Origin of the sequence: uncultured Holdemanella sp. (assembly GCF_958348295.1) — a bacterium.
In the GTDB taxonomy this organism is placed as follows: domain Bacteria; phylum Bacillota_I; class Bacilli_A; order Erysipelotrichales; family Erysipelotrichaceae; genus Holdemanella.
The window spans coordinates 1-57,671 of sequence record NZ_CATVYQ010000002.1; the positions used below are offsets into that span (position 1 = coordinate 1).

The window sequence follows — 57,671 nt, forward strand, 5'->3', positions numbered from 1 at the left end:
CATGGGATAAATAAAGTGTAAACCGAATTATGGATTTAAGCTATAAGTATTTAAGAGATAACATTTTGTTATCCCTTATTATATAGGGAAGGAATATGGGGGAATATATATGGAAATACTTAAAGTTGAAGGTGTTTCAAAGCAGATTAAAAATCATAAGATTTTAGATAATATTAGTTTTTCAATTTTTGAAAATGAAATTGTAGGATTGATTGGACCGAATGGTGCTGGAAAAAGTACAATCATGAAATGTATTACAGGACTATATCATATGAGTGAAGGGAAAATTACTATCTGTGGACATGATTTAAAGAGTGATTCATCCAATGCGTTAAAAAATATAGGTGTAAGTATTGAATATCCATCTTTATATCCAGAGTTATCTGGACATGAACATTTTAAAATCATGGCAAATTGGAAGCATTTAGATTCTAAAAGAATTGAGGAAATGGAGCAATTCAGTGATTTAAAGGATGGCTTATATCGAGCCACAGAACATTATTCGATGGGAATGAAACAAAGATTAGTATTGGCTTTGGCTATGATGGCTAAACCTAAATTGCTTATTATTGATGAGCCTACGAATGGTTTAGATCCACAAGCTATATTTGATTTAAGAAATAAGCTTTTAACTATACGAAATGAAGGAACAAGTATTTTATTATCTTCTCATCAGCTAAGTGAACTCGATAAATTAGCTGATCGAGCTTTATTTATTAAAAGTGGAAAATTGATCAAAGAGAAGAATATGGACGAACTTCGTCAAAATCATTCGATTTATCAATTAGAAGTTTCTAATCCGAAAAATGTATTGCTTCTTTTAAAAAATTCTTTTATTAAAGAGCATGTTCTTTATATGCAATGTGATTCCAAAGAAGAATTTTCTAAATCCTTGCAAATACTGATTCAAAATGATGTTTTGGTTTATTCCTTAGCTGAAGTGTATCAGGATTTGGAAACATATTATAAGGAACTATATAAGGGTTGAGCGTATGTTATTAAAAAATGAATTAAGATTTCTTTTTTCAAAAAGAAATATTTTAGCATTGATCCTTGTTTTAATTAGCGTTTTATCCGTGTATTTTTTTAAATACAATACTGAATATGAACAATATGCATCCAATCAAATCATGTATTATTATGAAACGTTAAATGAAGAAAACCAAAGAATCAATATTCTTCCAAAAGAAAAACTGAATGAGTTCTTTAGAGAGGATAGTATTTATTGTCAAAAGTTATTAAGTGATTGGAAAAATGACGAGGATGCAAAAATTATTGCAAAAGATATGTATGATAGGGATCAAAATATTTTAAAATATATTGATTCAGGTATGGATTTATCCAATTTTAAATCGATTCTTCAAAATAATAAACAAGACTTAAAAAAACGAATTCAAATGGAAAAAACATATATTGAAAATGAATATTATGACTTTGTATATCAAAATAAACCGACGGGTTGTTATTTGATGGTGCAATTTTTAAAAGGAAACAATCTTTTCTTTTATTTATTCATGATTTTGATTCTAGTGTGGAATGTGGATATATGGTCTAAAGATTTAGAAAACAATACATTTCGATATTTATTTACAATAGGGAAAAGTCGTAAATATGTATATATACTTCGCACGTTGTTACATATTTTTATCACTGTTTTTTTTAGTATACTATTTTTCGTTGTATTGTATTTGATTGGATATATATATTGTGGAAGTGGCATAGAGTTATTGATTGGAACAACACCGGTGATTACTTACTTATCTCATCATATTTTTTCTGTACTTGGATGGGTTTTGTTTAGTGCTTCATGTATACAATGTTTATCTTTGTTGACGAAAAATAAAGGAATGAGTCTAATGTTGACGGGATTATTATTTGTTTTTATGTATACATATTTGCATATTGAAACTTTATGGACCTATACATCTTTATTCTTTATAGGCGCAATATGCATACAGTTCATTTCATGTCTCTATTTAGAAAGATTGGATTTGGGTTAAGTTTATGGGTTTAGAAATAAAAAGTGTATTAAAGAACAAAGTGAGTGCTGTTATCTTTTTCATTTTATTGGTATTGAACATGGTGCAAGTACCAAATTATATGGGACATGAGTATGATGTGGAACAGAATATGAATATTTTTGAAACACAGATTCAACAATACCAAAGAGCTTTATCAGATATCAATCTACAATACATGGCCGTAAAACATATGGGTGCAGAGGAAAAGGTGTATTGGAATAGTTATCAGGATTATTTAAGCTGGGCTATTGATAATGCCAAAGCTGGATGGAATTTGTTTAACAAATATGGAAAAGAAGTTTTTAAAAATAAAGGATTAATAAAAAGATATAATGAAATTACATTATGGGATAAGCTGTATCATTTGGATGCTTTAAAAAAGAATGGTGATGAAAAATTTATGCGCCAAGTTCATAAATTAGGCTTTGAAGAAGCAGATATTTCATTTGATCAGAATCGGATTTTTATGATTGGTAGCCAAATATCTCAAAATAAAAAAGAAGATTATAGAACCGTTGAATTATCTGTTCAAGAACAGCTACATCAATTAGAAACAAATACGGAACAATATGTAGGAAAAGGTCCATGGTATTTTTTAGCACACCAGTTAAGAATAGACAGTTCATTTGCGTATTTGTTTATGCCTCTATGTTTGATTTATTGTGTTATTGTTTTAATGTACGAAAAAAAGACAGGTGTTTTTGAGCTCGAACAATTAAATGATGTGCACTTTTTCGTACACATACAAGTAAAATTATTTATAGCTTTTTTACTTCTTATGATTGCATCAATTGGTATTCCTTTTCTTTTGCTAGGAATTAGTAATGGCTTTGCAGGATGGGATACATGGCTGTTGGCTGACACTAAACATTTCTTCTCTTTTAGAAGGATGTATCATACAGACAATTATGTCATAAATAATATGTCTGAATATTATGCGACAGAACAAGGATTTATACCTGATTTATCTTTTATTCCATTATGGAAAGCTTTAATAATATCTTTACCATTAATTCTTCTAAAATTAGAACTTTATATTCAAATGGCTATGTTTTGTGTATATACCTTCACGAAAACAGGATTTAATTATTTATCTGGAATAATTTGTATTATTTTATATGTCATCAGTCAAAGAATGGATTTGATATCTTTTATAAATCCGTTTAGTATAACCCCAAGTTTGAGTGTTTTATCGGGTTGTGGTATGCAAAATTGGTTGAATTCGATTTGTATATGTGTCGTTTTTATTTTTGCTTTACTATTTATAAATTATGTGAGTGTTCGACAGAAAGATAAGATGAGCTTATGAAAAAAATATTGTTGTATAGAAAATGATAAAAGAAATGTTTTGGTTTACATTTAATTTTGTAACATTTTCAATTGTTCTAACTTCTAACTAAAAAAAAGGAGGGCTATTTATAATGATAAAACAAAATGTTTTAGATGTTTTAAATTTGTGTAAGTCATATGGCAATCATTTAGTGTTAGATGATATTTCGTTCTCTATTCGAGAAAATGAAATTGTAGGTTTTATTGGTCCTAATGGTGCAGGTAAAAGTACATTAATGAAATGTTTATGCGGGTTAATTCATATGGATTCTGGAAATGTTACTATATGTGGTCATAATATACAAAGTCAAAGAGAGAAGGCTTTGTCGCATCAGGCTAGTTTGATTGAAAGTCCAGGACTTTTCTTTAATATGACTGGTTATGAAAATCTTGAGATATTTGCCAGCTTAAAAAATGTATCGAAAGATAAACTACAACAAATGGCAGATTATACACGAATAGCAGATTATTTAAAGAAGCCTGTATCTAGCTATTCTTTAGGTATGAAACAAAGATTAGCACTTTCTATTGCATTGCTATCTTCTCCACAGTTCCTAATGTTAGATGAGCCTATGAATGGATTGGATCCATCGGGTGTATTTGAATTGCGAAAAGAGCTTCGTAAAATGGTGGATGAACAAGGAATGTCTTTATTGATTTCTAGCCATCAATTAAATGAAATTGAAAAGATTGCTGATCGAATTATTTATATTGAAAATGGTAAAATTAAAGAGGTAGAAAAACAAGAGCAGACAATCACATATCAAATTAGGGTGAATAAAATAATAACAGACCACCGGTTTAGGAAACTATCAGATTTTCTATATGAATTTTCTATTCAAAACCAAAATGAGCTATCCGTATATTTACGCAAGTTAGAAAGAGAAGACGTTCAGCTGCTGGATATCACTAATACAAGCGATGATTTAGAGAATATGTATACAAGAATTTATGGAGAATAGATATGGTTTATTTGTTAAAGTATGAATGGCATAAATTCATTCGCACAAAAAAGAATTGGCTTGTATTCTTATTGATTCTTTGTTCTTTTATAGGGTATGTTTCTTTTAACGGATACCAAAATCATGTATACATAGAAGCAAAAACTGAACAGTTTTCCATGGCAAGACAAAATGCTATGTATGATATTACGAATATGGCAAATTATCAGTTTTTGGCTAAAAAAGAAAAAGACAAACAATATTATGGAAATGCGATTGAATATTTTAAAAGGCTGTATTCCTGTGCAAATGATTTATACCGTGATTATTCTACTTCTGCAGTTTCTTTAGATGATTTAATGCAGTGGAATGATTTGTTAATTGAAGGAAAAATAAAAAAGTATACGATTATTTCGTATACAACGTATTCTTTAGATTATCTAAAAAAGACACAGAAAGAATATAGGTATTTAAAAAAGAATCATATTCCAATTAAGCATTCGCCTTATGTTTGTACAACATCTAATTTGGCTGTGAATTTATCGAATCATTATTTAGGTGCAGTTTTATTAATTTTATACTTCCTTTTGATTTTTGATATATTTAAAGAATTCGATCAAGGTGTGTATAAAATATTGTTTACTTCAAAATACGATACTTTAAAAATTATTCTTACTAAAGTGGTATTTTCTATTTTTTTGTTAATTGGATTTATTTGTTTGATAGTTCTATTATTTGGCATAAATACAATGATTTTTGGTATGGGAAATACGCAATATTCATTTTCAGTGGGAAATCATATATATATGGAAAGTAAGATACTAATGTATATTATTTTTATAACAATAGCTATGAGTTTATTTCTGATAGGTATCTATACATTAATTTCTTGCTTGTTTAAATCAACTACGACATCTTTGGTGATTACTATAACGCTTTATTTAATGGTTAATCTTTTTAGTCAGAACTTACATAAAATTAATTATTTCATTGGATTTTTAAATGTTGATATGTTTAGTATGCTTCAACAGAATAAAATTTTTACCATTTGTATAATGAATATTGTTGTTTTAATAGTTTGTGTGATTTTAAGCGTTTTATTGTTAAAAAAGAGAGATTTGATTGTAACGGGTGATTGATATGTTTAAATTTATGAAATTTGAAATAAAACGTAACTTAAAAAAATCACAGGTTAAAATATTAATTGGGCTTTTGCTTATATGCGAACTTGTCATGTTGGTTGTATTAAACAATAAGGCACAGATAGAAGACGTATTTTCATTATCTCAAGGGTCAATGGAAGTTAGTGCTTTAACTCGTTTTAATTTACCTGATTCGAAAAGAAAATATATCGAAAAACAGATTGAATCTGTAAATAATAAAGGGAAGTTTTTTGAATACTACAAAGAGAATAAACAGTGGAAGAAAATGTATATAACGGGTATGGAAGTCTATTGTTACAATGTGGATATGCGTACGAGCGTACCGATAAAATCACAGTCAACTTTTGATTATACAAATCATGAGAAAGAGTTAAAACAGATTCAAAAAAAATATAAATTAACACGAGTACCACCAAATCCCAAAGAGTGTACATGGTTTCAACCTGTAGGAACGGCTGGCTATGAAATGATTCCAACATATCAGCAGGGAGCACGTTATTTTGAGAGATTATACCGAAATGAATTGAGCCCTCTTTGCTATTCAAGCGTAGACAGTGCTACAATTTTAATACAACTAAGTCGAAATGTATTGTTTTTGGGCATTCCCATTCTAATTGTATTGTTATTTTTTAATGTACGAAAAAATTATCATGACGATGGTTTGGATAAATCTTTAATGGTTATACCTGGATTGAAAAATAAATTTTATATATACAAATTTACTTCAGATCTCATTTTGATTTTTGGTGTTGTATTCGTTCCTATATTAATATTTTCAATCATTCTAGGCATAAAGTCAGGATTTCAAAATTTTAAATATCCAATTTTAGCTAATATGGATGGAATTACAGGTTTTAGTTTTTCAAGAATTAAAGATTTTGTAAATGGAACACAACGCTGTATTTCGAAAAATGCTATGTATAATGTAGGTTTAACATATTACAGTACAGAAATGGCACGAAATCCTTATTTGGATTATACGACATTAGGAATTGTCATTATTTTGACAGTAGTAATGCTTATACTGTTGATTGGTGTTTATTATCAGTTTACTTTTATGGTTTCCTATCTTATTAAAAATGCGTATATAGGATTATTTATTAGTTTATTTGTTATAGCAGGACTATACTTTTTATCACCGCTAGGTTCTTTAAATATGATAAATATAATTAATCCACTTACTTATAGAGATCCAACAATGATTATTACTGGAACAAGTAGTTTTCCATATTCAATTGGAACGATAGTGTTGCTAATATACAATGTTTTGCTTTTTGTATTAAATAGAAAGGTGTTTAATGAAAATTATTATGAATAAAAAACCAGGAAGAGTATTATTGATATGCATAATTGTGCTTGCTATTATTTGTCCTTTGCATATCTATCATGATAAGAAAAAAGTAGAAGATATAAAGTCTGGTGCAATTGTAATCCAAAATTCAGAAACACCTATTGATGAATTACATCCGGAATTTGCATATTTATGGCTGTTTCCATATGGAATTGTAGAAGTGGTACTACTATCTTTGTATTATGTTCGAACAAGAGATTGATTAACTACAATTGAAAAAGTAGGGAGCAGGTTATGAAAAAAATAATAATGGTTTTGGTTATCTCTTTCTCAGAGCTAAAATCCCTATGACTTTTAAAGGTTGATTTATCCCTATCTAGTTTTATATATTCTTTATTCCATGGTCTTTTTTGTATATTCAACCGAATTGAATATTTTTCTTTCATTGTATATATCTTTCGATTCAAAAGCCATATATGATAAAGGTATAGTATACATATTTTGTTTAGGGAGAAGAAGATGGGAGCATATGATAATTGTATTATCCTGATTCCAGCATTACAGCCAGATGAGCGCTTGATTCAAATGATTCATGGATTACATGAACGTGGTTTTCATAAAATTGCTGTTACGGATGATGGAAGTAGTGATGATCGACAGAAATACTTTCAAGAAGTAGAAATAATGGGCGTTAAAGTGATTCATCATTCTAAAAAAATGGGAAAAGGGGTAGCTTTAAGAAGTGCATTACGATTGGCGGATGAAAAAATAGGAGAATCTGATTTCTATATAACGGCCGATTGTGATGGTCAATACTCGCCGGAAGATATTGAAAAGGTCGCAAAAGAATTATTAGAAAATCCAGATTGTTTTGTGCTCGGAGTACGTACATACGAAAGAAAAAAGGTAAGAAAGTAAGATTTTGGTTGAATTCTTGCCAGAAATTATTTTTCCGTATTACCAATCATGGAAAGGAATGTCCAGATCCTAGAAGTGGACTTCGTGGTTTTCCAGCTTCATTAAAAAAACTAGCACTATGTACAGAAGGAAAGTCGTATGATTATGAATTGAATTTTCTAGATGCAGCCATACAAAAAACACCGATTGTAGTTGTACCTATTTGTTCAGAAACACATAATAGGAATGAAACAAGTCATTTTCGTCCGGTTGTAGATTTACTAGGAATGTATTTAAAATTCTGGAAATATCTATTTACATCAAATGTTGCGACTGTATTTGATTTAGTTTTCTTTATAATATTTGAAAGTTTGTTTTCTAAACTCGGTACGATTTCAATTTTTGTGGCAACTATATGCGCGAGAGCTATTAGTGGTAGTGTGGGATATATATTAAATCGTTATATTAGTTTTCATAGTAAATTAAATCCAGGAAGAGAAATGGTTCGCTATTCCATTGTGTTTGTATGTCAGATGGCTGCCAGTGGTATTTTGGTATCCTTACTAAGTGTTATTCCAATTCCTACTGTTATTGTAAAAGCTATCATTGATACAATTTTATTTTTTGTCGTCTACAATATTCAAAAAAATTGGGTATTTACCGAGAAATAAAAAAGACATCCTGCTTTGGGATGTCTTTAAATTTATCTAAGCTTTTCGACTCTTTTCTTATTATTCCAAGTACCGATGACTTCATTGACTGTAGATACAGTAACGAATGCTTCAATATCACTTTCTTGAAGATAATATAGTAATTTTTTATATTCATTTGTAGCCATGATTGTGACAAGTTCTGTATGTTCTGTTTTATCATAACCACCTTTTGCCGAATATAAAGTAACACCACGCCTTAATGTGTTCATAATATAATCTTGAATCACTTCATATTCTTTGGATAAGATACAAATCTTCTTTTTCTTATTAAAACCATCAATAAAATAATCTACAGCCTGACCATTGGCTAGGGTTGCCAATGCACCAACCACTAAAGCACCAATATCATATACAATTAGACTTGTTGTACAAATGAGTAGCCCAACTAATGTACAAGCTTTACCAAGATCCATATGTGTATATTTATTTACAATTTTCGCGATAATATCCGTTCCACCACTTGATGCGTTTACACGAAATAGTATGGTTTGTCCAAAAGCTAAAATTAATATATATGTAGCCATGTCAAAAACAGCATTTTGAGTTAAAGAAATATTGTTTGGATAGATTCTTTCAAATACAGCTAGAAATAAAGGTAATAATAAAGAGGCATAAATTGTTTTTGTCCCAAATTCCTTACCAATTAGAACAATACCTAGAATCAACAATAAGGCGTTGATCACAAAGGTAAGTGTAGAAATAGATAGACTTGTGATTTTAGCTAAAACCATAGCTAAACCAGTAACACTTCCAGTGATGACTTCACTAGGAATCAAGAAGAAATATATGGCGACACTGATGATGAACATGGCGAGTGTAATAGTTAAAAAACTTTTTATTGTATTCGTTTTCATTTGTAAAACCTCCACTTTTTATTATGCCAAAAAAAGTGTAAAAAAAGAAGAGCATTATCTCTTCTTCGCATCGGTTTTATTAAACTTATCTCTACGCTTTGTGGATTGAATGAATAGGCGTTTCATTTCTTGTGTATCTTCTTGTTCTAAAGAATCTCTAAAGTGAGAGATCGAATCGATAAACTGGTTGATTTCATCTAATAAGATATCTTTATTCATGATAAATAATTCGGTCCATAAATCTTCATTGATTTTCGCAATACGAGTTAAATCCCGAAAGCTATCTCCCGTATATTCTACAAGATGTGCATTGTCATGGGTATTCATTAAAGATACCGCAATGACATGGGTTAATTGAGATAAAAAGCCAATCATTTTATCATGCTCTTCAATGGATAGTGTACAAATTCTACCAAATTCCATTTTATGAGCTAATTCTTTTACGGCTTCAATTGTTTCGGCTTTATTCTTCTGAGTAGGAACAAGAATAAAGTTTGAACCTTTAAAAATAGTTTCATCACTAAATTCAATACCACGAGATTCTCTACCACACATGGGGTGAATGCTTAATAATTCAAGATCTTCTCGTAATACATCTTGGATGGGTTTGACAATATTTGTCTTTACACCACTAATATCCATTAATAATGAATTTTTAGGAATATCATTCTGATAGACTTCAATCCAAGGAAGAATTTTAGTTGGATATAAACAGAAGATAAATGTATCACACTTTGAAATGACATCTAAAGGATTTGTGCTACCATCCACGATGATTTTTAATTCTTTGGCTTTATCAATCGTTTGTTTAGAAACATCAATACCATACACGTTGTAGTTTAAGTGTGTTAGTTTCTTCGCAAAACTTGCTCCCATTAATCCAAGTCCGATAATCGCAATGTTTCTCATAGAATCTCAACCTTTCCACCTAAGCTTTGAATGTCTTCAAAGAAAGTAGGATAACTCTTTGTGATGGCTTGAGCATCATCAATAATACATTCAGAATCTGCACATAATCCAAATACAGTCATTGCCATAACGATACGGTGGTCATTATGTCCAAAGATTTCAATTGTCTTATTTGATTGGTAGTGTTCTTTACCATGAATTTGAATCGAATCAAATGTGGATGTAATGTCTACACCCCATTTTTTAAGCTCGGTTTCCATTGCCTCAATACGATCACTTTCTTTCATGCGTAAACGAGCTGCATTCACAATATTTGTTTCACCATTTGTGAAACTGGCTAAGACACATAAGATTGGTCCTAAATCCGGACAATTAGATAAGTCGATAGTTTGTGGTGCAGGTTGTTTTTTTGCGAATGTGATTGTATCCTTGTTACTTGTATAACTAGGAATACAATCTAGAATGGCCTTATCACCTTGAATACTAGACATGTCCATGTTGGAGCATGAAAGAGTATTGTTTAAAGTGCCTAATACCGCAAAGAAGGCTAGTTGAGAAAAGTCTCCTTCTACCGAAACGTCTTGTGCTTTATAGTGCTGGTTTCCTTTGATTAAATAGGAATTTGAACTTGTTTCTATAATTTCAATACCAAATTTCGCTAACATTTGAATCGTTAAATTTACATAGCTCTTCGATTCATAAGGCTCAGTAATTGTTAGTGTACTATCTTGATTTAATAATGGAAGGACAAACATGAATCCTGTAATAAATTGGCTGGAAATATCTCCTTGTACAACATAGTCTTTTGCTTTTAGATTTCCACTCACAATGATTTCTTGATTGGATTGATTAAATTCAATGTTTTGTTCTTTAAATTCATTTTCATATACATCCATAGGTCTTTGAAGCAATCTTCCTTGACCTAAAAATTTAACTTTGGCATTTGTACATGCAGCAAGTGGAATCAAGAAACGTAAAGTAGAACCGGATTCATTCGCATTGCACGTAATGTTTCCTTCTTGTTTAAAAAGATTTGTACCTGTTACTTCATATGTAGTTTCATCGATTTGTTTAATTTTAGCACCCAAAGCTTTCATACAGCCAACAGTTGCTTCAATATCCTTTGAGTTTGTGACATTAGAAACAATACTTGTACCATCACTTAATGAGGCGCAAATTAAAGCTCTATGCGCCATAGATTTGGATGCAGGTATTTTTACATTTCCATGTACTTTACTTGGTGTTACTTTTACTTTCATTCAAAATCCCCCTGAAGTGGCTTAATGGCAAGCCTAGACATATATAAATCTAATAAACCAAACGCAACTACACTATCCACTACAATTCTTGCTCGGTGCAAGATGCATGGGTCGTGTCTTCCTTGAATTTTAAGATCCACGTTTTCTTTTGAAAGATAATCCACAGATTCTTGTGTTTTAAAAATCGATGGCGTTGGCTTAATGCAAGTATGGATCAAAATTGGCATACCATTTGTGATGCCACCATTGATTCCGGCATTATTATTGGTTTTTGTTTCAATTTTATCATTAAAACGGAAGGCATCATTGGCTTGTGAGCCTTTTAATTTCGCAAAGCCAAATCCTTCGCCAAAGGAAACACCTTTGACGGCTGGTACAGAGAAAATTAAGTGGGATAAAATACTTTCTACAGAATCAAAGAAAGGTTCTCCTAGTCCTGCAGGAAGGCCTATAATAGCGGTTTCTAAAACACCACCTAATGAATCACCTTCAGCAGCTGTTTTTTCGATTTTTTGAATCATTTGATCTTTGACTTGATTATCTAAAACCGCAAAATTTTTATCATTGACTTCTTGAATTTGTTTTTCTAGAACAGTGTAGTCTTTAGAGAAAGGAATATCTGAAAGGGTATATAAACTTTCAATGTGTGATCCAATTACTATGCCCTGTGATTTTAGAATTTGTCGACATATACTTCCAGCAGCTACAATGCATGCGGTAAGTCTTCCGGAAAAGTGTCCGCCACCACGATAGTCTTGATATCCATTGTATTTTTCAAAGGCAGTAAAATCAGCATGTCCAGGACGCAATCTTCCATGGAAGGCAGAATAGTCTTTTGATTTAGTGTTTTGATTCTCAATGATAATTGTAAGTGCAGTTCCTGTTGTATATTCGTTATACATTCCTGAAATAATATGCACTTCATCCGCTTCATGTCTTTGGGTTGAAATTTTACCTGTTGCCTTACGCTTATCCATATCGGCTTTGATTTGTTCCATATCGACCTGAAAGCCTGCAGGAAGACCATCTAATGTGATACCAATGGCTGGACCGTGACTTTCACCAAATAATGTCCAAGATATATTTGTACCGAAATTATTTTTCATAAGGTCCTCTTTCTAATACGTTTTGTATGTCTTCAAAAGAAAGTTCTTTGATGATATAAGAACCAGATTGTTTCACTAGAATTGTAGAGACTGTGTTATGACTGCTTTTCTTATCATGTGTTACATATTCTAATAATGTGGCAGTATCATAGTCTGGTACTTGAGGCAAATCTAGTTTTTTATAGATGTTTAATACGCGTTGTTTTAGTGCTTCATCTTCAATAAAGAATAACATACCCATTGCCACACATTCTCCATGAAGATATGTATTTAATCCATATGCCGATTCAATGGCGTGTCCAATGGTATGTCCAAAGTTTAGAATCTTTCTAAGATTACTTTCTCTTTCATCTTGTTGAACAACGTCACGCTTTAATTCAATGGAACGCGTAATAATCGCATCGATATCTAATGTGTCTTGTTCAAATAAAGAGACTAAGTGATCATCTAGAATCAGTCCCATTTTAAGTGCTTCACAAAGACCGTTGTGTTGTTGGCGAATGGAAAGAGTCGATAATACGTTTGGATCAATAATAACGGTTTTTGGTTGCCAGAAAGCACCTACAATATTTTTATAGGAACCCATATCAATGGCAACTTTACCACCTACACTTGAATCAACCTGGCTTAATACGGTTGTTGGAATGTTGTAGAAATCAATGCCGCGCATGTAGCTTGCAGCGACAAAGCCTGCAAGATCTCCAACAACGCCTCCACCTACTGCGATAATGGCATCTTTTCGAGACATGTTGTGTTGAATCATTTCTTCTAAAAGATGTTTATATTGATCAAAACATTTGGATGGTTCTCCTTGTGGTATCGTACATACAAATGAATCTGGACATTGTTCTTTGACGATGTTGACCCATTTTTCTGGAACACCTGTATCTGTGATAATCGCAATCTTTTTTGTGACTGGAATATATTCATGTACTTTTTGAATTGCGTTTCTTTCAATAAATATTGGATATGAATGATTTTGTAAATCGACATTTAGCTTCATAATAAAAAACTCCTTTCATATATCATACCATGAACAGAACTCTTTTTCAGAAAATTTCTGAAAGAAATAGGTCGATGAATATATGGAGTACGCGTTAAGACTCAATACTATTTGAAATTGAAAATAAAGGATACGTATCGTGTCACAAATATTGGAAAAAATATAGAAGATTTAATGATTGCGTGTCTTTTGTATGATGTGAGTTATTGCACACAGTTCAAAACATAGGATGAGTGGTAAAATCATGGAAGGGTATCTAGTAAAGTGGTTCGTGAATTTCTGAAATTGATTGATTATCCGAAAGAGAGAATTCAGGATATGTGTTTTGCGATTGCGATTCATGTGGATTTAAAAGCTGATTTTGATGGGGAATATAATGCGTTTACACTGAGTGTACAAGAGGCGGATAATATTGATCGTGTAGGTGCGTATCGATTATATGAAACATTAGAAGCTGTACAGTTTAGTAAACAACCAATAGAAGTACAGATTCAGTATGTGGATTTGATGCTACAAACATTGAATGAATATACTTCTTATACATGTGCTACAAAGACGGTACAAGCATTATGGCTAGACCGTATTCAATTTCAAATCGATTATTTTGAGCGTTTAAAAGATCAATTCAAAATATCCACAGCCTTATAAGCTGTGGATAAATGTTTCTACACGATACATGATTTGTTTCAGATTCTTAATATCTGTTTGAATATTTCCTGTTTCTAAGGAATGATTTCCATCAACAATACTATGAAATTCAATAAGATGATAAATACAATAACGCTCAATCTTATCGAAGGTAGCCCATTGGTCTTTGGTTCCAGAATACACTAAATCTTTTTGTTGGAGATATTCCAAAGTAAAATCTAATGGTGTGAAATAGATATTGGCAGTTAACTTATATTCATGGGCAAGCTTAGCTGCGCAATAGGTTCCAATACTTTTAGATATGAATAGAATGGAATCAAATGTGCCTAAATCCATTTTTTCAATTTGATTTTTGGCTTGTCTATACGCTTCATCTTTAGATTTATTTAAATCAAAGTCTAGGTTTTTAAAATGAATTTCTTTGATTTCATAATCCATATTCTTTAATATCTTCTTTGAATAATATAGTAATGGTTTATCAGTGTGATATCCAATTCCAGGAAATAATATAGCGAGTTTCATGCCTTTAGTATAAGATTAGTTATCTAAATTATCAATGGCATATTGTGCTTCTTCAGCTGTGAATTTTTCTCCATATTCCGAAGTTAATTGATCATAGATGGCATCTTTTGACATGTTCATAGTTTCTTGATAGTTCTTTGCGGACTTTAAAGCTGCTTCTAAATAGTCTCCCTTAATATTGTCAATCGCATATTGTGCTTGCTCGGCAGTAAATTTTTCTCCGCTTTCAGAAGTTAATTGATCATAGATTCGAGCTTTTGACATATGCATCGTCTTTTTGTAGTTTTCTCCGCATTTTAATGCATTTTCATTATAATCCGCATTTAGATTATCAATCGCATATTGTGCAGCTTCTGCATCAAACTTTTCTCCATATTCCGAAGTCAATTGATCATAGATTCTTTGTTTGGACATGTGCATCATTTTACTGTAATTTTCAGCTTTATGCAGTGCATTACGATACTCTTTTGGAACACTTGTATCTTCCTTTGTTTCTACGACCTTTTCTTTTGTTTCTTTTTTTACTTCATCATTTGAAGTTGAGCATGCGACAGCCGATAGGACAATGGCAGCCCCTAAAAATACTTTTAAACCCTTTTTCATATATACTCCTTATTCCTTTTTTTAAGTATAGGAAATAAAGAAAGGATTTTGGTATGCCATGAGCATACATTTAAATTAGGGAATCAATCCACATAAAAAACCATACGTCTAAACATACGAATATAAAGAAAATAATGGAATAAAGGATTGGCCACGGTACTTTAGACATGTGTTTATGGAATAGATTTTTATTATAGTAAAGGAATAAACCAAAATATATAAACAAAAAACAACTTAGTTTATTGATAAAGCTATTATTGATGGTTTCACCTGGCTCCATATCTACCACAATCATAAGCGTAAATACGATCCAAGCTAAACTGATCATCTTAGATTTGAATGTGTCATTATTAAGGGGAGGAATAACAACTAGTTTTTGTTGAATGGCTAAATCCATCTCTTTCACAGAATTATAGCGGTTCTTATAATCTAATTGTGTTGCCTTTAAAATGATTTGTTTTAAATCAAAGGGAATATTGTCTTGATGTTCTAATGAACCATTTAATAAGTAGTTCATTAATTTGCCCAAGGCATAAATGTCAGTTTGTGGATTGGATTGTTGAAAACCAAATTGTTCAGGTGCTGCATAGCCAACACTGCCTAAAATAAGGGTATCTTTACTTTTCTTGGAATCTAGAAAACGAGCAATGCCAAAATCAAGGAGTGTAACCTTATTATCATGGTAAATAATATTTTCTGGTTTGATATCACGATGGATAATGGGTGGGTTTAACTTATGTAATGAATCTAAACACTCGCATAATTGATGCATGATGTCTTTAACTTGTTCTTTTGAAAAGGATTGTTGATCCAACGTTTTACCTTCTATATATTCCTCAATTAGTATTAGATGGTTGTCATTTTCTTGTATCACAAAAATTTTAGGTAAGTAAGGATTCTTTATCTTTTGAAGTGTTTGATAAAGTGTTTTATCATAATAATTCAATTCTTTCTGGATATATTTTGCATGTGATGTTTCATGTTCTACTAATGAAATTGTTTTATCTTGATCTTGTTTAATTATTTGTAAAGTCTTCATAAATTGCTCTTTCTTGTGTATATTATAAGTATTATGGCAGAGACAAATCAATTATTAAAAACAATTCAAGAAACAAAGAGTGATGGTTTAAATACTTTAATGGAAAGTCTAGATGATTTAACTTTTTCACAATATTTAAATCACATATTAGAAATTAAACATGTAACTAAGGCACAAGTATTATCGAAGACAACGATTCAAAGGAATTATGGGTATCAAATCTTTGATGGATCAAAGGTTCCTAATAAAGATAAGGTGATTCAATTAAGTTTAGGATTAGGCTTGGATTTGCGTATGACAAATAACTTATTGTCATTATCGAATAATGGTATGTTGTATCCAAAGGTAAAAAGAGATGCATTATTGATTTATTGTATCGAAAATCATAAGAGTGTATATGAAACCAATGAATGTTTGATGGAGTATAGGTTAGAGTTGTTGGACTAAAAAAAGAAATGATTTCTCATTTCTTATAATTAAGTAGTGGATCTAATTGTTTGACAAGAATACCCTTTTCTTCAAATTCTTCTATTTGTTCAGCAGGCACTCGAGTATCTGTGATTAGATATGCGAATGAGTCTGGCTTTGCGACTACAAATTGATGCACATAATTAATTTTTGTCGCATCTGCTAAAATAAAGGCAGCCCCACTGCACCTAGAAATCATAGCTTCATTGATGATTACTTCCGGAAGTATTGCCGTACTCATGCCGACTTCGCTGTCAAATCCGTTGCATCCTAAGAATGCCTTGTTGGCTTTGACTCTTTGAAGATTGTTTAAGGCAAAATCACCGGTCATTGTTTCTTTAGGGAAACGAAGCTCGCCGCCAGTCATTACAATTTGTACATTTGGGTCATGATCACAGAAAATAGCTTTTCCGTTATTTGTGATGATTGTGACTCTTTTTCCTATGATATATTTTATGATTAATAGTGCAGTTGAGCTTGTATTGATGAAAATTGTATCTCCATCATCTACAAATGTTGCAGCAAACTTGGCAATCGCATGTTTATAAGCTTCATTTGGATCTATGTCATGTTCAACAAAATTTTGAACAAGTTTAGCACCACCATAGAAACGTTCAACAGCTCCCATGTCTTCCCAATATTGTAAATCTCTACGAATTGTTAATGGTGTTACATTCAATTCTGAAGCCAGTTCTTCCACGTTTACAGTACCTTTGACCTGTATTTTTTGCATGATTTTTTTTCGTCGCTTATCTACGACTTCTTTTGTCATTTTCATAAAACCTCTCCCTTTTTACATGTGTTACTTAACCCTTTTAATGTTATTATTTTATTTTTATAATTTTCACAAAGATGCTTTTCTTTTATTTTATTACATAATAATCCGAATTGATAATAGTATTGTGCTTTTTCTCTAGGATTCATATTTTCTGTGTTAACGGATTTAAATACATTCAAACTTTGTTTATAATCCTTTCTTGATACTAAGTATACGGCATCCATAAATTCCCAGTTAAATAATGGTGAAACCTTTGCACCTTTTACTTTTGTGTTACGCATTCTTTCTAATTTATTATATTCTTGCTTTGCACAATCTAAATCATTCAACATAAATGAACAATAGAACTTTGTGTAATGATAAATCAATAACTGATCAATTGAACTGTGGAAAAACTTTGAGTTTTCTTCAATATGTTCCAAGCACTTCTTATATTCCATTTGATCTATATAATATAAAGTATCGAATATTTTTTTATCATTTTTATAGGCGTGAAATACGTCTTTTTTTAATAGTTCATTAAATTGTTTATTTGCTTTTTCAGGATTTAAATCATAGGCAATTGTTTTGATTGCCTTTCTATATAAATGCTTTAAATATTCAGAATAAAGTGCAATGCCCAAGATAATGATTAATAGAATGATAAATAGTATTTTAGTAGATATAAATTCAGCTTGAATGATCTTATAAATACTGTAGCCTGCAAATAAAATATAGAATGTATAAGATATAATTTGTTGAGCATTTTGTGAAAAAGACATCTTTTCTAATGTTTTCATGTTGTACCTTCTTTCTTTAAGTTTATTTTATCTAAAAAGAACATATAAGTCAATCATATAACGGGATTAAAAGAACGTAAAAATGGATATAAAGAATTAAACAATCATAAAAAAGTTAAAACAAACATATAATGTGATTGTTTTTAATCTTTTAATGTTTTATGATTTGAACGTCAAAAAACCATGGTAAAAAAACAGAAAGAGGAAAACAAAATGTCAAAAGTAGATGAAATTACAAGAGATTCTTGGATCATGTCAACTTTCCCAGAATGGGGTACTTGGTTGAATGAAGAAATTGAAAATGAAGAAGTAAAACCTGGCACTGTAGCAATGTGGTGGCTAGGATGTACTGGTATTTGGTTTAAAACACCTGGTGGTGCAAACATTACAATTGACTTATGGGCAGGTAATGGTAAACGTACTCATGGTGATGGAAAAATGAAAGTTGGCCATCAAATGGCTAATATGTGCGGATGTAGAAATATGCAGCCAAATTTAAGAGCCGTACCATTTGTAATCGATCCATTCGCAATTAAGCAAGTAGATGCAGTATTAGCAACACACTATCATCAAGATCACATGTCAGCTGAATATGCTAGTCACGTACTAAAATCAGGAATGACTACAGTGGATGAAAATGGAAATGAAATTCCAGTACCATTCATTGGTCCTAAAAAATCTGTTGAATTGTGGCAAAAATGGGGCGTACCTGCAGATCGTTGCATTACAGTAAAACCTGGAGATACATTTAAAATTAAAGATATTGAAATTGTTGTGCTAGATTCATTTGATCGTACTTGTATCACAACAACGGATTCACAGGGGCCGGATCGTGAAGATCTTCGTGGCAAATGTCCAACAGATATGGATGATAAGGCTGTGAATTACTTAGTAAAAACACCAGGAGGAAATATTTATCATTCAGGAGATTCTCATTATTCAATTTATTATGCAAAACATGGTAAAGATTACGATATTGATGTTGCGTTTGGATCATATGGAGAAAACCCAGTTGGAATGCAAGATAAAATGACAAGTGTAGATATCTTACGTATGGCTGAGGCTTTAAGAACAGATGTAGTTATTCCTATTCACTATGATGTTTGGACTAACTTTAAAGCAGACCCAAAAGAAATTGAATTGTTATATAATTATAAGAAAGATGTGTTAGATTACAAATTCCATCCATTTATTTGGGATGTAGGTGGTAAATATGTATATCCAACAGATAAAGCAAAACGTCAATATCACTATCGTAGAGGGTTTGAGGATTGCTTCGAAGAGGAACCTAACGTTCCATATCGATCAGTTTTATAAGAAGAGGTAATGAATATGTTGAAAGAAATTGTTGAAAAAGGACACTATTGTTTTGTTGAGAAAGTTGATTCGTGGCAAGACGCCATTCGACAAAGTTATGCACCTTTGTTAAAGGATAATACAGTTGAAAATGAATATGTAGAAGCTGTTATTGAATGTGTCAATAAATATGGACCTTATATTGTGATTGTTCCAGGTATTGCGATGCCACACTCAACAGAAGGAGCAGTAGGATGTAATGGAACAGCTATTTCATTTATGAAGGTGGAAGAAGAAGTTGATTTTGATCCAGAAGATCCAGATAAAAAGGCAAAATTGTTCTTCTCTTTAGCAGCAATTGACCATGATCAGCATATTCAAAATATACAATCATTAATGGATACTTTGATGAATGAGGATATCGTTGAAGCATTGATGAATGCAAAAACAAAAGGTGATTTAGAAGAAATCGTTAATCAATATGAATAATATATGAGGAGAGTAAAATGAATATAATAATGACAGTATGGGACTTTTTTGCGACAAATATTTTGACGCAACCCGCATATTTTATCGGTTTGATCGTATTTATCGGTTACTTATTATTGAAAAAACCAATTTACGATGCATTTGCAGGATTTATTAAAGCTACAGTAGGATACATGATTTTAAGTGTTGGTTCTTCTGGCTTAGTTGGAAACTTTAGACCAATCTTAGTTGGATTAAAAGATCGTTTCAATTTACACGCAATGGTTATTGATCCATATTTTGGACAAAACGCTGTTACAGAAGGTTTACAGGAACAATTTGGTAGAACGTTCTCTCAAGTTATGATCTTATTGTTGATCGCATTTATTATGAACTTAATTTTAGTTCGATTAAAAAAATGGACAAAAATGCGTGCTGTATTTACAACAGGTCATGTACAGATGCAACAAGCATCAACAGCATTCTGGTTGATTCTATTCTGCTTCCCTAAATTAGGAAGTACACCGATTCTAATTGTTATGGGATTGATTTTAGGATTGTATTGGGCTGTTGGTTCAAACTTAACAGTAGAAATTACGCAGGAATTAACTGAAGGTGGAGGTTTTGCGATTGCTCACCAACAAATGTTTGGTATCGCATTATTTGGTAATATTGCTAAAAAGATGAAGGGTGAAAATTCAAAACGTTTGGATGATTTAAAATTCCCAGGATTCTTATCTATCTTTAATGAAAATATGGTCGCAACATCTATCTTGATGTTCTTATTCTTTGGTGCTATTTTAATGGTATTAGGAAAGGATTATTTAGTTGAAGCTGGATTTATCGCAGAAACACAAAACTTCTTCTTCTATACTATGACAACAGCGTTTAACTTTGCGGTATATCTAGCTATCTTACAATTAGGTGTTCGTACATTCGTTACAGAACTTACAAATTCATTCCAAGGTATTTCTAATTCATTTTTACCTGGAGCTGTTCCTGGTATTGATTGTGCCGCTGTATTTGGATCTGGTAGTTCAAATGCTGTAACAGTAGGATTCTTAATGGGTGCTTTAGGACAATTCTTAGCGATTGGTGCTTTATTGTTGATGCATTCACCAACATTGGTAATTGCAGGTTTCGTTCCTGTATTCTTCGATAATGCAGTTATCGCTGTATATGCTGATAATCGTGGTGGTATCAAAGCTGCAATGCTTCTTCCATTTATTTCTGGTTTAATTCAAGTATTCGGATCTGCTTTAATCGCTGGCTGGGTAGGATTAAGTCAATACGGAGGATATTTAGGAATGTTTGACTGGGCAACAGTATGGCCAATCTTTACAGTAATCATGAAATATGCTGGATACGTAGGTGTAGGAATCGTAGTATTGATTTTGGTGGCAATTCCACAATTACAATATCGTAAACACCCAGATACATATTTCTTAATTACAGAAGATTATGATGCATATTTAGAAAAAGTACAAGCTGTAAGTGCTGAATAAAAGGAGATATTACAATGGCAAAATTAAAATTATTAGTATGTTGTGGCAATGGTGCTGGAACAAGTATGATGATTAAATTAAATGTTGAAAAAGTGGCTAAAAAGATGGGACTTGATGTACAAGAAATTCATCACTGTGCAGTGAGTGAAGGAAAGTCTGCTGCTGGAAATTATGATATCGTATTGTGTTCAAAAAACTTCGTTCCTATGTTTGAAGACTCAAAGAAACGTGGAACTAAAGTTGTTGGACTTAAGAATGTAATGTCTGCAAAAGAAATCGAAGAAGGCTTAAAAGCAGCACTTAGTGAATAATAAAAAAATGAAAGCTGCGTTTATGCAGCTTTTCTTATACCCAAAAATAGACAAAAAGAGGAGATAATCATGAAAATTGTTAAGAAAAAACTAGATGATATGTACCGTTGCTATTGTGCAAGTAATATTTATTTTGATGGTCAAAACCATATTTTATTGGCTAGTGAAGATCCAGATGTCGCATGTAATATGTACTATGGAAAAGATTATGAAACAAAAGAAAATGTATGGACACATCCAGGTGGATGTATGTCAATCGTTCCAATTCCAGGAAAAGAAAAAGAGTTCCTTTGCGTTCAAGAATTCTATTTAAAGGTTACTCCATCTTTGGCAAAAATCGTATGGGGAAAATACGATAATGGAACATGGCAATTCAAAGATGTTGTGTCTGTGCCTTATGTACATCGTTTTGGAATCTTTAATCAGAATGGCATCAACTATTTGATTTTAGCTACAGTAGCTACTTCTAAAAAAGAAAAGAATGACTGGAGTGTTCCAGGAAGAATTTATGTAGCTGAATTACCGGAAGATCCAAGTACAGGAGTTGAATTAGAAGTATTATGTGATGGATTATATCGTAACCATGGTTTCTGGCAAACAAAAGAAGATGGTAAAGATGTTGGATACTTTGGAAGTGATCAAGGAATCTTACGTGTAAGTGCACCAGAAAAACGTGGTGGACAATGGAAGGTGGAACCAATTTTATCTGGACATATCGGTGAGATTGCCACAATCGATATCGATGGAGATGGCCAGGATGAAATCATGACGATTGAAGAATTCCATGGAAATACTATTCAAATCTATAAGAAAGATGGAAGTGAATATAAGAAAGTATGGCAATACGATAATGAAATTGATTTTGCGCATGCCTTAGTCGGTGCTAAACTTGTAGGACAAAATGCATTTGTATGTGGTGTCAGAAGAAAAGACTGTGAATTATTTGTCGTTACATATGAAGATGGAGAATACAAAGTCACAATGGTCGATAAAGGCGTAGGACCAGCCAACCTATGTGTTGTACATGAGGATAATAGAGACATCATTGTTGGTGCAAACCATACTGCAGCCCAAGCAGCAATCTACTTTGTAACGGAGGACTAAGATATGTTAGAAGAATTGAAACAACGTGTATTAGATGCAAATTTATTATTGCCAAAATATGGCTTAATCACATTCACATGGGGAAATGTATCTGAAATCGATCGAGAAAAAGGAATTGTAGCCATTAAACCAAGTGGTGTTGAATATGATGTAATGACTCGTGATGATATTGTCCTTGTGGATCTAGATGGAAATATTGTAGAAGGAAATTTACGTCCAAGCTCTGATTTAGATACACATTTGGAATTCTATCGTAATTTTCTAAATATTGGAGGTGTTGTTCATACACATTCTACTTGGGCAACAAGTTTTGCGCAGGCAGGAAAAGATATCATTCCATTAGGAACAACGCAGGCTGACTATTTCCATGGAGCAGTTCCATGTACTCGTTTGATGACGGAAGAAGAAATTCATGGAGATTATGAATTGGAAACAGGAAAAGTTATCGTAGAAGAATTTAAGACACGCAATATAGATCCAGACAGAGTTCCTGGTGTATTGGTACATTCACATGGACCTTTCACATGGGGAACAGATGGATTCAATGCGGTTCATAACGCAGTTGTTTTAGAGAAATGTGCAAAAATGAATGCGATCGCATCTTTATTAAGCAACAATGAAATTGATTCCATGCAGCAGGTTCTATTAGATAAACATTTTAATCGTAAACATGGACCGGGAGCTTATTATGGACAAGCTAAATAGAGAATATAGACTAGGTCTATATGAAAAGAGTATGCCAAGTACACTTACTTGGGTAGAAAAATTAACGATTGCCAAGAAGAGTGGATTTGACTATTTGGAAATCAGTATTGATGAGAGTGATGCAAAACTTGCAAGATTGGATCAGCCAACAGATGAAATCAAGGAAGCCATTCAAAAAACGGGTGTTCCAATTTCTTCAATGTGTTTAAGTGGACATCGTAAATATCCACTTGGATCTCATGATAAAGAAATTCAAAAGAAATCATTGGAAATCATGAAGAAAGCCATAGATTTTGCAGCTGATTTAGGTGTTCGTATTATTCAGTTAGCTGGATATGACGTCTATTATGAAGATGGAGATTTATATACGAATCATGATTTTGAAACAAATCTAAAGAAATGTGTGGAAATGACAGCTGAAAAAGGAGTTGTATTAGGTTTTGAAACAATGGAAACACCATTTATGGATACAGTAGAAAAGGCAATGCGCTATGTAAATCTAGTAAGCAGTCCATATCTAGGTGTATATCCAGATATAGGAAACTTAAAAAACGCATCCTTATTGTATGGTGTAGATGTGGATGAAGATTTAATGTGTGGAAAAGGACACATTTTTGCGAGTCATTTAAAAGAAACTGTACCAGGAAAATATCGTGAGATTCCATTTGGGACAGGGCATACGGAATTTGTAAAGAATATTAAGACATTGAAACGACTTGGAGTGCGTATGTTTGTCGGAGAATTCTGGTATGTGAATAATGAAGATTGGGAAGATGTTGTAAAGAATGCAGGTGTGTTCTTAAGAGATAAGTTAGATAAGGGATTTGAGTAAGATGGAAATAAAAGAATTAGAACTTCATGCGAATCGTATTCGTAAAAATATATTAACCGAAGTACATAGTGCTAACTCAGGACATCCAGGAGGATCTTTGAGTGGTGCAGATATTTTAACAGAAATCTATTTTGAACAGATGGATATCAATAAAGATAATGTTGATTCAATTGATCGTGATCGTTTTGTGTTAAGTAAAGGGCATGCGAGTCCATTATTGTATGGAACATTAAAAGAAAAGGGTTTGTTAGATGATGATTTAACTACATTTAGAAAGATCAATTCAAATTTACAAGGACATCCCAACATGAATGAAGTTACAGGTGTAGACATGTCTACAGGATCTTTAGGACAAGGTATTTCTTGTGCCGTAGGTATGGCTATTGTCAATAAGCAAGTCGATAAGAATACACATCGAATTTATTGCTTATTAGGTGATGGGGAATGTGAAGAAGGACAAGTATGGGAAGCTTGCATGGCAGCAGCTCACTATAAATTGGATAACTTATGTGCCGTTTTAGACTACAATCATTTACAGATTGATGGAAATATTGATGATGTGATTTCACCAGAGCCATTCGCAAGTAAATTTGAATCTTTTGGATGGAACGTATTGGATGTGAATGGACATGATTTTGATGAATTAAGAAATGCATTCAATCAAGCTAAGAATGAAAAGGGAAAACCAACAATGATCATTGCCCATACAATCAAAGGTAAGGGTGTATCCTTTATGGAAAATAACTATGTATGGCATGGTACGGCTCCAAATGATGAACAATATGAAACGGCAATGAAAGAGTTAGGAGGTCTTGAATAATGGCAAAAGAAGCAACACGTAATGCCTACGGAAAGGCTTTGGCAGAATTAGTTGTAGAAAGAGATGATGTATTAGTATTAGATGCGGATCTTACAAAATCGACAAAGACAATCGATGCCAAAAAGGCAAGACCGGAACATCATTTCAACATGGGAATTGCCGAAGGAAATATGATGGCAGTCGCTGCAGGCATGGCTGCATCAAATAAAGTGGTTTACGCATCAAGTTTTGCGATGTTTGCGGCAGGCCGAGCTTTTGAGCAGATTCGTAATAGTATTTGTTATCCTAACTTGAATGTAAAAGTATGTGCTACACATGCCGGTATCAGTGTTGGAGAAGATGGTGCAAGTCATCAATGTATTGAAGATATTGCACTTATGAGAAGTATTCCAAATATGAAAGTATTTGTACCATGTGATCAATATCAGGCAAAGGCTATTGTAAAGGCAGTAGCTGATATAGATGGACCTTGTTATGTAAGACTGGGTCGTGGTGCAGTGGAAGATGTATATGATGAAAATTATAAGTTTGAATTGGGTAAAGGAAAAGTTTTAAGAGAAGGTCATAAAATCGCATTGGTTGCGACAGGAATGATGGTGCAAGAGGCATTGAAAGCCACTAAAATTTTAGCTAAAGAAGATATTTCTGTTACAGTTGTAGATATGCCTTGTATCAAGCCAATCGATGAAGAGTTGATTGAAGAAATCGCAAAATCTTATGAATTGATCATTACTTGCGAAGAACATAATGTATATGGAGGATTAGGAAGTGCAGTGAGTGAAGTAACTTCTAAGAAGAGTCCAGTGCGTATGGAAATGATGGGCATGCAGGATACTTTTGGAGAGAGTGGAACCCCAAATGAACTACTAGCTAAATATGGTTTGAATGCGGATCATATTGTTGAAAAGGTAAAGGAATGTCTTTAAAAAATATTAAATTGATTGTTGCTGATTTAGATGGCACGCTTTTGCATGATGATAAAAGTTTAGATCAAAATATTAAAAGTGTTCTGATTGAAAAGAATGTTCCACTTACTTTTGTATCGGGTCGAAATGTGCATATTATTCAGGATTATATAAAAGAATTAAATATTACTTTACCTTATATTACGAATAATGGAGCAAACATGTTTTTGGGTGATACATGTATTTATGAATGTCCAATTGATTCTAGTGAATTAAAGACTTGTTTAAATATATTAGTCGCAAACAAAGTTGCGTTCCTGGCTTATACGAATCAGACAATCTATTCAGTTGGATCTCAAGATGGGTTAGATGAATTTAAGAAACGATTGATTGGTAAATGCAAAATTGTTGAAGATGCCAATATTGCAGATATTGTTAGGGAATCAATATTTAAGGTTGTGATGATTCATCCAAATATGGAAAAGATAAAAAATCAATTAAATTCTGTTTGTGACAAAACATTATGTATGCAATCGGAAGGTATTATTTATACTTTAACAAATAAGGATTCGACGAAGGGTAAAACCTTGTTAAAGCTTTTAAAATATCTTGATATGGAGCCAAGTTCTGTATTAGCTTTTGGTGATAACTATAATGACATTTCTATGTTTGAAGTTGTCGAAGGGGTTGCGGTAGAGAATGCGCAGGATCGTTTAAAAGAAGTCGCAAAGTATTTAACAAAATCAAATGAAGATGATGGAGTTTCTTATTTCATTCAAAAGAATTTGTGATAGATAAATTTCTATCACTTTTTTATTGACTTTGGAAAAACAAACTCCTATAATGCCTATAAAGTTACTAGGAATAGTAAGCGGAGGCACTGATTATGAAACGATGTTGTAGCTCTTTAAATGAATAATATTGAATTTGTTTAATAGGAGGAAAAGAAAATGACAGTATATAAAGCAATTTCAGATTTAATTGGAAATACGCCATTAGTAGAATTAACACATATTGAAGAAAAAGAAAGTTTAGAAGCTAGCGTTGTTGCAAAAGTAGAATTCTTTAATCCAGCTGGAAGTGTAAAGGATCGTATCGCAAAGAAAATGATTGAAGATGCTGAGAAAAAAGGGTTGATTAAGCCAGGAGCTACATTGATTGAGCCAACAAGTGGAAATACGGGTATTGGTATTGCGTCTGTTGCAGCAGCTAAGGGATATAAGGCTATTATGACAATGCCTGAAACAATGAGTGTAGAGCGTCGTAATTTATTGAAGGCTTATGGTGCAAAAGTTGTTTTAACAGATGGAAAGGCTGGTATGAAAGGGGCTATCGCAAAAGCACAGGAATTGGCTGCAGCTACACCTAACAGCTTTATTCCAAGTCAATTTGAAAACCCATCTAATCCTCAGGCTCATTATGAATCAACTGGTCCAGAAATTTGGAAGGATACAGAAGGAAAAGTTGATATTTTTGTTGCCGGTGTTGGAACAGGTGGTACTGTAAGTGGTACAGGTAAATATTTGAAGGATCAAAATCCAAATGTAAAAGTGGTTGCGGTTGAACCTGCAACAAGTCCAGTATTATCCCAAGGTCATGCAGGTCCTCATGGTATTCAAGGTATTGGTGCTGGTTTTGTTCCGAAAACATTGGATACAAGTGTATATGATGAAGTCTTTACAGTCACAAATGAACAGGCTTATGAAACAGGTCGTTTAATTGCACATAATGAAGGTATGCTAGTGGGTATTTCAAGTGGTGCTGCTACATATGCGGCTATTCAGATCGCAAAACGTCCCGAAAATAAGGGTAAGACAATCGTCGTATTATTACCAGATACAGGTGAGCGTTATTTATCCACTCCAATGTTTGCAGAACAATAAAAAACGAAGTAAAAAATTACTTCGTAAATGTCTTGGCATAGCCATGATCTTCTCTAGAACCCGTACCAATGGGTTCTTTTATTTTTCCAATTTCTTCAATTTCAAATGGTGTTAATTGATATACATAGTTTAGCCAGTTTCGATATAGAAGATTTGCATGGCTTCTCCATTTTAAGATAGGTTCTTTTTCTGGATCATCATCGGGAAAATAATTGAATGGAATATGGATGGGTTTATTGGCTTTTAAATCTCTGAAATATTCATCTTTTAATGTTTCTTTTCCATATTCTAAATGACCTAAAATAAATATTTGACGATAGTCTTTTGTGACAATGATATTTGAACCAATTTCATCATTTTTAGATAGAATAGATAAGCATTTTACTTTTTTAACTGCTTCTTCATCAATAGCGGTATGTCTTGAATGCGGTGTATAGTGGATTTCATCGAAGCCATTGGTTAAAAAGTCATATTCATCGACTAATTGTTCTGGAAAGATGCCAAATACTTTTTCTGGCAAGATATGTTTTTGAATTCCATAATGATAATACAGTCCAGCTTGGGCTCCCCAACAAATATGTAGTGTGGAATATACATGAGTTTTAGACCATTCCATGATTTCTTCAAGTTCACTCCAATAATCCACATCTTCATATTCTAGATGTTCTACTGGAGCACCTGTAATGATCATTCCATCGTAATAATTATTTTTTAATTTTTCAAAATATGTATAGAATTTAACTAAATGATCCTGACTGGTATTTTTAGAAACATGGTTTTTTACCATCATAAAATCAATATCAACTTGTAGTGCACTTTTAGAAATTAATCGTAAGATTTGGGTTTCTGTTTCTATTTTTTTAGGCATTAGATTTAGAATCACGATCTTTAATGGTCGAATTCTTTGTCTATGTGCACTTTTATCTTCAATCGCAAAGATTTTTTCACTTTCTAATATGTCTTTTGCGGGCAAATCATCGGGTATGTTGATTGGCATATATGAACAACTCCTTTTTTGTATATCTACTATTATACGCGAAAAAAAACAGAATGGAAATTTCCATTCTGTAAAAGGCTAAGCTTTCATGGCATCTAGTGCTTGTTGTAAATCGTCGATGATGTCTTGTGCATCTTCAAGACCTACAGAGAAACGAATTAAGTCTGGAGCCACACCAGCTTCTTTTAATTGTTCTTCACTCATTTGACGGTGCGTATGACTTGCTGGGTGTAATAGACAAGTTTTTGCGTCGGCAACATGGGTTACGATCGAAGCTAATTTTAGGCTGTCCATAAATTTTTCAGTTTGATCACGATCGGCTTTTAATCCAAATGACAATACACCACAAGTTCCATTCGGACAATATTTTTTAGCTAGTTCATGATGAGGGTCACTTTCAAGATCTGCATATTTTACCCATGCAACATCTTCATTGGCTTCTAAGTATTTAGCTACAGCTAATGCATTTGCACAATGTGCCTTCATACGAACAGCTAATGATTCTAGTCCTAAGTTTAGATAATATGCATTTTGAGGTGCTTGGATTGATCCTAAATCACGCATCAATTGACTTGTAGCTTTTGTGATATAAGCTAATTCACCAAATTTTTCAGCATAGACAATACCATGGTAGGATTCATCTGGTGTAGTTAGTCCTGGATATTTATCGGCGTGTTCTAACCAGTTGAAATTACCGCTATCTACAATGGCCCCACCTACACAAGATGCATGTCCATCCATGTATTTTGTGGTAGAGTGAGTAACGATATCAGCTCCCCATTGGATTGGTTGACACATAATTGGTGTAGCAAATGTGTTATCGATAATTAATGGCACTCCATTCGCATGTGCAACTTTCGCAAATTTTTCAATATCAAAAATACGTACAGTTGGGTTTGTGATTGTTTCTCCAAAGACACATTTTGTGTTTGGCTTGAATTCTTTTTGGAGATCTTCTTCACTGATTTCTGGGTCAACAAATGTACAATCAATACCCATTTTCTTCATTGTTACACCAAATAGGTTGTATGTTCCACCATAGATGGCACTAGAAGCAATTAAGTGATCTCCTGCTTCACAGATATTGAATACCGCAAAGAAGTTTGCAGCTTGTCCACTTGATGTAAGCATTGCAGCAATACCACCTTCTAATGCAGCAATCTTACTTGCGACAATATCATTTGTTGGGTTTTGAAGTCGTGAATAGAAATATCCACTGTCTTCTAAGTCGAATAATCTTCCCATTTGAAGACTTGAATCGTATTTAAAAGTTGTACTTTGATAAATTGGAACTTCTCTTGGCTCACCATTTTTTGGCTCATAGCCAGCATGTAAACATTTTGTTTCAGTTTTCATAATAAATTAACCTCATTTCCTATCCATTATTGTAATATTATCTTTAAAAAAAGTAAAAGAAAAGCTTAGATTATATAATCAAAGCTTTGTTCGTGAATTAAAATGTCTTGGAGTGTGATTCCTTTTAAATAGGTTTCAATCACTTGATTTAATCCTTCATAAATATAAAGTGTTGCACAATCTTCTTTTCTCGGACATGTATTTACATCCGAATCTAGGCAGGCAACACAGGATAAATTTCCTTCAGTTGCGACTAATACATCATATACACAGATTTGGTCTGGACTTTTAGAAAGTTTGTATCCACCTTGAAAACCACGGTTGGATTGAACCATTTGGCTCTTGGTAAGAATGGGTACGATTTGTTCCAAATATTTTTTGGAGATATTTTGTCTTGCGGCAATGTCTTTTAGTGTTATAAAACCTGAATCATTATGTTGAGCTAAATCTATAAGTAAGCGAAGGGCATAGCGTCCTTTAGTTGATATTTTCATTTTTATTCCCCTTTTCTTTCTATTATAATAATATATATTTAGTAGGTTTTCTAGCAAAGAGGTAAAAAATGGTTAAAATTATTGCTTTTGATTTAGATGGAACTTTGTATGATAAGCATAAACATATCGATGAAGATACAATTCATAAAATAATTGAATTTGAACAAAAGGGTATTGTAGTTGGAATCGTGACTGGAAGATTTTATGAAGAGTTGGGTGAAGCAATTAAAATATTGAAATTACGAGAATACAATGGTTTTGTGGCAAGTTCTAACGGTTTAGAAATACATGATTTTTTAGATGGAGAGAAAAAGTGTTTTACACGACTTTCAAAAGATGAAGTAAAAGAATTGGTAGAAGAAGCAAAGAAACATCATATGATTAGTTATGTTTGGCAAAATGGTGGATATACGATGTTTGGTGTTTCTGTTATGAATATTATTAAGAAAATATTTTCAATTATTCCTTTGGATTCACATTATATAAAATCATTACAAAAAGCAAAATTTGAAAAGGATGTTGTATTAAATGAAGCATTGTATGATAAGGTTTGTTTTGCGGGGATTACAATCCCAAAATTTAAAACATCAGTTTTAAAACACCATCCACAATATCGGTTTTATGATGTGGGGAAACTTGGAACCGAATTATGTAAAAGGGATGTAGGTAAGCTTGAAGCCATTCGATATATATGTAGGAAGAAGGGTGTATCAATTTCTAATGTAATGGCATTTGGAGATAATGGAAATGATGTGGAATTACTTGCATCTTGTGGATATGGTGTTGCGATGAAAAATGGGAGTGCACAGGCAAAAAAAGTCGCTAAGTATATTAGCGACTATACAAATAATGAAAAGGGCGTACTTCGTTTTATGAATTCGTTTTTTGAATGAAATATTGATCTAAAAAGATTAGGATTCCATTTAAGACTAAGAAGGATCCGGTTAAAGAGAAAATAAAGTCTAAGGATTGAATGGGTTTCATAAGTAATACAACACCAATGACTAGAATGAATATAGCTCCTGCAAGATTGACTTTCCACTTTTCAAATCCATTGTCTTTTAAGAGTAATACTTTTTGAAAATGGGATAGCGAATTGATAATCAATACGATTCCGACAAGCATAGGTAAAATACTGATAAATTTCTTAGGATCAAAACTCATATACAGGCCTGCAGATAATAGGAATAGACTTAATATAAGTGTTGTGAATGTTGTACTATTTCTTTTTTTGAAATATGTATAAAGAAATAGAATCGCGATGATTAAAAAGATCAATCCAATAACACGTGTAATTGTTGTTAATATGGATACGTTAAATATGCATAAGACTAAGCCAGACAGGACACATAGAATGGCAGATGATATAGCTTCTGTTTTTGTTTCTTTCATATAATCACAACCTTTCACAATTATTATAGTCTGTTGTATACTAAATCTAAAGAGGTGACGAACATGAAAGTAGCAGTGTTATTAGAAAATGGATTTGAAGAATTAGAAGCGATGGGTCCAATTGCCCTACTTAGACGCGGTGGACTTGATGTGGATATGATTGGTGTCAACAATGAAAAACAGGTTACGGGTCGTTTTGGTGTAACTTATTCAAGTGTATATCCAATGAATACATATGACTTTAGTGATGTGGATTGTTTAGTTTTACCTGGTGGTCCACATTATCAAAAGCTAGAAAAAAATGAAGAAGTATTAAAATTAGCTCATGAATTTGCCGAAAATAAAGTATTGGCAGCTATTTGTGCTTCTCCAACGATTTTAGGTCATGAAGGTATCTTAAAAGGTAAGAAATATACTTGTTTTAAAGATATGGATGAAGATTTTGGTGGTGAATACCAATATGAATATGCCGTTACAGACGGAAACATCATTACGGGTGTAAGTGCGGCAGCAAGTATTGAGTTTGCGTTTGCGATTCTAGAAAAGCTTTGCGGTAAAGAGCATACAGAAAAAGTAAAAGCATCGATTTATTATGATGCAAGACATTAAAAAAATTGTCATCTTGGGATGACAATTTTTAGTTTACGCTTCTTCATTTAATAAATGGAATTTTTCAAAAATATAGAATAGTAAAGACATGATCATTCCTGTGATACAAGCAAGTACCATTCCTGATAAGGAAATATTTCCTAAGTGAATTGTTACTCCACTTAATCCAACAACGAATACAACGGATGTTAAGATCATGTTTACGCTTTTTCCATAATCGACTTTTTGGTCGACTAGAATTCTTAATCCACTGGTACCAATCATACCATATAGTAAGAAGCTAATTCCACCGATAACTGGATTTGGGATTGTTTGAATCAATGCGGATAATGGACCAATGAATGAACAGATGATGGATAGGATGGCAGCTCCGGCAATAACTTGTACGCTATATACGCCAGTAATCGCCATAACTCCAATGTTTTCTCCGTAAGTTGTAGTTGGAACAGATCCAATTAAACCTGAAATCATTGTTGAAAAGTTATCTGCGAATAAAGAGCGGTGTAGTCCTGGATCTTCAATTAAGTTTCTTCCTACAACTTCACCTGTAACGATTTGGTGACCAATGTGTTCCGATGCGATAACTAATAATACGGGAAGCATCATTAGAATGGCATCCATACTGAATTTTGGTGCTTGAAAGTTTGGAATTGAGATAAAGCTTGCCTGAAGGACTGGAGTAAAGTCAACAATACCTACGGCAACAGCAGTTAAATATCCTGCAACTACGGCAATTAAGATTGGAATGACGCTTAAGAATTTTTTGAAGCATACACTTCCAATAACGGCCATACCAAGTGTAACCGCAAAAACAATCACGTTTTTAGGGTCAATGTTATCTCCTAGAATTCCAGCTGTATTTGCAGCCGATGAAGATAATTCTAGACCAATTAATGCAACAACAGGTCCCATTGCAGCAGATGGAAGTACGATATCAATCCATTTTGTTCCAAATTTCTTGATGATCATTGCCAATAAACATCCGCAAAAACCTACCGCAACAAATCCACCACATGCGTATGGATATCCAAATTTTGCGATAATGATATTTGCGGGAGCAATGAAGGCGAAGCTACTTCCTAAATAGGCTGGTGCTTTTCCTTTTGTGATAAAAATAAACAACAATGTTCCGATACCATTCATGAATAGTACGATAGCTGGGTTAATACCGAATAAGAATGGTACTAATACACTGGCTCCAAACATTGCGAACATGTGTTGAATACTTAATGGTATCAGCAGATTTGCGGGTACTTTTTCTTCAACTTGAATAATTCGTTTTGCCATGAAAAATTTTTCTCCTCCTAAAATATACCTTAACTTTTATACCACATTTTAATGGATTATGAAACTAATTTAGGCTATAATTATCGAGTAGTGCGCCTGTAGCTCAACTGGATAGAGTATCAGATTCCGATTCTGGCGGTTGCAGGTTCGAGCCCTGTCAGGCGCACCATTTAGGTGAAATATGGAAACAATACTTTTTGATTTAGATGATACATTAATTGAATCGATGCACGTATGGGAAGATGCCATCATTCGTTTATTTAAAAAGATGGATTTGTATATGAGTATGGAAGAGGCTCGTCAAATCTTTTTTACAATGAAATTTTCGGAAGTTTTAACATACATTAAAGAAAGATTTCATACTAAACAAGATGAGGCTTGGATGTTCAATGAAGTAAATGAAGATATCTTGAATCAATATGCGTATCATATTGAGGCAAAGAAGGGTGCTTTGGATTATATAAAGAAGTGTGCTTCAGAAAATAAAAAGATGGCTGTATTGACATCAAACACAAGAGCATTATCTGAAAAAGTATTAGATCGACTTGGTATGTTGGAATATATGGAGAATGTATATTCAGCAGATGAATTGAAGATGTCAAAAAGAGAAGTGGATATTTATGAGTATGTATTGAAAGATTTAAATACAACTGCAGAAAGTGCGATTGTATTTGAGGATTCGATGTATGCGATCAATACAGCTCGATCATTAAATATTGAGTGTATTGGTTTAGTAAATCCAAACAATCAAAAGGCGTTTGAAAAAAACCATGTAAAAACAATCGTTGATTTTACAGAATTGTGTTAAAATCATGATATGTCCCAGTAGCTCAGTTGGATAGAGCATTCGCCTCCTAAACAGGAGGTCAAATTCCTAAGCAAGAGGTAGAAGTTGTGGTATTATAAGCATAGATATTTCGGTAGCTCAGCTGGATAGAGCGTCCGCCTCCTAAGCGGAAGGTCGTGGGTCCGAATCCCATCCGGAATACCATTTTAGCCTTTATTTAAGCGGTTTTTCCGCTTTTTTTGTTTTTTAATACACCTTTTCATCACTGTTAAAATTTACGTTTCAAACAGAAAAACAATTAAGTTATAAAGGTGTTCGGATGACCTATCTTTATCCGAACTTTTTTGTGCTATTTTTGGGGCCATCTAATGGATTTCTAATGATCATCTAACGGTATCGAATAGAACCCTACGACACAGGACGTATCAAACGATACGTCACGTGCTAATAAACATCATTTAATCACCGCTCAAAGTGGCTATTAGAAGCTGCAATAAATCAGGATCTTGCTTAATTTTTTCCAGTACTTTATCTATGTCGACTTTCTTATTTGCCTGTGGGACATCAACATAGTTTTCCATATGTTGTTTATAAAAACTGTCCTCAAATTTTTGTGCATTCACTCTTCGGTCTTCATCTAAGATGTGACTATATAGATCCATGACCATATCTGCTTGAGAATGCCCAGTATCTCCTTGGGTTGCTTTTATATCGCCATTGTTTAATTTCAATTTATAGGTTGTACTAGTATGGCGCAAAGAATGAAAGACAACGTGGGGAAGTCCAGATTCTTCTTCTAATTTGGATAGGCCTTTACGAATAATACTTCCATCACACGGAATCCCATTTGGCTGACATATTACAAGATTATAATCATGATAAGCATCTCCATAGGCTTCCTTATACTTACTTTGATCCTCTTTCCATTGCTTCAAAAAAGAAGCTAATGTGTTTGGGAGCCATATTTTTCGAACACTACTATCTGTTTTAGGAGTTTTTAATATCAGTCTTGTCGCATTTTTCCTTTTTTCAAATTGAGGAAAGATGAATAGTACATCTTTGTTGTTCAATTTTTCAATGGCATCCATACGGGCGCGTTCTAATTGTTGTTTTATATAAATGTGTGTATCACCACACGCAAAATCATCTTCACTGATATGCACATTATCCCAAGTCAGACCGAGCACTTCACCAATTCTTAAAGAACAGGCAAATGCGAGTTGGATGGCAATCGATAGTTTTGGATCTTCGCAAACTTCAAGTGCTTTGGCAATTTGATTTGCTGTCCATATTTCACGCTTTTCATAATCATGCTTGGGCGTATCTACTTTTAAAAATGGATTATTGGAAATGTATTCCCATTTTACGGCTACATTAAATGTGCATCGTAAAACTCTATGAACTTCTGTGACAACACGAGTGGATACTTTTCCTGTCTTCTTTGTGTTTTCACTTTCTTTTAGATTTGCATAATATTGCTCAATGGTTATCGGACGAATTTCATCCAGTTTATAATGCCCTAAATATGGAGAAATATATGTTGTAAATAAGGCCGTATTCTTTTCCATAGTAGATATTGACCATTTATTGCATCCATATAGATCCACGTATGTTGGCCAGAATTCATTTAAAGTCGTAGTACTTGGTGCAATAAAAGTTCGATTGGCTTGTTGTAATTCAACTTCTGCCTTACGTTTTCTAGCTTCCCGTAATGTTCTAAAGGATTCCCATTTTTGTTTTTGCTTTCCATATTTATCCGTATAATAATAAACTACATTGTATTTATCCTTTCGTTTTTGTATGGATGCCATTTTATTCACCACTTTCAATTTCTAATAGTTTCATCAATAATTTCTTACGTATATTTTTATCTTCACTAAGTTGTTTTACTAAATCCACAGCATCTTTTTTATCCTTATCAGGCAATTCTTTTTTCATGGATTTCGTAAATTCTTTGTTTATTTTTACAGCTTTTTCTTTTGCGGTTAATCCAATCTGGTTGAAAGAAATGTCATTATGTTCATAATAATAAATGTCGCGATAATGTCGTCCATCTGGAGAAGTTTTACTAGAAAAAAATTTTAATCCTGCTAAAGTGTGTCTAGGTAGTTTTAGATTTAATGTAGTTTGATCTAGATGTTTAAGTACGAGACGATCATCATATGGATTAATTCCATAAGTAGTAAACATTAATGAATTAGGATTTATATCAAAATGATAGATTTCTTTCGATCTCTTTTTCCAATTTTGTAATAATTCATATAAGGCACATGGAATAGAGTAGATATTTTCTTTATCTACATAATGATGAACAACTTGTGTTTTTAATTTTATTTTCTTATCATGAACATATTTTTGGATAACATAATCTTTAGGAAGAAATTGCAATTCTTTTTCATACATGCGCTCCATTACTTTATTTGTTCGAATATAGTATTTATCTTTTTCATGATAAAAATCGCTCCAAACTAGACCAAGAACATCTGTTACATTCATTCCGGTTGCAAATACGATCTGCATAATAACGTAAAGCTTTTTCTTCTTTGCATGCATCAAAAATTTGAATCATCGTTTCATATGTCCAATCTGCGTATTTCTTTGGCCTCTTTTTAAAATTATGTGGATCAGAAATGTGTATTTCATTGAATGGATTTTCATCCATGATTCCCATCTTAATTGCATGATCGCAAGTACTGATAAGTAGTAACTTGCAAGCACGGATTGTTTTAACAGATAATGCACTATTTCTTCCTACGCTTTTTGTAGCACATAGTTGGTTAATAATAGAATTTGCAAAAGTTGAGTCAATTTCTTTAACTTTTGTTGTTTCTACCAGGCTACGAAGATACACATCATAGTTTTTTTGAGCTTCGTGATATTTTTTTAAATGATCTCTGAAATACGGATCAGCAAGCCAGTCTTCCATGACATCTACAAACAAACTTTCTGGTGAAAACATACAAACTTCACCATCCAATAATTCTTTTCGTTTAGCTGCATCTTCATAATTATCGAATATTTCTTTGATTGACTTTATTTCCTTTGTAGGTGTGACTACTTCGTAAGTAATTTGATATTTCTTTCCCAATTTTAAAATTACAGCCATCCCTCATTCCTCCTTTATTGTTGACTGTCAAACCATTGATCAAAGGATTCCTTGTTAATACGAAGTAATTTACCAACACGAATCACTTTAAATAAGCCTTTTCTTGTTAAGTCATAGGCTGCTGTTCTTCCAATACCAAGTATTTCCATGATTTCAGCAACGGTATACGTCTTCTTTTCGCATATAACAGGTTGTTTCATCGCTTTGTTCCTCCTCACTATAAAATTTTTAAAACAGAAATTCTCACCTACAAAATAAAAGAAAGCAGCTGGGAAAGGACTGCTTCCAAAAGGAAAGGGAACATAACCAAAGCTACTTTCTTTGGTTATGTAAACGTAGATCTAAACTGATTTTTATTTTTCGATCAATCGCCATCATATCTAATCTACCAATAGTAGCAATTTTCTTTTGCAAACGACTTTTATCAATGACACGAATCTGTTCACACATGACCATAGATTTATATTTCAATCCAATACTCTCCGGTAAAAGATGATGTGTTGGTAAATGATGTTTTGTATAAATCTTGGAAGATAAACAAGCCACAATGGTCGTTGGACTATATTTATTACCCCGATTATTTTGAATAATTACAACAGGTCGAACTTTACCTTGTTCTGATCCAGATGCATCACTTAAATCTGCTAAATAGACTTCTCCTCTTTTAACTTTCATGTATATTCACTCCTTATGTAAAACCGGGAGTATATCCCGGTTGATGTTTAAAAATAAAATATTTATCGTGTTTTCTATTTATCACCTGATTACCTGAAAACAAAGGAATCCTATTAGACAAGATAGTTGCTAATTATCTTTCATTGGCATCGCACCAACCCATATTACGCTTGAGCCTGTCGCTAGAAGTATCATTATCTTATATATTGTCATGGCACAATCAGCATCATTGTTTATCAATCTAAAGTATCATCGCTCGCTAAAAACATCATCGCGCAGTAGTGAAATAGCTCGAATATATAAGTGTTGTATCTAATAGTTGTTATGTTGTTTTCAAAGAGCTACTAGGAAGATTACATATCTCCCTTCACTAGATAGTCCTTGAAATCGTGAATTATTAGCCTCTCTTTTTACATTTTTTTGAGAATTTTTCGATTCTTTTATAAACTGCATTATTCGTCATATGTAAATCTTCAGCAATTTCCCACACACAATACTTGTTTTTCAACATTACAATAATTTTCTGCATGACAGGATCACACGTTTTTAAATGCTTATAAACAACGGCATCATTAACTCCATTCAGTACATCTTCCCATGTATATTCACTTATATAATCTTCAGAAGGTTCATTTAGAAAGAATTTCACCTCAGTTGGTGATTCGTTACGGTGAAAACTGCGATTTTTATTGAAATCAAAATCATCTAGTTCACGAAGATATCGTATCTTCCATTCAGGAAATCCTAATAATCGTAGTAAGTTTTCTTCTTTTTCTTTTGCTTCTAAATACTTTTTCTTTTCATAACCATAGTTATACATTTAATTATTCCTCCTTTTGTGAAGGAGAAACAATTTCCCCTTCACTTGAAAGTCCACAAAAAAGGCATTTTTTAGCCTTGAAAGGGATAAAAAAAACAGATCAACTGTCTGAAACAGAGATCTGTACCAATTCGTTGTATTCTAAAAATCTATTCTCTTTTCAAAAACGAAAAGAGTTAGGAGGACTTCGATTCTTTACCATTAACATTATTAGAACACTGTATATGTATTGCAGCAATGGTTATATATTTATAAACTATCAATATAATTTAAAACAATTGATAAAAATCTTTAAAAAAGTGAAGATTTCCTTCAAACTGATTACTAGAAAAGGTATAATGAATTTGTATATGCGAGGTTAACGATATGAAAGTAAGCTACAATAATTTATTTAAGCTTTTGATTGATGCGAATCTAACAAAAACAGAGTTTGCTGAAAAAATAGGATTATCATCTGGAACATTAGCTAAACTATCCAAAGGACAAGCTATTTCTATGGATAAATTGATAGATATTTGTGATTATTTCAATTGCACATTTGACGATGTTGTAGAAATTATTCCTAAAGAGGAACGAGGTGAATAAGTATAATGGATATAAATACATCATATAGAACCATAACAAGAGAACAATTTCTTTTTCATGAAATGAGAATTGTTGCTAGACTTATAAAAGAAGGGAAATCAGATGAACAGATCATTCAGGAAGTTACAGATAATAATTTGTTTCAATACCCAACCGAAAGAATGATTAAAAATATTACACAAGTTTGCTTAAACCGATTCAATAAAGCAAATAGTCATGAATGGATTGACATTGTTGCCAATGATTCAGCGGATGCAGCTAAACAAGCTTGCCTATTTTTGATGATGAATTATTACAGACTTGTCTGGGAATTTATGATCACCGTAATTGGTGAAAAATATAGAACGAAAGATACTTCTTTCACAAAAATGGATCTGAATTCTTTTTTCACTCGTCTTCAAGAACAAAATGATGTAGTTGCTTCTTGGAGTGATGCAACTATTGGCAAGTGTAAACAGGTTTTAAAAAAGACTTTAGTTGAAAATGGATATTTGGATAATTCAAGATCTGAAGTATTAAATCCAGTCCTTCTGGATTTCAGAGTAAAAGAAGCCATTGAAGATTCAAACAATAAAGAAGCGTTGATTGCGTTTGGATGTATGTAAGGAGGTCATCATGTCAGATATTACAGAAAGATTAGATCATTTAAAAAAGACAATTCAAGAAGATGACTTTCTTCAAGGAAAAGGTTTAAGTAATGAAGTTAACATTCGAATGTTTTGCTATAACCCAAAAGATGAAATGACAGTTCGTAGTTTTACAGAAAGATTAGAGCATGAGCAATTGAAATGTAATGTGCAAATTGTTGATTTATATGAAACATTCTTATCTATATGTGAAGATATGGATATTCTAGAAAGCATTCCTGAAATGGAACAGGATGATGGTAAAGAATTCTTAGAAGAACAACTTACAAACACAATAGATGCTAAGGTGTTCTCTGAAAAAATCATAAGTAACTTTTCTAGTGATAAAGATTTATTGATGATTACAGGGGTTGGAAAAGTATTTCCATTTATGCGTGTACATGCCCTGTTGAATGCTTTACAGGAAGATATGAATGACAAACCAATTGTTGTTTTGTATCCGGGAACATTTGATGGGCATTATGTTAAATTATTTAATCAATTAAAATCAAATGAATATTATCGTGCTTTTAACATGATTTAAGGGAGATCAAAGTTATGGAAATCAAGAAGATGTTTAAAGACGACATCGATCGTACAATTAATGGTGTCGTTCAGGTAGAACAGGAAAAAGAAGATGTTGTTAAACAGGAAGTTAAAGAATATGTTGTAACAACAGAGTTGAAGAAGCATTTTACAAAATTTTTTAATGAATATAGTGAATCATTTGATACACCTACCGATAATGTCGGTGTATGGATCACTGGTTTCTTTGGAAGTGGTAAATCACACTTTTTAAAGATGCTTTCTTACTTACTTGAAAATAAAGAAATTGATGGCAAGAAAACGGTTGATTATTTTGAAGAAAAATTTGATGATGAACTTTCTTTCATGAATGTTCAAAAATGTGTGCAAGTTCCAACTGAAACAATTCTTTTCAATATTGATGTAGAAGGATCCGTACAAAAAGATGATACGGCTGTACTTAGAGTATTTGCCAAAGTTTTCTATGAACATTTGGGATTCTATGGAAAAGACTTAAGACTTGCCAAACTTGAACAATATATTTCCAACCAAGGTAAGATGGATTCTTTCAAAGAAAGCTTTAAGAAAATTCGTGGTAAAGAATGGGAAGAAGCCAGAGGTACATACAATTTCTTTAAAAAAGCTGTTATTCAAGCTGTTGTTGAATGTGGTGCAATGAGCGAGGAAGATGCTGCGTTATGGTTTAATGATAAAACACCTGTAGATTATTCTGTTGGTCAATTAGTAGATGAAATTAAAGCATATGTAGATTCAAAACCTAAAGGCTTCCGCTTGTTATTTATGATTGATGAAGCTGGTCAATATATTGGAACAAATACAAGTATGCTACTTAACTTACAGTCTTTGATTGAAAAATTAGGATCTGTTTGTAGAGGACAAGTTTGGATTGTAGCAACAGGACAAGAAGCATTGGATGAAATGATTAAAGTTCGTACGGATGAGTTTTCACGTATTATGGCTCGTTTTGCGATTCGATTAAGCTTAACTTCCTCTTCCGTTGGTGAAGTTATTGAAAAGCGTTTACTAACAAAAACAGATGAAGCGAATGAAGTCTTAGATGGAGTGTATGAAAATAATGAGAATATATTAAATAATCTGTATGCTTTTGATACAGATGTAAAAGATCTTAAAGGTTATACGTCTGAAGATGAGTTTGCCCGTATTTTCCCTTTTGTACCTTATCAATTTACGATTATGCAGAAAGTATTTAATGAAATTCGTAAGCATGGTCATGCAGGAAAACATCAGTCGAGTGGTGAAAGATCCATGTTAAATGGATTCCAGGAATCTGCACAGAATGTTGAAGATAAAAATGAACTGACACTGGTTCCAATGTACGCCTTCTATGATACGTTGCATAGTTTTCTGGATACTTCTGTTCGCTCTGTGATTGAAAGAGCAGAAAGAGCTGCCAATAATGGAGATGGATTAACTGTTGATGATGTAAATTTATTGAAGTTACTTTATTTAGTTCGTTATATTGATGATATTAAATCCAATATTGAAAACCTGACCATTTTAATGGCGGATTCTATTACCGTAGATAAGATTGTTTTAAGACAACAGGTAGAAGATTCTTTAAATCGTCTTCAGAAACAGAATTATATTGCACGTAATGGAGATATCTACCAGTTCTTAACAGATGAAGAACAGGATATCGCACGTGAAATCAGCAATCAGAATATCGATGCATCTGCTGTAATTAGTCAGGTATGTAAAACGATTTTTGATGATATTTATACAACAAAGAAATATAGATATTCGAAGAATGATTATAATTTGGACTTTGATTTTGATAAAACGGTAGACAGCCAGAATCATGGAAATACGGCTGGTGGAATGAAACTAAGATTTGTGACCGAAGCTTTTGATGATGCCAGTGATTTGAAATTGATTGCTGATTCAAAAGGATATGAGGCAATTTGTAAATTATCGGATGAATATTCTGTATTCAATGATATTGAAAATGCATTAAAGATTGATAAATTCATTAAACAAAAGAATGTCAATCAGTTGCCGGAATCCATTCAGACAATTATCACAAATAAACAAAAAGAAGCACGTCGATTATTGTCTGAAGCAAAAAATAAGATCAGCGATGCGATTATCAAAGGTAAGTTCTATATCGATGGTGAAATAATGTCTATTCCTGGTACTTCTGCAAAGACAGTACTAGATAAAGCGTTAGAAACATTGGTAGAACATACTTATTCTGGTATTACGTTAATTGATACGCCTGTTAATACAGATGCAGATATTCGAAATATCTTAAATGGGACAGTTGTTGTCTTAGATGGAATGGAACCGGATAAAGGTGCCATGGAAGAAGTTTATAGATACTTAGAAAAACAGGCAGCTGCTAAAATGCCTACTTCAATGGCGGACATTCAATCTCGTTATCAAAATATTCCATATGGTTGGAAAGAAATTGATATTGCCTCTGTTATCGCAAGATTGATTCAGGCTCAGAAAATCACAATCAAGCATTCTGGAGAAACCATTCAACCAAATGATTACCGTTTAGTTGATTTCTTACGTAAGAAATCAGAAACAGGATTTACACAGGTCTCTATTCGTGAAACGATCCCTGCTCAGAAGATGAAAATGGTTCGAGATATCCTAAAAGAATATTTTGAAGTTATGGATGTTCCTAGTGATGAAGATGGATTAGTCGCATTTATCACAAAAGAATTCAATACCGAAAGATTCAATCTTGAAGATATGGACAAAAAGAACAATATGGTAATGCATCCTGGTTCTCATGAAATCAAGGAAGCTTTAAAATACATTAACAAAGTTCTTTTAGCTCAAAACGATAATATTGCTCTAGTTAATACAATCTGTGATTTAGAAGATGACCTATTGGATACAAAGGATGATATGATCAATGTTAAAAACTTCTATCAGTCACAAATCAAACTTTACGATAATGCATTAAATTTAAAGCATGATGTCATGGATTATGAAAAAGATTATTTATACGAAATTCCAGAAATTAAAGATGCTATTGAAAGAATCAACGATATTACTAAGATTTCAAATAATTTCAAATATAATCGTATTCCAGAATTAAATGATTGTATTTCCACTATCCAGAATGAAAGAAATAAAGTTGTAGATGCGAAAAAAGCAGAATTGAATGATCTGGTTGATTCTTGCTTAAATGAAGTGCATTTAAAGGCTGACAATGAAGAAAAATTAAAAGCAGAATTAAATAATGCAATCCATCAGTTTGATTCCAGAAAACAGGAAATCAGTCGTTTAAATAGCCTGGTACAATTAGATGCCAAGCAGAATACAATTACAGCTTTAAAAGACAATATTATAGATAAGATGGATCGTATCTTTAATACAGATGAGGATATTCATGTTGATCCTGTACAGCCAGTAAAACCTGTAAAAGCTAAAAAGGTACGTCAGGTTCAACGTGCAGTTGTATTTAACCAGGCTAATTTATCAAGTAAAGAAGATATTGATCGTTATGTTCAAAATATAAAAAATAAATTATTGAGTTATCTTACAGATGATGATGAAATACAAATCAAGTAGGAAGGAGACGGATTATGAATAAAAACGCAATAAAGAATTATGCTGTATGGGCACGTACTGAATTAATGAAACAGGTTGCGCAGAAAGCATATGAATATGATGTTACAGAATCTAGCCTTCCTGGCTACAATACAGATAACGTAAATGGCAGACTTCTTACAGGTGATGAAAAGAAGCAATTAAATGAATTGATCACTGAAGTAAAAAAGAATGGATATGAACATGTCATTGAAGAAGTGGCTTATACATGGTTTAACCGTTTTATTGCCCTTCGTTATATGGAAGTAAATAACTATCTTCCACAAAGAATCAGAGTTTTTACTAATGACAACAATGAATTCAAACCAGATTTATTAACAGATGCGATTCATGTTGAATTAGATGGTTTAGATAAACAGAAAGTATTTGATTATATTGAAGAAAACAAGCAAGAAGAATTATATAAATATCTATTACTGACTTTATGTAATGACATGAATCAGTATCTTCCAGATATGTTTACTTCTATCAAAGACTATAAAACGTTATTATTCCCAGATAATTTATTAAAAGAAGACAGTGTATTAGCTAAGTTAATAACGGATATTGATGAAGACAGCTGGACAGATCAGGTTCAGATAATTGGCTGGTTATACCAATACTATAATTCGGAATTAAAAGATATCGTCATGAAAAAGAAGAACTATACAAAAGACGATATTCCAGCTGCTACACAGTTGTTTACACCGGATTGGATTGTTCGGTACATGACAGAAAACTCTTTGGGAAGATTATGGTTAGATGGTCATCCAGACTTTGATCATTCAGAGTGGAAATATTATCTTGAAGAAGCAAAACAAGAACCTGAAGTTATTGAACAATTAAATAAGATCAAAGAAGAACATGCGAAGCTAAAGCCAGAAGACATTAAAGTGATTGATCCATGTATGGGATCAGGACATATTTTAGTCTATGCTTTTGATGTATTGATGGATATCTATAGAGATGCAGGTTTTTCAGATCGAGATGCAGCAAAATCCATTCTTGAAAATAACTTATATGGTTTAGAAATTGATGAACGTGCATACCATCTTGCCTACTTTGCATTAATGATGAAAGCAAGATCCTACAACAGAAGAATTCTGAATAAGAAAACGAAGTTTAATCTTATAGAAATCAGAGAACCAATAGCACCACTAAAGCCAGAATTTGAACAATACTTAGATAAATATACGGATTTGGCACATTATTTAGTTAATGTATTTCAAGATGCCAAAGAATTTGGATCTATATTGAATCTTGATTGTACAGTAGAACAATTAAACAATCTTAAAAGCCATTTAGATGAATTAAAAGAAGAAGCAATTAACAAGGATTTAGTAGTACAATCAGAAGTTGATGAATTAAATGATTTGTTGAAGCCATTAATCAAACAGGCTAAATTATTAGTACAAAAATATGATGTAGTTATTACAAATCCGCCTTACATGGCACCAGATGCTAAGCAAAAATCATATGTACAAAAGAATTATCCTGATTCCAAATCAGATTTTTTTGCGATATTCATTGAAAAGTGCCACTCCCTAACAAAGAAAAATGCATATCAAGCAATGATTACAATGCATTCTTGGATGTTCTTATCCAGCTTTGAAAAGTTGAGAAATAAATTATTAATCAACAATACAATCATTAATATGGCTCATTTAGGGGCAAGAGCATTTGAAGATATAGGTGGTGAAGTTGTACAGACAACTGCATTTGTTTTTGACAATGTAAATATAAAGGGATATCAATCAAATTTCAAAAGACTTGTAGATTATAATTCTCAAGATGCAAAGGAAGAAGAATATTTAAAAGATGAAAACCTATATACTTCTTCAGCAACAAACTTCAGCAAAATCCCAGGAAGTCCGATTGCGTATTGGGTGAGTGAAAAAACAATAAGTTGGTGTGAAAAACACAAATTATCAAATGATGTTGTTGGATCCGTCGGTATTCAAACAGGGGATAATGAAAAATTTATCAGATTATGGCAAGAAGTTAATTTTTTTTCTGTGAAATTTGATGCAAAACAAGCAGTAGATACATATTGTTCACAAAAATGGTATCCATATAACAAAGGTGGAGATTTTAGAAAATGGTATGGTAATGATTTTTATGTAGTATATTGGCAAAATGATGGAGCTTTCCTGAAAAATGATAATAAAATAACAGGTCATCATTATCAAGAATATAAAGATAATCTAAAATTTGCACCATTAGTTACTTGGTCAAGAGTAACCAGCGGACAGCCATCATTTAGAATTAAAGAAAATGGTTTTTTATCTGACATGGCTGGCTTTAGTATTTTTTCTAATACATTAGACTTATTCAAGATTATTGCATTTTGTAATAGTAAAGTAGCTAATCATTACTTACAATTTATAGCTCCAACTTTAAATATAATGATAGGTAATGTTTTGTCTTTACCATTTGATTCAAGGATAAATTGCAATGATAAAGTAAGAGATATTGTTTCTAGTTGTATGGCTTTCTCTAAATCTGACTGGGATTCTTTCGAAACGTCATGGGATTTTAAAGTACATCCACTAGTAAAGAATCATGTTAGTACTATTAATGAAGCATATAATCTATGGAATGATGAATGTGAATCACGTTTTAATACATTGAAATCTAATGAAGAAGAATTAAATAGAATCTTTAATGATATATATGGATTGCAGGATGAATTAGATCCTTATGTAGATGATAAGGATGTGACTGTACGTAAGGCTGATTTAGTTCGTGATATTAAGTCGTTTATTTCTTATGCAGTTGGTTGTATATTTGGTCGTTATTCTTTAGATGTTGAAGGATTGGCTTATGCTGGTGGTGAATGGGATAGCAGTAAGTATTCTACATTTACTCCTGATACTGATGATATCATTCCAATTTGCGATGAAGAGTACTTTGAAGATGATATTGTAAGTCGATTTGTTGAGTTTGTTAGAGTTGTTTATGGATCTGATACCTTAGAAGATAATCTTAGTTTTATTGCAAATGCTTTAGGTGGTAAAGGTGCTTCTAGAGATGTATTGCGTAACTATTTCTTGAATGATTTCTTTAAAGATCATTGTAATACATATCAGGTAACTGGTTCTGGTAAACGTCCTATTTATTGGTTGTTTGATAGTGGTAAGAAGAATGGATTTAAGGCTTTAGTTTATATTCATAGATATGCACCGGATTTAATTGCAAGAATGAGAACTGGATATATACACCCTCAACAGGCTCGTTATAGAACACAGGTAGAATTGTTACAGAGTCAAATTGATGATGCTTCTAGTACGAGTGAAAGGGTTAAATTATCTAAACAATTAAAGAAGATTAATGAACAATTATTAGAATTGAATAAGTATGAAGAAGTTGTTCATCACTGGGCAGATAAGATGGAACCAATGGATTTGGATGATGGTGTAAAAGCGAATTATGCTAAGTTCCAGGAATTGTTGGCTAAGATAAAATAAGGTGAATAAATGAGAATTACTTGGTTATTTGGAAATGGATTAGATTTGTCTTATGGTTTAAAAACAAGTTACTTTCATTTTTATAAATATTTATTAGAACTTGAAAAGCAAAATCTAATAACTGAAGAAAATATTATTTTTTTACAATTAAAACATGATTTTGAAAAGCACAAAGAAGACTTATGGTCAGATTATGAAACTAGATTAGGAGAATTAACAACTTTAATTTCTGAGCAACAGATTGAAAAATTTGAAAATGATAAAATTCAAATTGATTTATTTCTAAATGATTATCTTAAAAATGAAGAAAAAAATCTTAAAATAGATGAAAATCAAACACAAAAAATATTAACAAATTCTTTTAATCAGATAATAAAGTGTTCACGACTAGTTGATAATAATCAGATAAATGAATTAATAAGAGTAAATTCGCAATCACATTTTAAGTTCACTGCAATTAGCTTTAACTATACAAAAACGGTTTCTATTCTATGGGGAAATAACCCGAATTTATTAAATAATTTTAAATTGAATGGGTATCCTACATCATATTCAAGTATTTTAGAGATTCCATTTTATTTACATGGAACATTAGAAGATGGACAAATGATTATTGGCGTGAATGATTTTTCTCAAATCAAAAATGAAGAATTGAAAACTTCCACAGAGTTAAGTGATGCATTATTTAAATCAAGTTTATTAAATCAAGCAGGCCAACTACATCTTGAACAATTTACAAGTTTAATAAATGAAACGGAAATAATTTGTACATATGGTTTATCAATCGGAAGAACAGACGCCTATTATTGGAAAATAATTAAAGAAAGACTACTTAAATCAAAAAGTATTTTAATAATCTATTACTATGATAAAACTTATGTAAATGCACATATATCGCTTACAAATAGAATAACTAATCAAGTGAAAAGTAAATTTTATTCTAATTCCGAAGCAACAGATGATGAAATTGAAAGAATTAAAGACAGAATAATGATTGAAGTAAATCATGAGTTATTTTTACAAGAATAAGAAAAAAGGAGGTTCGGTATGGCTATCGAAGATATAAAAAAAGAATTGGAACAAAGGTTTGCTGAACCTTTAGATGAGTTTTATAAAAGAAGGATTATTTTCTGGAATGATGAAGATGGTGAATTCTTGGATGAAGTAAAAACTTTATCTTTATCCAATGCCAAGGTATTGGTATTGGAAGAAGGTAGTTTGTTTTCTTCTAAGAAATTATTATCCAGTGATGATTTAACATCTAATTATCTTGTCTATAACTCAATTAATGTGGATCCAGAACATGACTGGTTTTTAGATATCAAACTGTATAGTGATGAATATCGTGCGGATAAGACTTCTCGTCTGATGCAGGAAATGCAGATTGTCAATACAGTTGAGTTACGCAATGCGGTAAAAGAGTTTAAAGGATTCTTTAATGCATCCAGTCGAAGAAAAATGATTGCTTCTTTTGATGGAACAATAGATAAAAAATCAACTTTGTATATGTCTATCCTTTCTGCTATCTGTGGTGTAAAAGAAAGAAAACCAGAATCTATTATTAAAGCTGTGATTTCAGCAGGATCTGATCTGGAAAATCCAATTAAGATGGATCTTTTAAAATACAGTGCATCGAATTTGTTCTGGTCATTAGTACATAGTACAACTGGGTTTAATAGTTCTGAAAAGATGGATGATCTGACAAATCATGTTGTATTAAGTGCCATTTCAAGAACAATGTCAAGTGATGTTTTAAGTGGACTGGAATCCAAGTATTCGGATATTCATAGTGGATTTTGTTATGACATGATCTTTAACTGGATTTATGGTGAAGATAAAAAATCATTTAAAAATATTGCAGATTATGTAACAAGTAATTTATCTTTACTAGATCGTTTCAATTCGTTTGAAATCAAAGATCTGGTGGAAACAAATGTATTACCTGTTATTGATGAAGTCATTCTTTCTAAATTGATGTATGGTATTTCAAATCGAACAATTGATAGTGATTCTGTTATTCGTATCGTTGAAAAACGCAGAACTTCAGCTTGGTATGAAGACTATACCTATTTCTATGAAGGTATCTACCAGGTTGCACTTATGAATCAGTTCTATGAATCTTATTTGAATAGTTTCCATCATGTAGAAGCCAAAGATATGTGGAAAGCTTATACTAGTGATTATTATCAGATGGATACATTCTATAGGAATTTCCATATTGCATTCTCTACTTGTTTACAGACACTGCATCCTTCTTTAGACGATGCATTCAAAGATCTAGCCGATTATGTTGAAAAGGAATACAAGAACTGGTATCTGGATCAATTATCTTCTAACTGGAATAAAGTGATTGAAACTGATTTAGGAAGTACTGGAAAGATAACTGGAATTGCTCAACAGACAGATTTCTATCGAGATGTTGTTAAAAACGTAGATGGAAAAGTATTTGTCATTATATCGGATGCGATGCGTTACGATGTAGCATATTCACTGGCTAAACAATTAGAGATTGAAACAAAGGCAGATGTTGAAATAAGTGCTCAACAAAGTATCTACCCTACAATTACAAAGTATGGTATGGCAGCGTTGTTACCACATAAAACGTTAGAAGCTGTTGAAAACAATGGTACAACAAAGGTACTTGTAGACGGTCATTCAAGTGAAATGAGTGATCGTGATGGTATTTTAAAGTCTTATAGTGAAAACAGTGTGGCTTTAAGATATAAAGATATCATTTCCATGAAACGAGATGATAGACGTGCAGCCGTTAAAGGCAAAGACATCATTTACATCTATCACGATACGATCGATGCTTCCAGTCACAACGATGAAAGTTCTGTATTTGATGCCTGTGAGAAAGCAATCAATGAAATCAAGAATCTGGTGAATGTGATTTGTAATGAGCTTCAGGGTCTGAATGTCATCATTACTTCTGATCATGGGTTCTTATATACATACAAGGAATTAACAGAATCTGATATGATGGAACGCTCTTCCTTTAAGAAAGATATTATTGAACAGGGACGTCGTTATGTCATTACAGGTAACTCTGCAAATCCTGACTTTTTAATGTCGGTAAAAGGAATCTACAATGATTCATATATGCTTGGATTTGCACCAAGAGAAAATATACGTGTGAAAGGTGCTGGTGGAAGTAAGTTTGTCCATGGTGGTATCAGTTTACAGGAAATGTGTGTACCAGTCATTACATATAAGTATCTGAGATCTGGATATAAGGCATATAGAATCAATAAAGATAAGTATGATACAAAACCAGTAACAATAGCGTTACTTTCTTCAAATCGCAAGATCAGTAATATGATCTTTAATCTGAGTTTCTATCAGAAAGAACCGGTAAAAGATAATTATGTAGCTTGTACATATATTGCTTATATTACAGATTCTGTGGGTAATGAAGTCAGTGACAAACAAAAGATTATTGCGAATAAAACAAGTACAATTGCAAAAGATAGAGAGTTTAAATGTACATTTAATTTGAAATCTCAGAAATTCAGCAATACAGAAACGTATTATCTTGTGATTGTAGATGAAGAAGGAAAACAAATTCCAATTAAAGAGGAAATACAGATTGATATTGCGATGGCAATTGATGAATTTGATTTCTTTAGTTAGTTATAAGGGCTTTATGCCCTTTCATACGCAGATGTGGCGCATCGGTGGGCGCATTGTCCTTATGGATAAAGGTGTGCTAGGTTCGACTCCTAGCCTTCTGCACCATATTGAAATCAAAATTTTAGGAGGTCCTTATGGCAGGTAGAGAGGAAATAAAGGCAAAGCTAAGAGATAATTTTGCTGGTAAAATAGTACGAAAAGATCTCACAAAGAAAATTAAAGAAGGAGCTAATGTCCCAGTTTATGTGCTTGAGTTTCTTCTTGGGCAATATTGTGGATCTGATGATGAAGAAATTATTGAACAAGGCGTAGAAAAAGTTAAAAAGATTCTTGCTGATAACTTTGTAAGGCCAGATGAAGCACAAAAGACTTTATCTATTTTGCGTTCTAAAGGTTTTTATACTGTTATTGATAAAGTGACAATTAATTTAAATATTAGAACAGATACATATGAAGCAGAATTTTCTAATTTAGGAATAACAGGTATTCCTATTTCAGAAGAATACCCAGAAAAGTTTGATCGTTTATTGTGTGGCGGTATATGGTGCATAGTACAACTAGAATATGAATATAATGAAGAAGATAAGCGTTCAAATCCAATTAAAATTGCAAAGCTAACCCCTATTCAAATGCCCCATGTTGATATCAATGAATTAAAAGAGGGACGTAAGGCATTTACAAAAGAGGAGTGGATGGATATTTTACTTCGCTCTATCGGCATGGAACCGGATCAATTATCTGAAAGAGAAAAATGGTTGTTGTTACTTCGTTTAGTACCACTTGTAGAAAATAATTACAATCTTTGTGAATTGGGCCCTAGAAGTACTGGTAAGTCTCATATCTATAAAGAAATATCTCCAAACAGTATCCTTGTATCCGGCGGTCAAACTACTGTAGCTAATCTTTTCTATAACATGGGAAAACGTACTGTTGGACTTGTTGGTTTATGGGATTGTGTCGCCTTTGATGAAGTAGCCGGAATCAAGTTTAAAGATAAAGATGGAATCCAGATTATGAAGGATTATATGGCGTCTGGATCTTTTGCACGCGGTAAAGAAGAAAAAGCTGCTAGTGCATCTATGGTGTTTGTTGGAAACATTAATCAAAGCGTCGATGTACTTTTAAAGACTTCATCGCTATTTGATCCATTTCCACCTGAAATGGGCACAGATACGGCTTTCTTAGATAGAATTCACTGTTATTTACCTGGATGGGAAGTACCAAAGTTTAGACCAGATCATTTTACTGATGATTATGGTTTTATTACAGATTATTTTGCTGAATTTATTAGAGAACTTAGAAAAACACAGGAAAGTGATGCTTTAGATAAATACTTTAAATTGGGCAAGAACTTAAATCAAAGAGATACAATCTCTGTAAGAAAAACAGTTTCCGGTCTAGTTAAACTTTTATATCCAAATGAAGACTATACAAAGGATCAATTAGAAGAAATATTACGTATTGCTTTAGAAATGAGAAGACGTGTCAAAGAGCAGTTAAAGAAAATCGGTGGCATGGAATTCTATGATGTGAATTTCTCATATATTGATAATGATACATTTGAAGAAAATTATGTCTCCGTTCCTGAACAAGGATCCAGTACTTTGATTCCAGATGGCATGTGTAATCCTGGCCAAATTTACACTGTTTCTGTTGGTAAATCCGGAATGATTGGTTTATTTAGATTGGAAACCCAAATATTACCGGGTAATGGAAAGCTTACATGTAATGGCATAGGAAGTGATCGAGAAGCTAGAGAAAGTACGCAAAATGCTTTTAATTATTTGAAAGCTAACAGCAGACGCATTAGTCAATCTATTAGTACTACAACAAAGGATTACATCATCCAATATCAAGATTTACAAGGTATTGGTATGACAAGCACATTAGCGTTGCCAACATTAATTGCACTTTGTTCTATTGCATTACAGAAACCTACAGTAAGTTCTCTTGCGGTATTGGGTGATATCAGTGTCAGTGGTACTGTAAATAAAGTTGAAAATTTGGCAAATACATTACAGGTTTGTCTGGATTCTGGTGCTAAGAAAGTATTGTTACCTATCACTTCGGCAGTAGATTTAGGAACAGTACCACCAGAACTAGTAGGCTGTTTTAATTTGATATTCTTTAACAATGCAGAAGATGCAGTATTTAAAGCTCTGGGAGTGGAGTAAAAGGAGATGTTATAGAGTGCCATTAGATAGCAAAACAATTGAAACACTTGCTGTAAATGCAGTTAAGGATAGCATAATAACTACTGATTTTCTGGAGCAATACATTGCCGAAAATGACAAAGAGCCTTCGTGGGATGGGTTCGTCTATATATATGGAAACAAGAAAAAAACTAAAGATACTTTAGAAGGAAGAATGGCAGTTCAGATTAAGGGAAAAGAATGTGATAATCACTCTAAGAAGGAAATATCCTATTCGATGCCAAAAGCTGATCTAGTTAATTATTTGAATGATGGTGGATGTATATTATTTGTTGTTTATATAGGAAATAGCGGATTAACAAAAAAAATTTATTATTCTATACTTACACCTATTAAGTTAAGGAAACTATTAGTAGGTATAAACAAAACCAAAGCAATTCATTTAAAAGAATTTCCATCAGATAAAAACCAAAAAACCACTATTCTTTTAAATAGTTTTCAAAATTGTCAAAAACAGGCAAGCTTTACAAAGGGAAAATTATACAGCATTGAAGAATTAAAAAAGAAAGGCGTGCTTGAAAATATTGAAATTCCAATTTCTGGTGTTGGTATTAATGATCCACAAAATGCATTAATAAATAATGAAGTATATTTATATGCAAAAATAAAAGGAAGCGATATTCCTCAACCTTTGGATTTTATCCCTCAAAATATACATACTCAACAAATTATTGAAGCAAATATAACAATAAATGATAAAGTCTTTTACTCGACATATAAAATAATTAAAAGTGCAGATGAAACTTGTCTTTGCGTTGGGGAGAGTCTAAAAATATATTTTTATAAAGAAAAGATTCCAGCAAAATTAAAATATAAAAATTCTGAAAAAGTAAGAATATTAGCGAACGATTTAGATTTTATGCTTTCTTATATTAATGCAGGTTATTTTAAAATCGGTGATGTCAGTTTGCCTTTTGATTATACAGGTATGGATAAAACTAAATTTAATAAAGAATTTGAGTGTGATCGTCTTTTAAAAGCTAAAGAAATAGTTGAAATGTTAGATTTACTAGGGTGTGAGGAAGATATTAATTTAAATGAATTAAATGCTAAAGATTTAAATAATTTGAATTGCTTGGTTAAATCTTTTGTGAAAAATGAACCAATATATGCTCAGAATAATAAATTATCACCTGTCATTTGTATTAAAGTTGGACCATTGAGTTTCGCTGTAATCGCTGTTAAAGAAAACAAAGATAAATCATATAGATTACTAAATTTCTTTAGTAATTCTATTCATGTAGCCGTTGAAAATCCTAATAATAAAGAAGAAATGATTCCTATATCTCAGTATTGTATATTACATAAAGAAGAATTATTGACACTTAATAACTTGAATTTCAGTGTTTTACTTTCGTCATTTAAAAGCATAGATAATAATGCAATTACTTATGAAAGTGCTAATTATTTTTTATTGGATTTGATAAAAGCTTGTGATGAGTCAAACGGCGAGAAGAAAGAAAAATTCTTAAATATTTGTTTAGAATTCAGTCATTGGCTTGAACAAGTTCCAGATAAGGATTTAGATAAGAATATTAAAAAATTAAATTCTTTACAAGTAATAAAACGTAAGAGAGATTTCGATAAAAATGAAGTTAGAATGCTATATTCTATGGCTGAAGATTCAACCATAAGTGAAGATTGCCGTGTAGGAGCATATTTACTATTAGATCAACAAAATGCTGCAGAAATACATTTTGAAAAATTATCAAAAGTTCAGCAAGAAAATTTTAAAACTTATCCAATTTACTATTTTTGGAATAATGGCAATAAATAAATCGGAGATTAAAATTTGAAACGATTCAATGAAGGGGATACTGTTTACTTTGTTGCTTCTTCTATCTTTGTAAGAAAAGCTAAGGTTGTACGGAATGCTGGTGGATTTTGTGCCATTATGTTTGATGGTAATGGTAATTGCGGTACTTCTGGTACTTGTGTTCGTGAATCTAAGTTATATCGTACAGAGAAAGAAGCGAATGAAGTTGTTAAACAGCATAAGGAAGCAAACAAGCGAAGATGATGTGTCTTCGCTTTATTTTGGATTGGCGAATACAATACCACCCATTCTTGACCTGTAGTAATCAAGAGTATAGGTGTTGGTTTGCCAGTCCTTTTTTGCATCTTCAAACGTATTGGTAATACCATCATAGTTACCATCTTGAATTGTAATGTTGTTACCATCTGCTTTTAATACTATACCAACATGGTTTTTACCAATGCCAGAAAATACTGCTCCTGCTTTTGGGGTAGTGGATCTTTCAAATTTATCTGGATGTGCTTTTAGTAGTTCATCTACACAATCCCATCCATTACCAGTAAAGCCAGGATCATAGCCATAGAGTTCATAGAATCTTCCCCAAGCAAACCATGTGCATTGGCCATATAAGCCTTCTTTAGCATATGGATTCTTTGTGATCCATGCTTCCATGTTATTGAAATTTGGATTAGTTCCACCTCTAAATGTAATTCCAACATAGCGCATTACATGATCAACATAGGATGGATCTCCATACCCTGATACATTCAATTCTTGCTTTTTCATATCGGAGAATTGTTGAGCATTGTATTTCGAATAACCTCCAAAATTAGAAAGTGCCCATTCAATATAGCCAGATCCATAGTTGTATCCTTGAAGTGCAAGATAGATATGTTCTGTATCGGATGGATCTTTTACATTTGCCTTTTTAACACAATCCGAAAAAGTATGTGTACCAACATCTATGGAATACTCCGGTTCTGTAATACCATTAGGAATCCTAGGATATTTTGTATTGTATCCTGATTCACTAGCTTGCATTGGATCACTTCCTTTGCCACCAGATTCCTGCATCATAATCGCTTGAAGTAAAGATACATAATCTTCTATATCGTATTCTATTGCGTATTTTCGTATTGTATCTTCATATGCAATAACTTCTTCGCTTAAAGAAACAATTTCACTATTAGATCCACCATCTTGAGCTAATACGCTAAATGTGCCAATAAACAGAGTAATCACTATTAATAAAATCAATCCTGTTCCAAAAGAAAAGAGTGTATTCAATGTAGATACACTCTTCTTAACAATATGAAGTGATTTCTTTATAGCATGTGTTGTATTTTGGACAATAGGCTTGGAAACAAATTGTTCTGTAGACTTTTTCATCTTTGAAGCATTCACTTTATTCACAACATGCTTCTTTGCCTTGGATATATATGATATTCTCTGTGGATGAATATCATGATTTGATTCAATAATCGGTTTCTTATTAGCTGATTTGATCTTATATTCATGATGCTTTTGCTTAATAAAATTAGTAGTACGATGTTTAGATTCAATTACACTCTGTTTAGCAGCAACACTTACTTTATTTGTAGCC

At 32.4% G+C, this 57,671-nt stretch carries 57 protein-coding genes and 3 tRNA genes (1 of these 60 running past the window's edge); 38 read left to right on the forward strand and 22 right to left on the reverse strand.

Features of this window, described 5'->3' with window-relative positions; genetic code table 11:
* The first annotated feature begins 109 nt into the window (after positions 1–109).
* The 9 genes from Q3907_RS00455 to Q3907_RS00495 all read left to right on the forward strand — a co-directional run bounded on the left by Q3907_RS00455 (position 110) and on the right by Q3907_RS00495 (position 8,313).
* Complete coding sequence (locus tag Q3907_RS00455; RefSeq protein ID WP_301896692.1) at positions 110–988, forward strand: ABC transporter ATP-binding protein; 879 nt, start codon at positions 110–112, stop codon at positions 986–988.
* A gap of 4 nt (positions 989–992) precedes the next feature.
* Positions 993–2,000, forward strand: coding sequence for a hypothetical protein (locus tag Q3907_RS00460; protein ID WP_301896694.1), 1,008 nt, complete (start codon positions 993–995; stop codon positions 1,998–2,000).
* Between the two features lie 4 nt (positions 2,001–2,004).
* On the forward strand, positions 2,005–3,330 hold the full coding sequence (locus Q3907_RS00465; RefSeq protein ID WP_301896695.1) for a hypothetical protein: 1,326 nt from the start codon (positions 2,005–2,007) through the stop codon (positions 3,328–3,330).
* A gap of 112 nt (positions 3,331–3,442) precedes the next feature.
* Positions 3,443–4,312, forward strand: coding sequence for an ABC transporter ATP-binding protein (locus Q3907_RS00470; RefSeq protein ID WP_301896697.1), 870 nt, complete (start codon positions 3,443–3,445; stop codon positions 4,310–4,312).
* 2 nt (positions 4,313–4,314) lie between these two features.
* On the forward strand, positions 4,315–5,430 hold the full coding sequence (locus Q3907_RS00475) for an ABC transporter permease subunit (RefSeq protein ID WP_301896699.1): 1,116 nt from the start codon (positions 4,315–4,317) through the stop codon (positions 5,428–5,430).
* A 1-nt stretch (position 5,431) separates the two neighbouring features.
* Entirely contained in the window at positions 5,432–6,772 is a 1,341-nt protein-coding gene (locus Q3907_RS00480) for a hypothetical protein (RefSeq protein ID WP_301896701.1), read from the forward strand.
* Positions 6,765–7,007 (forward strand): hypothetical protein, encoded by a 243-nt coding sequence (locus tag Q3907_RS00485; RefSeq protein ID WP_117992595.1) that lies wholly within the window; start codon positions 6,765–6,767, stop codon positions 7,005–7,007. The genes Q3907_RS00480 and Q3907_RS00485 overlap by 8 nt, the downstream gene beginning before the upstream one ends.
* A gap of 257 nt (positions 7,008–7,264) precedes the next feature.
* On the forward strand, positions 7,265–7,663 hold the full coding sequence (locus tag Q3907_RS00490) for a glycosyltransferase (RefSeq protein WP_301896704.1): 399 nt from the start codon (positions 7,265–7,267) through the stop codon (positions 7,661–7,663).
* 8 nt (positions 7,664–7,671) lie between these two features.
* Positions 7,672–8,313, forward strand: coding sequence for a GtrA family protein (locus Q3907_RS00495; protein ID WP_301896705.1), 642 nt, complete (start codon positions 7,672–7,674; stop codon positions 8,311–8,313).
* 32 nt (positions 8,314–8,345) lie between these two features.
* On the opposite strand, the gene Q3907_RS00500 is transcribed toward Q3907_RS00495, so the two are convergent.
* Genes Q3907_RS00500 through aroB form a run of 5 tightly spaced genes read right to left on the reverse strand, consistent with a single transcriptional unit; the run spans position 8,346 to position 13,486 of the window.
* Positions 8,346–9,209 carry a YitT family protein gene (locus Q3907_RS00500; protein ID WP_295646404.1) on the reverse strand — a complete coding sequence of 288 codons (864 nt, stop codon included), beginning with the start codon at positions 9,207–9,209 and terminating at the stop codon, positions 8,346–8,348.
* Between the two features lie 54 nt (positions 9,210–9,263).
* Positions 9,264–10,118 carry a prephenate dehydrogenase gene (locus tag Q3907_RS00505; RefSeq protein WP_301896707.1) on the reverse strand — a complete coding sequence of 285 codons (855 nt, stop codon included), beginning with the start codon at positions 10,116–10,118 and terminating at the stop codon, positions 9,264–9,266.
* Positions 10,115–11,377 carry a 3-phosphoshikimate 1-carboxyvinyltransferase gene (aroA, locus tag Q3907_RS00510; protein WP_301896708.1) on the reverse strand — a complete coding sequence of 421 codons (1,263 nt, stop codon included), beginning with the start codon at positions 11,375–11,377 and terminating at the stop codon, positions 10,115–10,117. The genes Q3907_RS00505 and aroA overlap by 4 nt, the downstream gene beginning before the upstream one ends.
* Complete coding sequence (aroC, locus tag Q3907_RS00515; RefSeq protein ID WP_301896710.1) at positions 11,374–12,483, reverse strand: chorismate synthase; 1,110 nt, start codon at positions 12,481–12,483, stop codon at positions 11,374–11,376. The genes aroA and aroC overlap by 4 nt, the downstream gene beginning before the upstream one ends.
* On the reverse strand, positions 12,473–13,486 hold the full coding sequence (gene aroB, locus Q3907_RS00520; protein WP_301896711.1) for a 3-dehydroquinate synthase: 1,014 nt from the start codon (positions 13,484–13,486) through the stop codon (positions 12,473–12,475). The genes aroC and aroB overlap by 11 nt, the downstream gene beginning before the upstream one ends.
* A 264-nt stretch (positions 13,487–13,750) precedes the next feature.
* Here aroB and Q3907_RS00525 point away from each other — a divergent pair, with 264 nt between their 5' ends.
* Positions 13,751–14,134 carry a hypothetical protein gene (locus Q3907_RS00525; protein WP_295646419.1) on the forward strand — a complete coding sequence of 128 codons (384 nt, stop codon included), beginning with the start codon at positions 13,751–13,753 and terminating at the stop codon, positions 14,132–14,134.
* Here the strand turns inward: Q3907_RS00525 and Q3907_RS00530 are convergent.
* From Q3907_RS00530 to Q3907_RS00540, 3 genes are all read right to left on the reverse strand, one after another.
* Positions 14,129–14,656, reverse strand: coding sequence for a hypothetical protein (locus Q3907_RS00530; RefSeq protein ID WP_295646422.1), 528 nt, complete (start codon positions 14,654–14,656; stop codon positions 14,129–14,131). The genes Q3907_RS00525 and Q3907_RS00530 overlap by 6 nt on opposite strands.
* Before the next feature lie 15 nt (positions 14,657–14,671).
* Positions 14,672–15,259 carry an Ltp family lipoprotein gene (locus Q3907_RS00535; RefSeq protein WP_301896713.1) on the reverse strand — a complete coding sequence of 196 codons (588 nt, stop codon included), beginning with the start codon at positions 15,257–15,259 and terminating at the stop codon, positions 14,672–14,674.
* Between the two features lie 70 nt (positions 15,260–15,329).
* Positions 15,330–16,298: a serine/threonine-protein kinase gene (locus Q3907_RS00540; protein WP_301896715.1), complete on the reverse strand. Its 969-nt coding sequence runs from the start codon at positions 16,296–16,298 to the stop codon at positions 15,330–15,332.
* A 33-nt stretch (positions 16,299–16,331) separates the two neighbouring features.
* Here Q3907_RS00540 and Q3907_RS00545 point away from each other — a divergent pair, with 33 nt between their 5' ends.
* Positions 16,332–16,745 carry a hypothetical protein gene (locus Q3907_RS00545; protein WP_186999132.1) on the forward strand — a complete coding sequence of 138 codons (414 nt, stop codon included), beginning with the start codon at positions 16,332–16,334 and terminating at the stop codon, positions 16,743–16,745.
* 16 nt (positions 16,746–16,761) lie between these two features.
* On the opposite strand, the gene Q3907_RS00550 is transcribed toward Q3907_RS00545, so the two are convergent.
* Entirely contained in the window at positions 16,762–17,544 is a 783-nt protein-coding gene (locus Q3907_RS00550; protein WP_295646433.1) for a DeoR/GlpR family DNA-binding transcription regulator, read from the reverse strand.
* Positions 17,541–18,323 (reverse strand): hypothetical protein, encoded by a 783-nt coding sequence (locus tag Q3907_RS00555; protein ID WP_186999130.1) that lies wholly within the window; start codon positions 18,321–18,323, stop codon positions 17,541–17,543. The genes Q3907_RS00550 and Q3907_RS00555 overlap by 4 nt, the downstream gene beginning before the upstream one ends.
* 213 nt (positions 18,324–18,536) lie before the next feature.
* On the opposite strand from Q3907_RS00555, the gene ulaG reads away from it, so the two are divergent.
* The 11 genes from ulaG to cysK all read left to right on the forward strand — a co-directional run bounded on the left by ulaG (position 18,537) and on the right by cysK (position 28,152).
* Entirely contained in the window at positions 18,537–19,640 is a 1,104-nt protein-coding gene (gene ulaG / locus Q3907_RS00560) for an L-ascorbate 6-phosphate lactonase (RefSeq protein WP_117925471.1), read from the forward strand.
* Positions 19,641–19,655: 15 nt separating this feature from the next.
* On the forward strand, positions 19,656–20,108 hold the full coding sequence (locus Q3907_RS00565) for a PTS sugar transporter subunit IIA (protein WP_117925469.1): 453 nt from the start codon (positions 19,656–19,658) through the stop codon (positions 20,106–20,108).
* A gap of 17 nt (positions 20,109–20,125) precedes the next feature.
* On the forward strand, positions 20,126–21,592 hold the full coding sequence (locus Q3907_RS00570) for a PTS ascorbate transporter subunit IIC (protein WP_301896717.1): 1,467 nt from the start codon (positions 20,126–20,128) through the stop codon (positions 21,590–21,592).
* Between the two features lie 14 nt (positions 21,593–21,606).
* On the forward strand, positions 21,607–21,903 hold the full coding sequence (locus Q3907_RS00575) for a PTS sugar transporter subunit IIB (protein WP_117571377.1): 297 nt from the start codon (positions 21,607–21,609) through the stop codon (positions 21,901–21,903).
* A 69-nt stretch (positions 21,904–21,972) separates the two neighbouring features.
* The gene (locus Q3907_RS00580; RefSeq protein WP_295646746.1) at positions 21,973–23,007 is read left to right on the forward strand and encodes a hypothetical protein; all 1,035 of its coding nucleotides are present in this window, start codon (positions 21,973–21,975) and stop codon (positions 23,005–23,007) included.
* A 3-nt stretch (positions 23,008–23,010) separates the two neighbouring features.
* Positions 23,011–23,712 carry an L-ribulose-5-phosphate 4-epimerase gene (locus Q3907_RS00585; RefSeq protein WP_301896720.1) on the forward strand — a complete coding sequence of 234 codons (702 nt, stop codon included), beginning with the start codon at positions 23,011–23,013 and terminating at the stop codon, positions 23,710–23,712.
* On the forward strand, positions 23,696–24,544 hold the full coding sequence (locus tag Q3907_RS00590) for an L-ribulose-5-phosphate 3-epimerase (protein WP_301896721.1): 849 nt from the start codon (positions 23,696–23,698) through the stop codon (positions 24,542–24,544). Before Q3907_RS00585 ends, Q3907_RS00590 begins: the two co-directional genes overlap by 17 nt.
* A 1-nt stretch (position 24,545) precedes the next feature.
* Positions 24,546–25,364: a transketolase gene (locus Q3907_RS00595; protein ID WP_301896722.1), complete on the forward strand. Its 819-nt coding sequence runs from the start codon at positions 24,546–24,548 to the stop codon at positions 25,362–25,364.
* Positions 25,364–26,290: a transketolase family protein gene (locus Q3907_RS00600; protein WP_301896723.1), complete on the forward strand. Its 927-nt coding sequence runs from the start codon at positions 25,364–25,366 to the stop codon at positions 26,288–26,290. Before Q3907_RS00595 ends, Q3907_RS00600 begins: the two co-directional genes overlap by 1 nt.
* Positions 26,281–27,060, forward strand: a complete 780-nt coding sequence (locus Q3907_RS00605) for an HAD family hydrolase (protein WP_301896724.1) — start codon at positions 26,281–26,283, stop codon at positions 27,058–27,060. Before Q3907_RS00600 ends, Q3907_RS00605 begins: the two co-directional genes overlap by 10 nt.
* Before the next feature lie 159 nt (positions 27,061–27,219).
* Positions 27,220–28,152: a cysteine synthase A gene (gene cysK / locus Q3907_RS00610; RefSeq protein ID WP_301896725.1), complete on the forward strand. Its 933-nt coding sequence runs from the start codon at positions 27,220–27,222 to the stop codon at positions 28,150–28,152.
* 16 nt (positions 28,153–28,168) lie between these two features.
* On the opposite strand, the gene metA is transcribed toward cysK, so the two are convergent.
* The 3 genes from metA to Q3907_RS00625 form a co-directional block, all read right to left on the reverse strand.
* Complete coding sequence (gene metA / locus Q3907_RS00615; protein WP_295647362.1) at positions 28,169–29,149, reverse strand: homoserine O-succinyltransferase; 981 nt, start codon at positions 29,147–29,149, stop codon at positions 28,169–28,171.
* A gap of 78 nt (positions 29,150–29,227) precedes the next feature.
* A complete protein-coding gene (locus Q3907_RS00620) occupies positions 29,228–30,505 on the reverse strand; it encodes an O-acetylhomoserine aminocarboxypropyltransferase/cysteine synthase family protein (RefSeq protein WP_295647361.1) in 1,278 nt (425 codons plus the stop codon).
* 65 nt (positions 30,506–30,570) lie between these two features.
* Complete coding sequence (locus Q3907_RS00625; protein WP_295647360.1) at positions 30,571–30,999, reverse strand: Rrf2 family transcriptional regulator; 429 nt, start codon at positions 30,997–30,999, stop codon at positions 30,571–30,573.
* 68 nt (positions 31,000–31,067) lie between these two features.
* Between Q3907_RS00625 and Q3907_RS00630 the strand changes: the two genes are divergently transcribed.
* The gene (locus Q3907_RS00630) at positions 31,068–31,892 is read left to right on the forward strand and encodes an HAD family hydrolase (protein ID WP_301896728.1); all 825 of its coding nucleotides are present in this window, start codon (positions 31,068–31,070) and stop codon (positions 31,890–31,892) included.
* Here Q3907_RS00630 and Q3907_RS00635 read toward each other — a convergent pair.
* Positions 31,870–32,391: a DUF308 domain-containing protein gene (locus tag Q3907_RS00635; protein WP_295645863.1), complete on the reverse strand. Its 522-nt coding sequence runs from the start codon at positions 32,389–32,391 to the stop codon at positions 31,870–31,872. The genes Q3907_RS00630 and Q3907_RS00635 overlap by 23 nt on opposite strands.
* Before the next feature lie 63 nt (positions 32,392–32,454).
* On the opposite strand from Q3907_RS00635, the gene Q3907_RS00640 reads away from it, so the two are divergent.
* On the forward strand, positions 32,455–33,000 hold the full coding sequence (locus Q3907_RS00640) for a DJ-1/PfpI family protein (protein ID WP_301896732.1): 546 nt from the start codon (positions 32,455–32,457) through the stop codon (positions 32,998–33,000).
* Between the two features lie 33 nt (positions 33,001–33,033).
* Here Q3907_RS00640 and uraA read toward each other — a convergent pair whose 3' ends face one another.
* Complete coding sequence (gene uraA, locus Q3907_RS00645) at positions 33,034–34,287, reverse strand: uracil permease (RefSeq protein WP_301896733.1); 1,254 nt, start codon at positions 34,285–34,287, stop codon at positions 33,034–33,036.
* A 92-nt stretch (positions 34,288–34,379) separates the two neighbouring features.
* Here uraA and Q3907_RS00650 point away from each other — a divergent pair.
* The 3 genes from Q3907_RS00650 to Q3907_RS00660 all read left to right on the forward strand — a co-directional run bounded on the left by Q3907_RS00650 (position 34,380) and on the right by Q3907_RS00660 (position 35,278).
* A tRNA-Arg gene (locus Q3907_RS00650) sits at positions 34,380–34,456 on the forward strand.
* A 12-nt stretch (positions 34,457–34,468) separates the two neighbouring features.
* Positions 34,469–35,095 (forward strand): HAD family phosphatase, encoded by a 627-nt coding sequence (locus Q3907_RS00655; RefSeq protein WP_301896734.1) that lies wholly within the window; start codon positions 34,469–34,471, stop codon positions 35,093–35,095.
* Between the two features lie 106 nt (positions 35,096–35,201).
* A tRNA-Arg gene (locus Q3907_RS00660) sits at positions 35,202–35,278 on the forward strand.
* Positions 35,279–35,532: 254 nt separating this feature from the next.
* On the opposite strand, the gene Q3907_RS00665 is transcribed toward Q3907_RS00660, so the two are convergent.
* The 6 genes from Q3907_RS00665 to Q3907_RS00690 form a co-directional block, all read right to left on the reverse strand.
* Positions 35,533–36,885, reverse strand: coding sequence for a tyrosine-type recombinase/integrase (locus tag Q3907_RS00665; RefSeq protein WP_301896735.1), 1,353 nt, complete (start codon positions 36,883–36,885; stop codon positions 35,533–35,535).
* Between the two features lies 1 nt (position 36,886).
* Complete coding sequence (locus Q3907_RS00670; protein ID WP_301896736.1) at positions 36,887–37,594, reverse strand: hypothetical protein; 708 nt, start codon at positions 37,592–37,594, stop codon at positions 36,887–36,889.
* Positions 37,521–38,180 carry a hypothetical protein gene (locus Q3907_RS00675; RefSeq protein ID WP_301896737.1) on the reverse strand — a complete coding sequence of 220 codons (660 nt, stop codon included), beginning with the start codon at positions 38,178–38,180 and terminating at the stop codon, positions 37,521–37,523. Before Q3907_RS00675 ends, Q3907_RS00670 begins: the two co-directional genes overlap by 74 nt.
* A gap of 14 nt (positions 38,181–38,194) precedes the next feature.
* On the reverse strand, positions 38,195–38,380 hold the full coding sequence (locus Q3907_RS00680; protein ID WP_195233270.1) for a helix-turn-helix domain-containing protein: 186 nt from the start codon (positions 38,378–38,380) through the stop codon (positions 38,195–38,197).
* A 112-nt stretch (positions 38,381–38,492) separates the two neighbouring features.
* Positions 38,493–38,855: a type II toxin-antitoxin system PemK/MazF family toxin gene (locus Q3907_RS00685; RefSeq protein WP_301896738.1), complete on the reverse strand. Its 363-nt coding sequence runs from the start codon at positions 38,853–38,855 to the stop codon at positions 38,493–38,495.
* Positions 38,856–39,252: 397 nt separating this feature from the next.
* Positions 39,253–39,675, reverse strand: coding sequence for a hypothetical protein (locus tag Q3907_RS00690; protein ID WP_118114648.1), 423 nt, complete (start codon positions 39,673–39,675; stop codon positions 39,253–39,255).
* A 366-nt stretch (positions 39,676–40,041) separates the two neighbouring features.
* On the opposite strand from Q3907_RS00690, the gene Q3907_RS00695 reads away from it, so the two are divergent.
* The 11 genes from Q3907_RS00695 to Q3907_RS00745 all read left to right on the forward strand — a co-directional run bounded on the left by Q3907_RS00695 (position 40,042) and on the right by Q3907_RS00745 (position 56,332).
* Positions 40,042–40,260, forward strand: coding sequence for a helix-turn-helix transcriptional regulator (locus tag Q3907_RS00695; protein WP_117571356.1), 219 nt, complete (start codon positions 40,042–40,044; stop codon positions 40,258–40,260).
* A 5-nt stretch (positions 40,261–40,265) separates the two neighbouring features.
* The gene (locus Q3907_RS00700) at positions 40,266–40,865 is read left to right on the forward strand and encodes a DUF1819 family protein (protein WP_195233267.1); all 600 of its coding nucleotides are present in this window, start codon (positions 40,266–40,268) and stop codon (positions 40,863–40,865) included.
* A gap of 10 nt (positions 40,866–40,875) precedes the next feature.
* Positions 40,876–41,430, forward strand: coding sequence for a DUF1788 domain-containing protein (locus Q3907_RS00705; protein WP_301896741.1), 555 nt, complete (start codon positions 40,876–40,878; stop codon positions 41,428–41,430).
* 14 nt (positions 41,431–41,444) lie between these two features.
* Positions 41,445–44,981, forward strand: a complete 3,537-nt coding sequence (gene brxC / locus Q3907_RS00710) for a BREX system P-loop protein BrxC (protein ID WP_301896743.1) — start codon at positions 41,445–41,447, stop codon at positions 44,979–44,981.
* A 14-nt stretch (positions 44,982–44,995) separates the two neighbouring features.
* Positions 44,996–48,466: a BREX-1 system adenine-specific DNA-methyltransferase PglX gene (gene pglX / locus Q3907_RS00715; RefSeq protein WP_301896745.1), complete on the forward strand. Its 3,471-nt coding sequence runs from the start codon at positions 44,996–44,998 to the stop codon at positions 48,464–48,466.
* Positions 48,467–48,475: 9 nt separating this feature from the next.
* Positions 48,476–49,495, forward strand: coding sequence for an AbiH family protein (locus Q3907_RS00720; protein ID WP_301896747.1), 1,020 nt, complete (start codon positions 48,476–48,478; stop codon positions 49,493–49,495).
* 18 nt (positions 49,496–49,513) lie between these two features.
* Positions 49,514–52,099, forward strand: coding sequence for a BREX-1 system phosphatase PglZ type A (pglZ, locus tag Q3907_RS00725; RefSeq protein ID WP_301896749.1), 2,586 nt, complete (start codon positions 49,514–49,516; stop codon positions 52,097–52,099).
* 27 nt (positions 52,100–52,126) lie between these two features.
* Positions 52,127–52,204, forward strand: a tRNA-OTHER gene (locus tag Q3907_RS00730).
* A 29-nt stretch (positions 52,205–52,233) separates the two neighbouring features.
* Complete coding sequence (brxL, locus tag Q3907_RS00735) at positions 52,234–54,273, forward strand: protease Lon-related BREX system protein BrxL (protein ID WP_301896750.1); 2,040 nt, start codon at positions 52,234–52,236, stop codon at positions 54,271–54,273.
* A gap of 16 nt (positions 54,274–54,289) precedes the next feature.
* Positions 54,290–56,089, forward strand: coding sequence for a hypothetical protein (locus Q3907_RS00740; protein WP_278729358.1), 1,800 nt, complete (start codon positions 54,290–54,292; stop codon positions 56,087–56,089).
* Positions 56,090–56,104: 15 nt separating this feature from the next.
* Positions 56,105–56,332 (forward strand): hypothetical protein, encoded by a 228-nt coding sequence (locus Q3907_RS00745; protein ID WP_301896753.1) that lies wholly within the window; start codon positions 56,105–56,107, stop codon positions 56,330–56,332.
* A gap of 12 nt (positions 56,333–56,344) precedes the next feature.
* Here Q3907_RS00745 and Q3907_RS00750 read toward each other — a convergent pair whose 3' ends face one another.
* Positions 56,345–57,671 carry the 3' portion of a lysozyme family protein gene (locus Q3907_RS00750; RefSeq protein WP_301896755.1) on the reverse strand. Its footprint extends 158 nt past the window's final position, so the window shows 1,327 of its 1,485 coding nt (coding positions 159–1,485); its start codon lies off the right edge, out of view — the gene reads right to left on this strand; the stop codon is at positions 56,345–56,347.

Bases quoted from the DNA above. Each gene is read 5' to 3' on its own strand.
- Q3907_RS00565 (WP_117925469.1), top strand. From the start codon at position 19,656: ATGTTGAAAGAAATTGTTGAAAAAGGACACTATTGTTTTGTTGAGAAA.
- Q3907_RS00490 (WP_301896704.1), top strand. From the start codon at position 7,265: ATGGGAGCATATGATAATTGTATTATCCTGATTCCAGCATTACAGCCA.
- Q3907_RS00625 (WP_295647360.1), bottom strand. From the start codon at position 30,999: ATGAAAATATCAACTAAAGGACGCTATGCCCTTCGCTTACTTATAGAT.
- Q3907_RS00505 (WP_301896707.1), bottom strand. From the start codon at position 10,118: ATGAGAAACATTGCGATTATCGGACTTGGATTAATGGGAGCAAGTTTT.
- ulaG (WP_117925471.1), top strand. From the start codon at position 18,537: ATGTCAAAAGTAGATGAAATTACAAGAGATTCTTGGATCATGTCAACT.
- Q3907_RS00600 (WP_301896723.1), top strand. From the start codon at position 25,364: ATGGCAAAAGAAGCAACACGTAATGCCTACGGAAAGGCTTTGGCAGAA.
- Q3907_RS00670 (WP_301896736.1), bottom strand. From the start codon at position 37,594: ATGCAGATCGTATTTGCAACCGGAATGAATGTAACAGATGTTCTTGGT.
- aroC (WP_301896710.1), bottom strand. From the start codon at position 12,483: ATGAAAAATAATTTCGGTACAAATATATCTTGGACATTATTTGGTGAA.
- Q3907_RS00550 (WP_295646433.1), bottom strand. From the start codon at position 17,544: ATGAAAATGACAAAAGAAGTCGTAGATAAGCGACGAAAAAAAATCATG.
- Q3907_RS00465 (WP_301896695.1), top strand. From the start codon at position 2,005: ATGGGTTTAGAAATAAAAAGTGTATTAAAGAACAAAGTGAGTGCTGTT.
- Q3907_RS00695 (WP_117571356.1), top strand. From the start codon at position 40,042: ATGAAAGTAAGCTACAATAATTTATTTAAGCTTTTGATTGATGCGAAT.
- pglX (WP_301896745.1), top strand. From the start codon at position 44,996: ATGAATAAAAACGCAATAAAGAATTATGCTGTATGGGCACGTACTGAA.
- pglZ (WP_301896749.1), top strand. From the start codon at position 49,514: ATGGCTATCGAAGATATAAAAAAAGAATTGGAACAAAGGTTTGCTGAA.
- uraA (WP_301896733.1), bottom strand. From the start codon at position 34,287: ATGGCAAAACGAATTATTCAAGTTGAAGAAAAAGTACCCGCAAATCTG.
- Q3907_RS00680 (WP_195233270.1), bottom strand. From the start codon at position 38,380: ATGAAACAACCTGTTATATGCGAAAAGAAGACGTATACCGTTGCTGAA.
- Q3907_RS00590 (WP_301896721.1), top strand. From the start codon at position 23,696: ATGGACAAGCTAAATAGAGAATATAGACTAGGTCTATATGAAAAGAGT.
- Q3907_RS00575 (WP_117571377.1), top strand. From the start codon at position 21,607: ATGGCAAAATTAAAATTATTAGTATGTTGTGGCAATGGTGCTGGAACA.
- brxC (WP_301896743.1), top strand. From the start codon at position 41,445: ATGGAAATCAAGAAGATGTTTAAAGACGACATCGATCGTACAATTAAT.
- Q3907_RS00700 (WP_195233267.1), top strand. From the start codon at position 40,266: ATGGATATAAATACATCATATAGAACCATAACAAGAGAACAATTTCTT.
- aroA (WP_301896708.1), bottom strand. From the start codon at position 11,377: ATGAAAGTAAAAGTAACACCAAGTAAAGTACATGGAAATGTAAAAATA.
- Q3907_RS00640 (WP_301896732.1), top strand. From the start codon at position 32,455: ATGAAAGTAGCAGTGTTATTAGAAAATGGATTTGAAGAATTAGAAGCG.
- Q3907_RS00555 (WP_186999130.1), bottom strand. From the start codon at position 18,323: ATGAAAACATTAGAAAAGATGTCTTTTTCACAAAATGCTCAACAAATT.
- Q3907_RS00530 (WP_295646422.1), bottom strand. From the start codon at position 14,656: ATGAAACTCGCTATATTATTTCCTGGAATTGGATATCACACTGATAAA.
- Q3907_RS00720 (WP_301896747.1), top strand. From the start codon at position 48,476: ATGAGAATTACTTGGTTATTTGGAAATGGATTAGATTTGTCTTATGGT.
- Q3907_RS00675 (WP_301896737.1), bottom strand. From the start codon at position 38,180: ATGGCTGTAATTTTAAAATTGGGAAAGAAATATCAAATTACTTACGAA.
- Q3907_RS00570 (WP_301896717.1), top strand. From the start codon at position 20,126: ATGAATATAATAATGACAGTATGGGACTTTTTTGCGACAAATATTTTG.
- cysK (WP_301896725.1), top strand. From the start codon at position 27,220: ATGACAGTATATAAAGCAATTTCAGATTTAATTGGAAATACGCCATTA.
- Q3907_RS00685 (WP_301896738.1), bottom strand. From the start codon at position 38,855: ATGAAAGTTAAAAGAGGAGAAGTCTATTTAGCAGATTTAAGTGATGCA.
- Q3907_RS00535 (WP_301896713.1), bottom strand. From the start codon at position 15,259: ATGAAAAAGGGTTTAAAAGTATTTTTAGGGGCTGCCATTGTCCTATCG.
- Q3907_RS00455 (WP_301896692.1), top strand. From the start codon at position 110: ATGGAAATACTTAAAGTTGAAGGTGTTTCAAAGCAGATTAAAAATCAT.
- Q3907_RS00705 (WP_301896741.1), top strand. From the start codon at position 40,876: ATGTCAGATATTACAGAAAGATTAGATCATTTAAAAAAGACAATTCAA.
- Q3907_RS00480 (WP_301896701.1), top strand. From the start codon at position 5,432: ATGTTTAAATTTATGAAATTTGAAATAAAACGTAACTTAAAAAAATCA.
- Q3907_RS00635 (WP_295645863.1), bottom strand. From the start codon at position 32,391: ATGAAAGAAACAAAAACAGAAGCTATATCATCTGCCATTCTATGTGTC.
- Q3907_RS00500 (WP_295646404.1), bottom strand. From the start codon at position 9,209: ATGAAAACGAATACAATAAAAAGTTTTTTAACTATTACACTCGCCATG.
- Q3907_RS00470 (WP_301896697.1), top strand. From the start codon at position 3,443: ATGATAAAACAAAATGTTTTAGATGTTTTAAATTTGTGTAAGTCATAT.
- Q3907_RS00580 (WP_295646746.1), top strand. From the start codon at position 21,973: ATGAAAATTGTTAAGAAAAAACTAGATGATATGTACCGTTGCTATTGT.
- Q3907_RS00460 (WP_301896694.1), top strand. From the start codon at position 993: ATGTTATTAAAAAATGAATTAAGATTTCTTTTTTCAAAAAGAAATATT.
- Q3907_RS00475 (WP_301896699.1), top strand. From the start codon at position 4,315: ATGGTTTATTTGTTAAAGTATGAATGGCATAAATTCATTCGCACAAAA.
- Q3907_RS00595 (WP_301896722.1), top strand. From the start codon at position 24,546: ATGGAAATAAAAGAATTAGAACTTCATGCGAATCGTATTCGTAAAAAT.
- Q3907_RS00540 (WP_301896715.1), bottom strand. From the start codon at position 16,298: ATGAAGACTTTACAAATAATTAAACAAGATCAAGATAAAACAATTTCA.
- brxL (WP_301896750.1), top strand. From the start codon at position 52,234: ATGGCAGGTAGAGAGGAAATAAAGGCAAAGCTAAGAGATAATTTTGCT.
- Q3907_RS00605 (WP_301896724.1), top strand. From the start codon at position 26,281: ATGTCTTTAAAAAATATTAAATTGATTGTTGCTGATTTAGATGGCACG.
- Q3907_RS00655 (WP_301896734.1), top strand. From the start codon at position 34,469: ATGGAAACAATACTTTTTGATTTAGATGATACATTAATTGAATCGATG.
- Q3907_RS00585 (WP_301896720.1), top strand. From the start codon at position 23,011: ATGTTAGAAGAATTGAAACAACGTGTATTAGATGCAAATTTATTATTG.
- Q3907_RS00690 (WP_118114648.1), bottom strand. From the start codon at position 39,675: ATGTATAACTATGGTTATGAAAAGAAAAAGTATTTAGAAGCAAAAGAA.
- Q3907_RS00630 (WP_301896728.1), top strand. From the start codon at position 31,068: ATGGTTAAAATTATTGCTTTTGATTTAGATGGAACTTTGTATGATAAG.
- Q3907_RS00485 (WP_117992595.1), top strand. From the start codon at position 6,765: ATGAATAAAAAACCAGGAAGAGTATTATTGATATGCATAATTGTGCTT.
- Q3907_RS00665 (WP_301896735.1), bottom strand. From the start codon at position 36,885: ATGGCATCCATACAAAAACGAAAGGATAAATACAATGTAGTTTATTAT.
- Q3907_RS00620 (WP_295647361.1), bottom strand. From the start codon at position 30,505: ATGAAAACTGAAACAAAATGTTTACATGCTGGCTATGAGCCAAAAAAT.
- Q3907_RS00545 (WP_186999132.1), top strand. From the start codon at position 16,332: ATGGCAGAGACAAATCAATTATTAAAAACAATTCAAGAAACAAAGAGT.
- aroB (WP_301896711.1), bottom strand. From the start codon at position 13,486: ATGAAGCTAAATGTCGATTTACAAAATCATTCATATCCAATATTTATT.
- metA (WP_295647362.1), bottom strand. From the start codon at position 29,149: ATGCCAATCAACATACCCGATGATTTGCCCGCAAAAGACATATTAGAA.